We start from the raw sequence: 51,688 nt of genomic DNA, 5'->3' as shown, positions 1-51,688 counted from the left end.
TGGGGTCGTTCGCTGCGGTGACACCCCTCTAGGGCCAGCTCACCACACCGTCAAATGCTTTTTTACAGTTTCAGGTCACTTTTTGGATTTTTGGAGCTTCAGCTCTCCCCGAGCCCTCACAGAGCCGTCCCCTTGCCATACCGACACATGCACATTGCGCCCTCCTCGCTGGTCACCACGACGCGACCGCTCAACTGACGCCGTCCATGGCGATAAGTGCTTCGAAGGCTTCGATCGGCAGAGGTGTGTGGAACTGGCAGCCGGCGGTGAAATCGTCGGCCCACATCACGTCGGCAACGACCTGACCGATCTGCGGCAAGTTGAGCCAGATGCTGGTGCCGCGCCTGAGCGCCGAATAGGTCTGGAGTCGTACGCCGCGTACGGAGATATCGATCACCCTGCACAAGGCCCGACCCGTCTTGCCGATGCTGGCATCGAGGGAAATCGGAGCGCGCGGCGCACGGCGTCGGCTCGTGCGTTCTGCGGGTTCGAATTCTGCGGCGAACATAAGGCCCTCGTCCTTGCGAGGAGCAGCTTAGTCGCCAGCGTTTAAAGTCGTATTAAGGAATACCCCCGGAACGAATTAAATCGAACCCATTCCGGGGGTTATCCCAGTTACTCGCGCGGTTACTTGCGGAGCGTGAGACCGCCACCGAAACGCTTGTTGAAGCGCGCGACCTGGCCGCCGGTGTCGAGCATCGTGCCGCGGCCGCCGGTCCATGCCGGATGCGCGAGCGGATCGATTTCGAGCGTCATCACATCGCCCTCCTTACCCCAGGTGGTGCGAGTCTGGTACTTGCTGCCATCGGTCATCTGGACGGTGATCATGTGATAATCGGGGTGCGTATCGGGCTTCATGAGTCTTCTCCGGTAGGTGGCTGGTTCCGACCAGCCTGAAAAGGAAGGCGCGCCCGTACACGGACGCGCCCGAATTTACAACAATGCGCGATTGGCCAGCCGCGTCAGACTTTTACGCATCAGGCCTTTGGCGGGTCGGCGATCATCGCCGTGAAGTTCGCCTCCGCCACCAATTGCCCATCCACCAGCGCGCGGCCGGCGAACTTGCACACCGCGCTGCGCTTCTGGACGAACGTCACTTCGAGTGTCAGCAACACCCCCGGCTCGACCGGCTTGCGGAACTTCGCCCCGTCGATCGCCATGAAGTAGACGAGCTTGCCGGAGCCCGCGAGCCCCAGCGACTCCACCGCGAGGATCCCCGCAGCCTGCGCCATCGCCTCGACGATCAGCACGCCCGGCATGATCGGACGTCCAGGGAAATGCCCCTGGAAGAACTGCTCGTTCATCGACACCGCCTTGATCGCGGTGATCGACGTGTCGAGGATCAAGTCCTCGACACGATCGACCAGCAGCATCGGATAGCGATGCGGCAACGCGGCCATGACGCGCCCGATATCGAGCGGGCCCATGCTGGTCTTGGCAGTATCGGTCACGATGTCGGTCATCGGTGTGGCTTAGCGACCCTGCGGGGTGCGCGTGGCGGCAGGCGCACGAGCGGCTGCGGCGGGTGCGGCGCCCTGCTGCTGCTGGCCACCCTGGTTCGGCTGCCAGTTCGCCGGCACGGCGGTGCTGACCGACGGCACGAGGCGATCGAGCTCGGTCGTGATCGCGGCCGTGATATCGGCGGTCGGCTGTGCGAACAGCGCAGCCTCCGGACGCAGCAACAGGCTGACGTTCTTCGCGCGAACGGCAGCCGTCACGGCGTCGCTGAGCTTCGCCTGGATCTGCTCGATTGCATATTGCTGCGCACGCTGGGCGGGCTGGGTCAGGCGAGCGAGTTCCTGGTTAGCCGCGTTCTCGCGGGTCTGGATCGCCTGTGCCTGCGGGCGCAGGGTGGCTTCGGTCGCGCCGGGCGCGCGCTGGGCGGTCTGGAACGCGGTGACCAGCGGCTGAAGCTCACGCGCTACGGCCTGGCGACGCGTCTCGGCCTGGTCGAGCTGCGCCTTGTAGGTCGTCTCGATCTGGGCACGCGCTGCGTTCCAGGCCTTCGAGTTGGCGATCGCGCCCTGCGCGTCGGCGACGGCGATACCCGAAACCTGTGCGTCGGCAGCGGTTGCGGTCATGGCAGCCGGCGCGACGAGCGCTGCGGCGAGGAGAAGCGTCTTGAACGTCGTCATCAGAACTGTGTCCCTACGTTGAAAGTAATGAGCTTGGGGTCGTCACCCTTCTGGGTGAGCAAGGCTTTGGCGAGATCGATGCGCAGCGGGCCGAACGGCGAGTTCCAGTTGACGCCGACACCGATCGACAGGCGCGGCTTGGCCGAGTTGCCGAGGAAGCTTTCGACGAACGGCGTCTGCTCGGTCTGCGCCCGTGGATTTGCCGTCGTACCAACGCACGACGTGCCGGTCGAGTCAGGTGACCCTGCCGAGCACGTCGTATTCGCCGTCACCGGCGCACCGGACGTGTCGGTGGTCGTATAGGTATAGAGAGGCGCGCCCAAAGAGTTCACCGCGGGCGTAAAGTTAGACTTCACATACTCCTTGCCCGTGGTCAGATCGGTAACCGTCTCGAATGTCGCGGTCGGCAACGGCCTGGTGATGCCGAACAGGCTGCCAACCTGTGCGTAGATCGACGGCCGCAAGCCTAGCTCGCGTGCGCCCGAGCCCAGCGGAATCTCGATTTCGGCGCGCGCCAGATAATAAGCGCGCCCACCCAGCGCATCGTCCTGGATCGAATTGCGGTCGGTCGCGAGAACCTGGGTTGGGGTGCCGTTGCTGTAGGCAGCGCGAAGAATGCGCGGCCCGACGCCGCGGATGTCGAAGCCGCGGAACTGCGGCTCGCCGAGGTAGAAACGATCGGTGATCCGGACTGCGTCCGCCCCCTCCCTGGCCGCCTTCTGAAGCGGATGGATATAGCCGCCTTCCGCGATGATCGAACCGATGAATCCGCTGCCGAGATTCTGGTACTTCGATCCTTCGAAACGCGTCCGGATATACTTCACGTCACCACCGAGACCGGCAAAGTCCTGGCTGAACGAGAAGCGCGAACCGGCCGTCGGGCGCAGGCGGCTATTGAGATTGTCGCGGCTGAGCGAATAGCCGACCGAGGACGTCCAGCGATTGCCGATCGCGTCGCACAGATAGCGTCCCGCTACGAGCAGGTTGCACGAGCCGTCGGCGTTCAGGAACTGGTTGTCGAGACCGACCTCGTCATAGGACAGGCCATAGCGGCCCGACAGCGACCAGAATTCGGTGAGCGGCACGCCGGTACGAAGCTGGAAACCGGTCGAGACCTGCGAATAGTTGGTCTGTCGATCATTGCCGACAAAGTTGAACGAATTATAATCGCGCCGGAAGATATCACCACCGAGCGCGATGTTCTTGTCGAAAAGGTAGGGCTCGGTGAAGCCCAGCTCGATCGACTTCGAATAGCTCGAATAGTTCACGCCGGCGCGCAGTTCCTGGCCCTTCCCGCGGAAATTGCGCTGCGTGATGTTCGCCTGGATGATGAAGCGTTCGAGGCTCGAATAGCCGGCCGACAGCTGGAGCTCGCCCGTGGACTTCTCTTCCAGGTTGGTTTCGAGGATCACGCGGTCCGGCGCGGAGCCCGGCAACTGCTTGATCTCCATCTTGTCCTGGAAATAGCCCAGCGAGTTGATGCGATCCTGCGAGCGCTTCACCTGGAAGCTGTTGAACGCGTCGCCTTCCGCGAGACGAATCTCGCGGCGGACGACCTTGTCCTGCGTCTGCGTGTTGCCGTTGATCTCGATCCGCTCGACATAGGTGCGCTTCGATTCGGCGATGTTGAAGTTGATCCCCATCGTCAGCGTGTCGGAGTCCTTCTGGAACTCCGGATTCACCTCGGTGAACGCATAGCCGAACAGACCCGCGGTCTGGCTGAGGTTGTCGACCGAATCCTCGACGAGCTTGGCGTTGTACCAGTCGCCCTTTTTCAGCGGCAGACTTGCGGCGAGCTTGTTGTTGTCGAAGTCGCGGATCTGGCTGTCGACGGTCACGTCGCCGAACTTGTAGCGCTTTCCTTCCTCCACCACGTACGTGATGATGAAGTCCTTCTTGTCCGGCGTCAGCTCGGCGACGGCCGAGGTCACGCGGAAATCGGCATAACCCTGCGTGAGGTAGAACTGGCGGAGCTTCTGCTGATCGTAGGACAGGCGATCCTGATCGTAGCTGGTCGCCGACGACAGCAGGCGGAACAGGCGCGCCTGCTTGGTCGCCATCTGGCCGCGGATCTGGTCGTCGGAGAACACCTCGTTGCCGAGGATGTTGATCTGGCGGACCTTCGACTTCGGCCCCTCGCTCACGACGAACACGACATCGACGCGGTTCTGGTCGAGGTTGACCATCTTCGGATCAATCACCGCGCCGAAACGGCCCTGGCGACGATACAGCTCGATGATCCGGCCGATGTCCTGGCGAACCGCGGTGCGCGTGAAGATCTGGCGCGGCGCGAGCCTGATCTCTTTCGTGATCTTGTCGGTCTTGAGCGCCTTGTTCCCCTCGATGATCACGCGGTTGATGATCGGGTTCTCGCGAATACGCAGGACGATGTTGCCGTCCTCGACACCGGCGATCGAGTAATCCGCGAACAGGTCGCTCGCCTGCAGGTCCTTCAGCGCCTGGTCGAGCGTCTCCGCGGTATACGGAATGCCAATGCGCAGCTTGGTGTAGGATAGCACCGTCTCGGGCTCGATGCGCTGCGATCCCTCGACGCGCAAAGTCTTTATCGTCCGCACGGATACCGGCGCGGCGACGGGCGTTACACTCGCAGCAGGAGCAGCCGTCGTCGGTGTCTGCCCTCCGGACGCCGGAGTCGCGGAACCGGCCGGCACGGTTTGTGCCAGCGCGGGAACGCCCGACAGGATCGTGCCTGCAAGCAGCAGGGCGCCCTTGCGCGCGAAATCGTAACCGTTGATCGCTGTCACCAAACCCACCTTAAAAACGTGCACATACAAGGCGCGCCCGCCCTGCCCTATCGTGGTCAGCCGATCAAGCCGGCCAGATTCTTCCATAGCCCGAAATTGCCGAGATCGTTGAAGGTCACCAGCAGCATCAGCGCCAGGATCGCGGCGAGGCCGCCGCGAAACGCCCATTCCTGGACCTGCGGCTCGACCGGGCGCCTGCGCACCGCTTCGATCGCATAGAAGAACAGGTGACCACCATCCAGCATCGGTACTGGCAACAGGTTGATGAACCCCAGGTTGATCGACACCAGCGCGATCAGGAACACATAGGCATCGAGCCCGAGCGACATCTGCTCGCCCGACACCTTGGCGATGCTGAGCGGGCCGCCGAGTTCCTTGACCGAACGACGGCCGGTGATGACCTGGCCCAGCGTTTCGACCATCATCGAGACGATTTCGCCGGTCCGCTTGACCGCGACGACCGGCGCCTCGATCAGGCTGACGGGAACGATGACGGGCCTGGCCCCGGCGATGCCGAGACGGCCGATCCGATATTCGTTGCCGAAGCGGTCGCGCTGCAACTCGGTGCCGATCACGAGATCGCGCGATACCGTCCGACCACCGCGGACCGCGTCGATCCGCGTGCTATCGCCGGCGTGAATACGCGCGAAACGGGCAAGGTCGTCGAACGTCTCGACCGAGCGCCCGCCGATCGCGGTGATCCGGTCGCCCGCCTGCAATCCGGCTGCCGCCGCGGCGCTGCCGGGTACCGTGCCACCGACGACCGGCGGCATGCGGATATCGCCGTACGCGAAGGCGAAACCGGCGAGGATCAGGATCGCGACGACGAAGTTCACGACGGGTCCGGCTGCGACGACGATCGCGCGCTGCCAGACCGGCTTCGCCTGGAAGGTGCGCTGGCGCTCTTCGGCAGGCAGCGACAGCCACTCGGCCGAGGGCTGGCTGGCCGGATTCATGTCGCCGGCGAACTTTACATAGCCACCGAGCGGGAGCCAGCCGAACTTCCAGCGGGTCCCGCGCTTGTCGGTGAAGCCTGCGATCTCTCGACCGAAGCCGATCGCGAACGCATCCGCCTTGATCCCGAAATAGCGTCCGGCGAGATAATGTCCCATCTCGTGCACGAAGACGAGCGGTCCGATCACCAGGACGAACGACAATATGGTCAGCAGGATACCGGGTGTTTCGATCAAACCGCGCAATCCTTCACACGCTCGCCCGCCAAGATCCGCGCTTCGGCGTCGATTGCCAACACGGCATCGACGCTATCCGGCGCGGCCGGGTCGTAACACGATAACGTATGTTCGACGATTGCGGCAATTTCGAGGAAGCCGATGCGGCGCTTGAGGAAAGCCTCGACCGCGACCTCGTTGGCAGCGTTGAGAATTGCCGGGCGGGCACCACCGGCGTCCAGCGCCTCACGGGCGAGGCGCAGTGCCGGGAACCGGACCGGATCGGGCGCCTCGAAGTCGAGTCGGCCAATCCCGACGAGATCGAGCGGGGCCATCGGGGTTGCCATCCGGTCCGGCCAGGCGAGCGTGTGCGCGATCGGCGTCCGCATGTCTGGAGGGCCGAGCTGCGCGAGCACGGATCCATCGACATAATCGACGAGGCTGTGGATGACCGACTGCGGATGGATGACGATCTCGATCCGGTCATGCGCGATCGGGAACAGTCGCGCGGCCTCGATCAGTTCGAGGCCCTTGTTCATGCAGGTCGCCGAATCGACCGAGATCTTCGCGCCCATCGACCAGTTGGGATGCTTGACCGCTTGTTCGAGCGTGACACCGCGCATCTGCTCGGTCGTCCAGTCGCGGAACGGTCCGCCGCTGCACGTCAGGATGATCCGGCGGACGCGCTCGGGACGGCTCGCGTCGAAGCATTGGTAGATCGCGTTATGCTCGGAATCGGCGGGCAACAGCGTCGCGCCGGTCCGCTTGGCCGCGGCAAGGATGACGTCGCCGGCGGAGACCAAAGGCTCCTTGTTGGCGATCACGACGATACCGCCCTGCTCGATCGCGGCCATCACCGGCTTCAGTCCCGCACAGCCGACGATCGCGCCCATCGTCCAGTCAGCACCCGAAGCGGCGGCCTCGGCGATCGCGGCGGCGCCCCCGCCAGCGCGGATCCCGGTGCCGGCCAGAGCCTCGCGGAGTTCGGGCAGGCAGCCTTCGTCGGCGACCACCGCGAACTCGGCGTTGGTGCGGATCGCCGCGGCGGCGAGCCTGGCCACGTCGCAATTGGCGGTCAGCGCGACGACGCGGAAGCGATCGGGTTCGCGCTCGATCAGATCGAGCGTTGAGGTGCCGACCGAGCCGGTCGCGCCCAAGATTGTGACGGTCTTCATGCGTAGAGGTGCGGAAGCAGGACGAGGAACGCGGCGACCGGCGCGACCGGCACGAGCCCGTCGAGGCGATCCATCACGCCGCCATGCCCCGGCAGGATGTTGCCGCTGTCCTTGACCCCGGCGACGCGCTTCAGCCAGCTCTCGTAGAGATCGCCCATCTGCGCCAGTACCGCGAGCACCGGCGTCGCCAGCGTCATGCGCATCGGCAGGCCGTATTGCGTGTGCAGCACCGCCGCGACCGCGCTCGCCAGCGCGACGCCACCGATCAGTCCCGACCAGGTCTTGTTCGGGCTGATCACCGGCGCGAGCTTGGGTCCACCCAAGGTGCGCCCGGTGAAGAACGCGCCGATATCGCACGCCCACACCAGCGACAGCGCCCACAGCGTGTAAAGGACTCCATCGTCCTGCCGCCGGATGATCATCAGCGCGAACACGGGGAGCCCACAGTAGATGATGCCGAGCGCCAGCTTGGGTTTGCGCGTGGTGATGACGACGAAGAACGCAGCGCCCGCCAGGAGGCCCAGCGTGAAGAAATCGTGGATGACCAGGATCAGCGACGCCGGCGCCATCAGCGCGAGCGGCACCGACAGCGCGAACTGCGCCATCCGCTTGGTCTTGGCGTCGACGCCTTGCAGCATCGCCCATTCGGCCATCATGAACAGCGCGGCGATCACCCCGAGCAGCCAGAACGCGATCCCGCCGAGCGTGAGCGCGACGCTGGCCACGACGATCATACCGACGCTGGCAATCATCCGGAGCTTCAGGTTGGACGGCGTGCGGAGCGCCTGGTCGGGCGCCTTCTCAGGATCGGTGAGATTCACAGACCACCGTAGCGGCGCTGGCGCAGACCGAATGCGGCGACCGCATCGGCGAGCGCGGCGGCATCGAAATCGGGCCAGAGCGTGTCGACGAACAACAGTTCGGCATACGCCGCCTGCCACAGCAGGAAGTTCGATAGCCGCTGTTCGCCCGAGGTGCGGATCATCAGGTCGAGCGGCGGCAGGTCGTGCGTGTCGAGTTCCGCCTCGACCATGCCGACGTCGATGCTGGCGGGATCGAGTGCGCCATCCCGCGCGCGCTCGGCCAGACGTCTTGCGACCGTCACCAATTCGGCATGGGCGCCGTAGTTAAGCGCGATCGCGAGGATCGGGCCGGTGTTGCTCGCGGTCCGCGCGATCGCATCCTCGACCATCGCCACCAGATCGGGCGAAAAGCTGTGATAATCGCCGATCACGCGCAACCGGACGTTCTCGCGCGCGAGTTCGTCGAGGTCGCTGCGGATGAAATGCCGGAGCAGCCCCATCAGGTCGCTGACTTCCTCGGCCGGACGGCGCCAGTTCTCCGACGAGAACGCATACAACGTCAGCGCCTCGATCCCCATTGCCCGCGCTGCGCGCGTCACCTTGCGCACCGCCTCGACGCCGGCCTTGTGCCCGGCGAAGCGCGGCAGGAACCGCTTCTTTGCCCAGCGCCCGTTGCCGTCCATGATGATCGCGACATGGCGCGGCACCGCCCCGCCCGAAGGGACGGCGACGAGCGACGCAGCAGGGGAAGTCCCAGCCGAAGCGGCGCCGAACGCCCTCACTTGCCCAGGATTTCCTTTTCCTTGGCGGTCGCGGTCGCATCGAGCTCGGCGACGACGCCGTCGGTCAGCTTCTGCACTTCGGTCTCGTGGCGCTTGCGCTCGTCCTCGCTGAACACGCCCTTCTTCTCGTCGACCTTCAGCGAATCCATGCCGTCGCGACGCACGTTGCGGACCGCGATCCGCGCCTTCTCGGCATACTGGCCGGCGAGCTTGGCGAGTTCCTTGCGGCGCTCCTCGGTCAGGTCGGGGATCGGCAGGCGCAGCGTCTGGCCGTCGACGATCGGGTTGAGGCCGAGGCCCGCCGAGCGGATCGCCTTGTCGGTCGGGCCGACATTGCCCTTGTCCCAGACCTGCACGGACAGCATCCGCGGCTCGGGTGCCGAGACGGTCGCGACCTGGTTCAGCGGCATCGACGAGCCGTACACCGTCACCATCACCGGATCGAGCAGCGCGGTCGACGCACGGCCGGTACGCAGGCCTGCCAGATCGCTCTTCAGCGCTTCGACGGCACCCGCCATGCGGCGCTCGAGGTCAGTCTTGTCATATGCGGCCATCTTAAAGCTCCTGCTCGTTCTGGACGATCGTCGACACGCCATCACCCGCGAGAACCGCGGCGAGATTGCCGGGTTCGCGGATGTTGAAGACGACGATCGGGATATTGTTGTCGCGGCACAGCGCGATCGCGCTCGCGTCCATGACCTTGAGGTCGTCGGACAGGACGCGGCTGTACGACACCGTCTCGTAGCGCACCGCGTCGGGGTGCGTCTTCGGGTCGGCGTTGTACACGCCGTCGACCGAGGTACCCTTGAACAGTGCATCGCACTTCATCTCGGCGGCGCGCAGCGCAGCACCCGAATCGGTGGTGAAATAAGGGCTGCCGACGCCCGCCGCGAAGATCACGACGCGACCCTTCTCCAGGTGACGCTCGGCGCGACGGCGGATGAACGGTTCGCACACGCTCGCCATCGGGATCGCCGACTGGACGCGCGTGTCGATGCCGATCTGCTCGAGCGCGTTCTGCACCGCGAGCGCGTTCATCACGGTCGCGAGCATGCCCATGTAATCGCCGGTCGCCCGGTCCATGCCACGCGCCGCGCCGGCCATGCCGCGGAAGATGTTACCGCCGCCGACGACGATGCAGATCTCGTAGCCCTTGGCCTTGATGTCGGCGATCTCCTGCGCGACGCGCGCGGTGACGGTCGGGTCGATCGACAGGCCGGAGGGTCCCATCAGGACTTCGCCCGACAGTTTCAGCAGGATACGTTTGTAGCGCGGAGGCGTCATAAATCTCGAATTGTGATTGGCGGGGCGGCGCGGACCTTAGGCGGCGGGGGCCGCGATGTGAAGCGCCGCGCGATGCCTGCACCAAATCTCGACGGCGAAGCGACAGAAAATCATCGGTCGCGGGAGTGCGCGCAAGGCAAGTCGCGTCATTCCCGCGGAGGCGGGAAGTCATAGTGGCTGGCGTCGCGATCGCTTACCGCCCGCGGAGGATATGGATACCCACCTGCGCGAGGATGACGAGGCAGGTGGAGTGCCACCGCCTCAATCCTTCTCCCCTCGGGGAGAAGGTGGCCCGGCAGGGCCGGATGAGGGGGCGTGAGGTTCGAGACCTCGCCACTCCCCTCACCCTTCCCACGGCCAAGTGGCCGCGGGCCCCTTCCCTCTCCCCCCGAGGGGCGAGGGAGAGTGGTGTTACGCCTGCGGAACGCCCGAAGCTGCAGCGACTTCGGCTGCGAAGTCGGACTGCTCCTTCTCGATGCCTTCGCCGAGCTGGAAGCGGACATAGTCCACCAGCTTGATCTCGGCGCCCGCGTCCTTGCCGGCCTTGGCAACGACGTCGGAGATCTTGGTCTTGCCGTCCATCACGAACAGCTGGCTGACCAGCGCATGCTCCTTGCGGTACTTGGCGATGCCGCCTTCGACCATCTTGGCGATGATGTCGGCAGGCTTGCCCGATTCGGCGGCCTTCTCGGTCGCGATCGCGCGCTCGCGCTCGATCTCGCCCTCGTCCAGGTCGGCTTCGTTCAGCGCCTTCGGGAAGGCTGCTGCGATGTGCATCGCGAGCTGCTTGCCGAGCGCCTGGAGAACCTCATCCGAAGCCTCCGATTCGAGCGCGACGAGCACGCCGATCTTGCCGAGGCCGGGAGCGGCTGCGTTGTGGATGTAGGGCACGACCGCGCCCTTGCTGACTTCCAGCGTGCGCGAGCGGCGCAGCGACTGGTTCTCGCCGATCGTCGCGACGTTGTTCGTCAGGACTTCCTCGACGGTCTTGCCCGATGGCATCGCCTGCGACTTCAGCGACTCGATGTCGCCGCCCGATGCGAGCGCGATCTGCGTCACGTCACGGACGAACGACTGGAACTGGTCGTTCTTGGCGACGAAATCGGTCTCGGAGTTCACTTCGACCGCTGCACCCTTGGTGCCCGACACGGCGACGCCGACCAGGCCCTCGGCCGCGGTACGGCTGGACTTCTTGGCAGCGGCGGCAAGACCCTTGGTCCGCAGCCAATCCATCGCCTGATCCATGTCGCCGGCGTTCTCGGTGAGCGCCTTCTTGCAATCCATCATGCCTGCGCCGCTCTTTTCGCGCAGATCCTTGACCATTGCTGCCGTGATATCGGCCATGTCTCTCATCCTTGTTTAGGTCTGAATGTAGTTGCGGGCGAGGCAGAGCGAATGCCCTACCCCGCCCGCATGACGGTTCGACGACGACGCTTATGCGTCGATCTGGCGCTCACCCTCAGCTGCGAACTCGGCAGCGGTATCGGCGTTAGCCGCAGCCTGCGTCGTGTCGGCGGTTGCCTCGACGACCGGCTCAGCGACAGCCTCTTCCTTCGGCGGCTCGATCATCGCGCCGATGTCGGTGCCGGTGCGGCGCTGCTGCTCCTGGCCGCCACGAGTCGCGGCGATTGCGATCGCCTCGCAGTACAGGCGGATGGCGCGGGCAGCGTCGTCGTTCGCGGGAACCGGGAACGCGATGCCGTCCGGCGACACGTTCGAATCGAGGATCGCGACGACGGGAATACCCAGCGTGTTCGCTTCCTTGATCGCCAGCTCTTCCTTGTTCGCGTCGATCACGAACATCACGTCGGGAATGCCGCCCATGTCGCGGATGCCGCCGAGCGAAAGCTCGAGCTTGTCCTTCTCGCGGGTGAGCTGAAGGACTTCCTTCTTGGTCAGGCCGACGGTGTCACCCGACAGCATTTCCTCAAGCGTCTTGAGACGCTTGATCGAACCCGAGATGGTCTTCCAGTTGGTAAGCATGCCGCCCAGCCAGCGATGGTTGACGAAGTGCTGGCCCGAACGACGCGCGGCGTCCGCGACGGGCTCCTGCGCCTGGCGCTTGGTGCCGACGAACAGGACCTTGCCACCACCGGCAACCGCCGACGAGACGAACTCGAGCGCGCGCGCGAACAGCGGCACGGTCTGCGAGAGATCGAGGATGTGGACACCGTTACGATCACCGAAGATGTAGGGCTTCATCTTGGGGTTCCACCGGTGGGTCTGGTGGCCGAAATGCGCGCCCGTTTCGATGAGCTGCTGCATGGAGACGACTGGTGCCGCCATAGGGATATATCCTTCCGGTTGTGCCTCTGGGAAGCGGATGACGTCCTGGCCGAATGACCGTGACGCACCGGGCTATGATGCCTCCCATGCGGGGTTAGAGGCGCGGCCCTTAGCCGGATACTCCGCCAAACGCAATGGCACAGCGCGCGCTTGACTCGAAGAACGCAATGAGAACATAAAGGGCTCAGAGGGGAACAGATGTTCGACTCGCCGCTGATTCGAACCGGGATGGCCGGATTCAAAACGCGACGAACGGAACGATGTTTCTGACCAAAGGTTTGCGAACATTAAGAATTTGTTCGCAACTCATAGGAAGGCGGACGTGATGTTGGTTCTGAGCTTCATGGTTTTTGCAGGTGCATTCGCGGTCGCGGGCATGATGATCGTCTCGTCGATCGCGCCGCAGTGGGATCGTATCGTCCGGCTTGCGCTGGGCAATGTCGAACCCGCGTTCCAGCCGCTCCGGACGCTCGCTGTTGCCGAGCGCCGGATCGCGGTCAGGCGCTGGGCGTCGACGACGACCCCGGTATCCGCGCGCCGCTGGAACGCTGCCGCCTGATCTTGGCGTAGCTGGTGATGCTGAACGGCATCGAGATCAGGTACAACACGCAGATGATGCTGAGCGTATGCCACGGCGCGCTCACCATCGCGGCACCGAGGAAAACCACCAGCGCGAGCGCTTCGAAGCGCACGTTGCTGCGCAGCTTGAGCGAACTCCACGAATAGGTTGCGATGCTCGACACCATGAGCAGCGCAATGAACGCGACCCACGGGGCGACGAAATAGGGCGAGGCGAATCGCGGCTCGTCGGTCCAGAACCAGAAGAACATCGGCATCAGGGCGAGCCCGGCCCCCGCAGGCGCGGGAACGCCGGTAAGGAACCCGGCCGATTTGTGCGGCTGTTCGCTTTCGTCGATCTTGGCATTGAAGCGTGCCAGACGCAGTGCGCAGAACACCGCGAAGATCAGTGAACAGATCCAGCCTAACCGCGGCAACGCGGTCAACGACCAGAGATAGACGATCAGCGCCGGCGCGACGCCAAACGAAATTGCATCGGATAGCGAATCGAGTTGCTCACCGAATCGGCTCTCGCCGTGAAGCATCCGCGCGATCCGACCGTCGAGCCCATCGAGCACGCCTGCGACCATGATCATCGCGACCGCGCTTTCCCACTGCCCGCCGATCGCGAACCGTACGCCGCTCAGGCCAGAACAGAGCGCGAGCGCAGTTACCGCGTTCGGCGCCACCGCACGCAGCGGCAATCCGCGAGGCTTGCGACGGACGCGACCTGACCGGCCCCTGCCGAAATCCTCTCCGACGTCGACCGGATCGCGATCGATCACTGCGCGATACCGCCGACCGGCACGCCACCGACGCGGCCGAGGACGGTTTCGCCAGCGATGCTGCGTTGGCCGAGGCAGACCTGTGGGACGACATGGTCGGGCAGATACACGTCGACCCGGCTGCCGAATCGAATGAGGCCGATACGCTGGCCGACCGCGACCATGTCACCGGCCTTCACGAAGCCGAGAATGCGCCGCGCGACGAGGCCGGCGATCTGCGTAAAACCGATCCGCATGCCGTGACGGTCCTCCACGACGAAATGCTGGCGCTCGTTCTCGTCGCTCGCCTTGTCGAGATCGGCGTTGAGGAATTTGCCCGAGATATAGACGACCTGGCGGATCGTGCCGGCGATCGGCGTGCGGTTTATGTGCACGTCGAACACCGACATGAAGATCGACACGCGTACCAGCGGCGCGTCGCCCAGACCGTTCTCGCCGGCAAGTTCGCGCGGGATCGGCACCCGCTGGATCATCGTGATCAGGCCATCGGCCGGCGCGACGATCAGTCCCTCGCCTTGTGGGGTCGTGCGGATCGGATCACGAAAGAACGTCGCGACCCAGATCACGACGCCGACCATCGGCCAGAACAGCACGTGGCTGACGATCGTCAGCAGCAGCGTGATGCCGGTCGCGATCGCGACGTATTTGTGGCCCTCCGGATGGACTGCGGGAAATCGCCATTTGACCGTGGAGGTCGTGACGGGCGGCTTGTCGAGCGATGCCATAACCCGCGGGTCTATCCGTGCCGGACGCACGATACAACGATGAACGCGCTTTAAGTCGTTGATGACAAGTCGGGTGCGACCCGGCCCAACGGTTGATCGTCGCGGCTCGCTCCCCTAGACGCTCCCCAAACCCCCTCCCCCGAAGGACCCCGAACATGGCGAAGATCAAGGTAAAGAATCCGATCGTGGAGATCGACGGCGACGAGATGACCCGGATTATCTGGGAATGGATCCGTGAGCGCCTGATCAAGCCGTATCTCGATATCCAGCTCGATTATTACGATCTCGGCGTCGAGCATCGCGACGCGACCGACGATCAGGTGACGATCGACAGCGCGCTCGCCACGCAGAAGCACGGCGTCGCGGTAAAGTGCGCGACGATCACGCCCGACGAGCAGCGCGTGACCGAGTTCGGCCTGAAGAAGATGTGGAAGTCGCCGAACGGCACGATCCGCAACATCCTCGGCGGCACCATCTTCCGCGAGCCGATCGTGATCAAGAACGTCCCCCGCCTGATCCCGGGCTGGACGCACCCGATCGTCGTCGGCCGTCACGCGTTCGGCGATCAGTATCGCGCGACCGACTATCTGGTCCCCGGCCCCGGCAAGCTGCGTCTCGTGTTCGAAGGCGACGACGGCACGGTCATCGACCGCGAAGTGTTCCAGTTCCCGTCGGCGGGCGTCGCGATGGCGATGTACAACCTCGACGATTCGATCCGCGATTTTGCGCGCGCCTCGATGCACTATGGTCTCAACCTGAAGTGGCCGGTGTACCTGTCGACCAAGAACACGATCCTCAAGGCCTATGACGGCCGCTTCAAGGATCTGTTCGCCGAGGTGTTCGAGGCCGAGTTCAAGGACAAGTTCAAGGAAGCGGGCATCGTCTACGAGCATCGCCTGATCGACGACATGGTCGCATCGGCGCTCAAGTGGAACGGCGAGTTCGTCTGGGCCTGCAAGAACTATGACGGCGACGTGCAGTCGGACCAGGTCGCGCAGGGCTTCGGCTCGCTGGGTCTCATGACTTCGATCCTGCTGACCCCGGACGGCAAGACCGTCGAAGCCGAGGCGGCGCACGGCACCGTCACGCGTCACTTCCGCATGCACGAGCAGGGCAAGGCGACCTCGACCAACCCGATCGCGTCGATCTTCGCGTGGACCGGTGGCCTGAAGTATCGCGGCAAGTTCGACGACACGCCCGACGTGACGAAGTTCGCCGAGACGCTCGAGCGCGTCTGCGTCCAGACGGTCGAGAACGGCCACATGACCAAGGATCTCGCGATCCTGATCGGCCCCGACCAGCCCTGGATGACGACCGAGCAGTTCTTCGAGCAGGTCCGCTCGAATCTCGAAACCGAAATGGCCAACTGGGCCTGACCCGACTGCCCCGCTCCCCGTAACGGGAGCGGGGCCTTCTCCCTCACGTCATCGTCGATCCACCGCGCAGTATTTCTTCCTGACAAATCCGTCATGCGTCCCCTAAGGTCGCGGGCATGGCACTACGGCTCGACAATCAAGGTTTCAGCGACGCGCTCGTCATTCTCGGCGCGGCAGGTCTCGTTATTCCCGCCTTTGCGCGGTTCCGGGTGAGCCCGGTCATCGGTTTCATCCTGGTCGGCCTGCTGGTCGGCCCTGCGGGTCTCGGCTCGCTCACCGGCTCCGTGCCGTGGCTGTATTATCTCACCATCTCGAACCCGGAATCGATCGAGCCGTTCGCCGAGTTCGGCATCATCCTGCTGCTGTTCTCGATCGGGCTGGAACTCTCGTTCAAGCGGCTGTGGTCGATGAAACGGCTCGTCTTCGGCACCGGCGCGGCCGAACTGATCGGATCGGCGCTGATCATCGGTACCGCGTTGCATTTCATCGGCCAGGAATGGGCGGGCGCGATCGGTCTCGGTTTCGCGCTGGCGCTTTCGTCCACCGCGCTGGTCCTGCCGCTCGTTGGCACCACCGGCGCGGTCGGGCGCGGGGCGTTCGCGATGCTGTTGTTTGAGGATCTGGCGCTCGTGCCGATCATCTTCGTGCTGGGTGCGCTGGCACCGACCGCGGACGCGGATGGCTGGTCGAACATCGCAGGGGTCGCGCTGCGCGGCGGGCTGACCGTGGTCGCGATGTATATAGGCGGACGGCTGTTCCTGCCGCGGCTGTTCGGGCAGGCGGCGCGGACCAAGAGTCCGGAGCTGTTCCTCGCCGCCTCGCTGCTGGTCGTGATCGTCGCGAGCGTGGCGACCACCGCCGCCGGCCTGTCGCCGATCGTCGGCGCGCTGCTGGCCGGGCTGCTGATCGCCGAGACCGAGTATCACAGCGAGGTCGAGGTCATCACCGCGCCGTTCAAGGGGCTCGCGCTCGGCGTGTTCCTGATCACCGTGGGCATGAGCCTCGACCTGAGGCTGATCGCGCAGAACTGGCCATCGCTGCTGCTCGCGGTGACCGGCGTGGTCGCGACCAAGGCGGTCGTGACGTTCCTGTTGTTGCGGGTCGCCAATGCGCGGCGCGGCGTCGCGGCGGAGACCGGGCTGCTGATGGGCAGTCCGTCCGAGACGACGCTGATCGTGCTTGCCACCGCCGCGCAGGCACAGCTGATCCTGCCGTCGACCGCGTCGTTCTGGCAGACGGTCACCGCGATCGGGCTGACCATCACGCCGTTGCTGGCAAAGCTCGGCCGGACCGTGTCGCGGCACTTGGAAAGCCGATCGGGCGCAGATTCGGGCGATGTCGAGATCGACGAGGAGGGCCCCGGCACGGTCGTGATCGGCTTCGGCCGGGTCGGTCGGATGGTGGCGGACATGCTCGCCGTCCACGGCCAGCGCTATGTCGCGGTCGAGGCCGATATCGACGCGGTCGCCGCCGCCCGGGCGCAAGGTTATCCGATCCTGTTCGGCGACGTGGCGCGCGCGGAACTGGTCGATCGGCTGAAGCTGCACACCGCCAAGGCGTTGATCCTGACGATGGACGATCCGGTGCTGACGGTGCGGCTGGCGCGGCGGGTGCGGACATTGGCGCCGGACCTGCCGATCGTCGCGCGTGCGCGGGATACGGCGCATGCGGCGGAGTTGTACCGGGCTGGGGTAACGGACGCGGTGCCGGAGACGCTCGAGAGTTCGCTGCAACTGGCGGAAGCCGTGCTGGTCGATCTCGGCGTGGCGATGGGGCCGGTGATCGCGTCGATCCACGAGAAGCGGGATGAACTGCGGCAGGAGATCAAGAAGGCGGCGGACATGATCGTGGAGCCGCGGATCAGGAAGGCTAAGCGGACGCCGCGGGCGGTTTGAGCTAATCTCGCCGTGCTTTGACGACAGGCAAGGCCGATAGAAAGGCCACTTCCCCGGCGAAGGCCGGGGCCCAGTTGGAGGACGGTAGTAACGACGCGCGGTGCGCAATCACTTCCACCTCCCCAATTGGGCCCCGGCCTTCGCCGGGGAGGTGCTTGTTTAGCAAGGCTTCGGTGCGATAAACGCAGCGTCCCCTCCCGCTTCCTTGTTCTCACGCAAAGGCGGGAGCCCAGACTGGGTCCCCGCTCTCGCGGGGAAACAGGGTCTTGGCGGATCCCGGACGCGCGTTAGGCTACCACGCCTTCGCGGCTCTTCATCAGCGGCTGGATGCGGGTGCCGAATGCTTCCACGCCCTCCAGGAAATCATCGAACGTCAGCAACACGCCGCCCGTATTCGGGACCGCGGCCATCGCGTCGAGCATGCGCGCGACGCTTTCGTACGAACCGACCAATGTCCCCATGTTGATATTCACCGCGCCTTCGGGAGCAGCGAGCTGGCGGACGTTGGTGTCTGTGTTGTGGGTATCCTTGGATCCCTGATCGATCAGCCACGCGATGGCGTCGACGTCCACGCCAGCATTGTAATGCTGCCATTTCGCCATCGCCTCCTCGTCGGTTTCGGCGGCGATGATCATGATCAGGACGAAGATTTGTACGTCGCGGCCAGTCTTGGCCGTCGCCAAGGCCAGACGGTCGTTGTTGGCGGAGAAGGCGGTCGGCGTATTGACGCCCTTCCCCAGACAGAACGCATAGTCCGCCCATTTGGCGGAGAAGGCGAGGCCGTCGTCGGACGAGCCTGCGCAGATGATCTTCATGTCGCCGGTCGGTTTCGGCCAGACGCGGCAGTCGGTCATCTCGTAATAGTCGCCCTTGAAGTCGGACGTCCCCTGCTCCCACAACTCGCGGAGGATGTGGGCGTATTCGTCCAGCATCTTGTACCGGTTGCGGAAATGCTCGTCGCCGGGCCACATCCCCATCTGGGTATATTCGGGCGGTTGCCAGCCGGTTATGAGGTTCAGCCCGAACCGGCCGTGGCTGATCGAATCGATCGTGTTGCACATCCGCGCGGCATAGGCGGGGGGTACGAGCAACGTTGCGCAGGTCGCGTAGATCTTGATCTTCTCGGTGACGGCAGCAAGCCCGGCCATCAGCGTAAAGCTCTCCAGGCCGTAATCCCAGAATTCGGTCTTGCCGCCAAAACCGCGCAGCTTGATCATCGACAGCAGGAAATCGAGGCCGTGCTTCTCCGCCGACTGCGCGATCGCCTTGTTCATGTCGAAGCTGGGTTTGTACTGCGGCGCGTTCTCGCTGATCAGCCAGCCGTTATTGTTGATGGGAACGAAGACGCCGACCTGCATGCTGTGCTCCTATTCGCCGTCGAGCCAGTCGAGCAGCCACATGTTGAAATGCTCCGCGCGCGTCACGTTGCAGGCGTGCGCCCCCGCCGCCATCCGCGCAAGCTGCGCGCCTGGGATGCCCGCGGCAAGCTTTTCGGACGCGGACGGCGGCACGAGCATGTCGTCGTCGGCCGCGACCACGAGGACGGGCACGCGGATCTCGTCGAGCCGGCCGGCAATGTTGAACCGGCGGACCGCGGCCACCCGTCGCTGGATCATTTCCGCACCGGGGAAATGATCCAGCATGTCCTCCTCCTCGTCCTGAAGCCGGTCGTGATGGTCGGAGATCCACTGCGGCGGGTAGAGGAACAGCGGTTGCGCATGGAGATACGCGCGCGGACCGCTGTCGCGCAGCAACGCGAGGCGCGTGTCGAAACAGCGTGCGGTGTGCGGGTCGAGCTTGGCCCACCCATTGATGACGACGAGCCGGTCGAGCCGTTCGGGTGCTGACAGCGCGAGCGCGAGTCCGATATGGCCGCCGAGTGCGTGGCCGATGAACGTGCAGGCCTCCAACCCGATCGCATCCATCAGCGCGAGCACGTCGGCGGCCATCGCCTCCACCGTCAGGTCGCCCGGAATGTCGCGATCGGAACGGCCGGTGCCGCGGTGGTCGTAGGTGATGATCCGGTGGCCGGCGCCGAGCGCGGCGAGATTGGGCTGCCAATAGCGGCCCGAGCCGCCGAGACCGCTCGACAACAGGATCGTCGGGCCGTCGGGCTGGCCGTGGTCCTCCCAGTGGATGCCGCCCGCGCTTCCCATCAGGAGAGGTGCGCGATGCTGGCGATCTCGACGAGGCAGTCAGGCTTCACGAGGTCGGTCTTGATGCAGTAGCGGGCGGGTTTCTGGCCGGGGAAATACTCGGCGTACACCGTGTTGAACGCGGCATAGTCGGCGAGGTCCTTGAGGAAGATGTGGTTGAACGCGACGTCCGCCATCGTCGCGCCGGCGGCTTCAAGCGTGGTCTTGATGGTTTCGAGCACCGCGCGGGTCTGGGCTGAGGCGTCGCCGGGATGGAGGACGATGCCGCCGTCGCCGAGCGCCAGCACGCCAGAGACGTAGACCGTGTTGCCCGCCTTGGCGCCCGCGGAATAGGGCGCGATCGGGGTTGGGAACTGGGGCGGGTTTATGGCTTCGAACGGCATCTGGTTTCCTAATCTAGTCTGGGCGTTGACCGAACGAGCCGCAGAAATCGCCGACGGTGCTGACCCAGCCGAAGAACTTCTCGACATTGTAGACGGTGGCAGCCTGCATCTCGGGCGGGCCGAGGTGATGCGTCGCGTCCTCAAGCATCACGCCGAAATATTCGAGGTGGAAGCCGTCGCGCAGCGTGCTCTCGACGCAGACGTTGGTGGCGATGCCGACGAAGACGATGTTGCGGATGCCGCGCGAGCGCAGGATGCTGTCGAGCTGCGAGTTGAAGAACGCGCTGTAGCGAGTCTTGTGGACGCGGATGTCGCCAGGCTGGGGTTTGAGCGCGTCGACGATCTCGTAATCCCAGCCGCCTCGCGCGAGAAACTGACCCTGCAACTCGGGGCGTGCGCGCATTGTCTTCAGCGCGTTGGACTTGTGCCAGTTGGGCGAGCCGGGGCCGCCCGCCTCGACATAATCGGGGTCCCAGCCGTTCTGGAGGAACACGACCGGCATCGCCGCGGCGCGCGCGGTGTCGAGGACCTTGGCGATCTGCGCGATGGCGGCGGCCGAACCGGCGATGTCGAAGCCTGCCGTGTCGACGTAGCCGCCGGGGGAAGCGTAGGCGTTCTGCATGTCGATGACGACGACTGCGGTTTCCGCCGGATCGAGGCGTAGCGCTTCGGGGCGCGCGGGCAGCGTGACGGCGGCGGATTCGTTGGCGCCGGTGCGGAGGATCGGGGTGGCCGCTGTCATGCGCACAAGCTCGCTGCATCGTCGGGATTGTGCAAGTGCGAAACGAATTGGGCCGCTTCGGTATGATGGAGGGGGATAACGGCCCCGACATGCGCCGTCACCCCGGACTCGTTCCGGGGTCCACGGTGCCGCGCCATCTCGGGCTGGAGAGCGCGCGGAACGGTGGATGCCGGCACGAGCCCGGCATGACGGAGCGTCGTATGGTCGCTGAAGGCTACGCCGCCAGGGCGAAATCCTTGAACCTCTCGCGCAGCGCCGTTTTCAGCAGCTTGCCGGTAGCCGTATGCGGCAGGTCTTCGACGAAGACGATCGCGTCGGGGAGCCACCATTTGGCGACGTGTTTTGCCAGATGCTCCAGGATCGCCTGTTCGGTCACGTCCCCGCCGGGCTTGCGGACGACGATCAGCAGCGGGCGCTCGTCCCATTTGGGATGATACACGCCGATCGCCGCCGCTTCCGCCACCCCCGGGCAACCGACCGCGGCGTTCTCCAGGTCGACCGAGCTGATCCACTCGCCGCCGGACTTGATGACGTCCTTCGACCGATCGGTGATCTGCATCGTGCCGTCGGCATGAAGCATCGCGACGTCACCGGTGTCGAACCAGCCATCCGCATCGACCGCGTCCTCGTCCGCGCCGAAATAGCGTTGCACGACCCACGGCCCGCGGACCTGCAATCGCCCCGCGATCGAGCCGTCGCGGGGGAGGACCGTGCCTTCGTCGTCGATGATGCGGAGTTCGATCCCGAAAGGCACGCTGCCCTGCTTGCCGACGAGGTCGAGCTTTTCGCCGTGCGTCATGTCGTCCCAGTGCGGCGGCGCGAAGCCGGCGGTGCCGATCGGCGAGGTCTCGGTCATACCCCAGAGGTGCTTGACGGTCGCGCCCATGCCCATGATCCGCTCGATCATCGCGCGCGGCGCGGCCGAGCCGCCGATCGTCACCTGCTTCAGGTGCCGCGGTGCATCGCCCGACGCGTCCATATGGCCGAACATCGCCAGCCATACGGTCGGCACGCCCGCCGAATGCGTCACCGTCTCATCGTTCATGAGGCGGCACAGCACGGCGGGATCGTTGACCGCCGAATACACGACCTTCGCCCCCGACAGCGCGCAGGCGAAGGGCAGGCCCCAGGCGGCGGCGTGGAACATCGGCACGACCGGCAGCACGACCGCGTTGGGCGAGAGATCGAACACCCACGGCGCGACCTCGGCCATCGCGTGGATCATCGTCGAGCGGTGCGTGTAGAGCACGCCCTTGGGATTGCCCGTGGTGCCGCTGGTGTAGCAGAGCATGCACGGCTCACGCTCGGGGCCTTCGACCCACTCGTAATCGCCGTCCTCGGCGTCGAGCAGCGCCTGGAAACCCTCGGGGCCGAGGTCGTCGAAGCAGATATAATGGCGCACGCTGGTCCACTGCTCGCGCAGGCGATCGACGAGCGGCTGAAACGCCTTGTCGTACAGCATCACGCGGTCTTCGGCGTGATTGGCGATGTAGACGAGCTGCTCGTCGAACAGCCGCGGGTTGATCGTGTGGATCACGCCGCCCATCCCGATCGTCCCGTACCAGGCGACGAGGTGATGCGCGTGGTTCATCGCGAGCGTCGCGACCCGGTCGCCGGGCGCGACGCCGAGCTTTTCTAGCGCTTGCGCCAGCTTGCGGGCGTCTCTCGCGATCCCGGCCCAGGTCGTGCGGGTCTCGCGGCCGTCGGCCCAGTAGCTGACGAGTTCTCTGGCCCCGTGTTCGCGCGCGGCATGGTCGATCAGGCGCGGCACACGAAGCTCGAAATCCTGCATTCCACCAAGCATGTCCGCTCTCCCAAGCTGTTATCCGACCAGAGCGAGCCTCGTTTCCGAGGTCTTCAGCTCCACCTTGGTGACACCGTGCAACGACTCGATGTGCTCGGCAAGCTCGCCGTCGAGCAGAAAGTCGCGGCCGAGCAGGATGCACAGCTCGCCATCGGGCAATTGCGCACGCACCCGCACCTCGCCGCGCGCACCGCGATGGTCCGCGAGCAGAGAGGCGAGCCCGGCGAACGCGCTCATGTCGGAGATCGTCACGACGACCTGGAAGCGCGCAAGGTTGGCAAGGCCCTCGAACGGCTGGATGCGCTTGATGCTGACGCGCGGCGTGTCCTCGCCGGGCTTGCGATCGAGCTCGACGGTGATGAGGCCGCAGCCGCCCGCCTTTGCCGCCTCTTCGAGGTCCTTCGACACCTGCTCGTCGAAGCAGGTCGCCATGAACTGGCCGCTGGCGTCGGAGCATTGCGCCATCATGAAGCGCTTGCCGCGCGCCGACGTGCGGTAACGCGCGTCCTCGACCAGCACCGCCATCGTCGCGCCCGCGCGGCTGCCGTCGTCGGGGATGTTGAGTTCGGACAGCGCGGTATAGGCGCGCGCGCCGTGGCTGTTGGCGATGTGGCGGTGGCGATCGACCGGGTGCGCGGAGAAATAGAAGCCGAACGCCTCCTTCTCCTGATCCATCCGCTGGCTGAGCGTCCAGCGCACCGCGGGCGGCAGCTTGATCGCGTCGCCCGCGGGTTCGGCATCGCCGAACAGCCCCCCCTGCCCGCTGGTCTTCTGTTCGTGCGTGCGCGCGGCGATCGCAAGGATCGTCTCCGCGGTGGCATGGATGCCCGCGCGGTTGGGCTCGAACGAATCGAATGCGCCCGCCGCAGCGAGCGTCTCGAGCTGGCGCTTGTTGAGCAGACGCGGATCGACCCGCTTGGCGAGATCGTCGAGGCCGGCGAACGGACCATTCTGGACGCGCTCGACGATCAGCTTCTCCATCGCGCCTTCGCCAACGCTTTTGAGAGCACCGAGCGCGTAACGGACCGCTAGATTGTCCCCCTGCGAAGGCGGGGGCCCAGACTGGGCACCCGCCTTCGCGGGTGAACATTCTGCTGGTGGAGCGTCAGCTTCTGCCAACACCTCGACATCGAACTCGGCCTGGCTCGCGTTGATGCAGGGCGGCAGCGCGGCGATTCCCAGGCGGCGCATGTCGTCGGTGAAGATCGCCAGCTTGTCGGTCTGGTGCAGGTCGTAGCACATCGAGGCCGCGAAGAATTCGTGCGGGTGATGCGCCTTCAGCCACGCGGTCTGGTACGCGAGCAGCGCATAGGCGGCGGCGTGGCTCTTGTTGAAGCCGTAGCCGGCGAACTTGTCGATCAAGTCGAACAGCGCGTTCGCCTCGGCCTTCTTGATCCCGTTGACGGTCAGGCAGCCCTCGACGAAGCCCGCGCGCTGGGCGTCCATCTCGGCCTTCACCTTCTTGCCCATCGCGCGGCGCAACAGATCCGCGCCACCGAGCGAGAAGCCGGCCAGCACCTGCGCGGCCTGCATCACCTGTTCCTGGTACACGAAGATCCCGTAGGTCTCGGACAGGATCGGTTCGAGCAGCGGGTGCGGGTAGTCGATCGCCTCGGTGCCGTTCTTGCGGCGGCCGAACGACGGGATATTGTCCATCGGGCCCGGTCGATACAGCGACACGAGCGCGATGATGTCGCCGAAATTGGATGGGCGGACCGCGGACAGCGTGCGGCGCATGCCCTCCGACTCGAGCTGGAACACGCCGACGGTGTCGCCGCGCTGGAGCAACGCGTAGACGCCGGCATCATCCCATTCGAGCGCATCGAGATCGACGATGACGCCGCGCTTGGCGAGCATCTGCAACGCCTTTTGCAGCACCGACAGCGTCTTCAGCCCGAGAAAATCGAACTTCACCAGCCCTGCGCCCTCGACATATTTCATGTCGAACTGCGTGACGGGCATGTCGGAGCGCGGATCGCGGTAGAGCGGGACGAGCTGTGCGAGCGGCCGGTCGCCGATCACCACGCCGGCGGCGTGCGTCGACGAGTGGCGCGGCAGGCCCTCAAGCTTCATCGCCAGATCGAGCAGCTTCCGGACCGCGTTGTCGTTGGCATATTCCTTCGCCAGCTCGCCGACGCCGTTCAGCGCACGCTCCAAGGTCCAGGGATCGGTCGGGTGGTTGGGTACCAGCTTGGCGAGGCGGTCGATGTGGCCGTAGCTCATCTGCAGCACGCGGCCCGTATCCTTGAGCACGGCGCGCGCCTTCAGCTTCCCGAAGGTGATGATCTGCGCGACTTGATCGCGGCCGTATTTCTCCTGGACGTAGCGGATCACCTCGACGCGGCGGGTTTCACAGAAATCGATGTCGAAATCGGGCATCGACACGCGTTCCGGGTTCAGGAAGCGCTCGAACAGCAGGCCCAATTTGATCGGATCGAGATCGGTGATCGTCAGCGACCAGGCGACGACCGAGCCAGCGCCCGAACCACGGCCCGGGCCGACCGGAATGTCGTGATCCTTCGCCCATTTGATGAAGTCCGCGACGATCAGGAAATAGCCGGGAAAGCCCATCTGGACGATCACGTCGACCTCGAACGCGAGGCGCTTGCGGTACATCTCGCGCCAGCCGTCCTCGCCTTCCCCGTGGAGTTCGGTGATGCGCGCGAGGCGCTTCTCGAGGCCCGCCTCGGCGTCGTCGCGGAGCAGCTTGGCCTCGCCCTCGATATCGCCGGCAAGGCTCGGGAGGATCGGCTTGCGGTAGGGTGCCATCACCGCGCAGCGCTGCGCGACGACGAGCGTGTTGGCGATCGCCTCGGGCAGGTCGGCGAACATCTCGTGCATCACCGGCGCGGGCTTCATCCAGGCTTCGGGGCAGCTGCGGATGCGGTCCTCGGTCTCGACATAGGTCGAATGCGCGATGCAGAGCATGGCGTCGTGCGCGTCGCCGAACGCGCTCTCGGTGAAGCAGCACGGGTTGGTCGCCACCAGCGGCAGGTTGCGCGCATAGGCGATGTCGATCAGCGCCTCCTCGGCGGCGATCTCGGTCGCGTCGCCGCGGCGCGACAGCTCGATATAGAGCCGGTCGCCGAACAGGCCCTGGAGGCGGTCGAGATACGCTTTCGCACGGTCGGGCTGCCCTTCCGCGAACAGCCGGGCGAGACCGCCCTCGCCGCCTGCGGTCAACGCGATCAGGCCGTCGGTGTGGCGTTCTAGCGCGGCAAAGTCGACATGCGCGGGCATCTCGATCGGGCGGTCGAGATGCGCCATCGAGACGAGCGCGCACAGATTGTCGTAGCCCGTCATATTCTGAGCGTAGAGCGCGATCCAGTCGAACGGCGTGGCTATGCCGTCGGGCATGTCGGGGCGGCTGACGCCCAGCATCACACCGATGATCGGCTGGACGCCATCCTTCTTGGCGGCGTCCGAATAGGCCATCGCGGCATACAGCCCGTTGCGATCGGTGAGCGCGGCGGCGGGGAAGCCGAGCGCTCGCGCCTGCTTGGCGATCGCCTTCGGATCGATCGCGCCGTCGAGCATGGTGTAACAGGAGAAGACGCGGAGCGGGACGTAACCGGAGTGCATCGACGAGAGGTAGGCGCTGCGGCGTGATTCGACCAGCGCCGTTGGGGCATGAGCAGAGCCGGGACGCGATGAGTTGAGGCGGAAGGTGTGGAGAGCGGGAATTGCCGACCCGCCCCCTTCCGTCATCCCGGGCTCGACCCGGGACCCAGGATCACGGTCGGCGGACTGCGTGGCTCTGGATCCTGACCTTCGTCAGGATGACAGGGGTGTACGGGCAGCGCGTTCGGCCGGCACGTAAGAAGGGCGCGCCCGCGGTTTCGGTTTAGAAGTGTTCTCCCGGGAAGGCGGGAGTCCAGTCTGGGCCCCCGCCTTCGCGGGGGACCATTCTTGGTTTTGAGGGTGGCCTCACCCAACCCGCCACCCCGGCGAAGACCGGGGCCCAATTGGGAAACGCTGCTAACTCGGGGACGCGCTACGTTACTTCGACCTTTCCAATTGGGCCCCGGCCTTCGCCGGGATGGTAGTAAATGGCGTTTACAGCAGCTTCTCGATATCCTTGCGGATGTCCTCGGGCTTGGTGGTCGGGGCGTAGCGGTCGACGACATTCCCCTCCCGGTCGACGAGGAACTTGGTGAAGTTCCACTTGATCGCCTTTGACCCGAGCACACCCGGCGCATCGGACTTCAACCGCTCGAACAGCGGGTCCGCGCCTGCCCCATTGACGTCGACCTTCGCGAACACCGGGAACGTCACGTCGTAAGTCAGCGAACAGAAATTCGCGATCTCCGCCGCATCGCCCGGCTCCTGCCCGCCGAACTGGTTGCACGGAAACCCCAGCACTTCGAACCCGCGCGCGGCATAGTCGCGGTGGAGCGCCTCCAGCCCCTCATATTGCGGCGTGAACCCGCATTTCGACGCGGTGTTGACGATCAGCAGCACCTTGCCACGATAGGGTTCGAGCGAGGCCGCGGAACCGTCGGCGCTTTTCACGGTAAAGTCGGTGATGCTCATGCGCGATCCTCGTGCCGGGCCAGCAGATACGTCAGGTTCTGACGCACGCCCGGCCATTCGTGGCGGAGAATGCTGTAGACCACCGTGTCGCGCAAGCGGCCGTCCGCCATCACCTGATGCCCGCGCAACACGCCGTCGCGCTTTGCGCCGAGCCGCTCGATCGCGGCTTGCGACGTCTTGTTGAGCGCGTCGGTGCGGATCTGCACGCATTCGCAGCCCAGCGCCTCGAATGCGTGCCTCAGCAGCATCAGCTTGGCCTCGGTATTCACGCCCGTGCGCTGCACCGCCTTGGCATAGAAGGTGCCACCGATCTCGAGCCGCCGATGTGCCGCGTTGATCCGCATGAAGCGGGTCGTGCCGACCACGATCCCCCCGGCCTCCACCGCGAACAGCCGCGCACGGCCTTGGCGCTCCTGCTCGAACGCCGCGGCGAACCAGCGATCCGGGGCCTTCATCATCGCGACGTTGGCGTAGAACAGATTCCACAGGTCGCCCGCCGACGCCGCCGCGACCAGCGCGTCCTTGTCGCCGGCCACCAGCGGCCGGAGCGTGACGTGACGCCCGACCAGCGTCGGCGTCGCGTCCCAGCTCACGCCAGCCGCCCCTCGTGCAGCCGCATCACGCGGTCCATCCGCGCGGCGAGGCGCTCGTTGTGAGTCGCGACCACCGCCGCGGTGCCCTGTTCGCGGACCAGCCGGATGAATTCGGCGAAGACGATGTCGGCGGTATGCTCGTCGAGGTTGCCGGTCGGCTCATCCGCCAGCACCAGCGCCGGCTTGTTGGCGAGCGCGCGCGCCACCGCGACGCGCTGCTGCTCGCCACCGGAGAGCTGGCTCGGGCGATGCGTCAGGCGGTGGCCGAGCCCGAGCTGCGTCAGCAACTCCGCCGCGCGCCGGTCCGCATCGACCCGCGTCGCGCCGTGGACGAGTTGCGGAAGGACGACGTTCTCGGTCGCGTTGAAATCGGGGAGAAGGTGGTGGAACTGGTACACGAAGCCGAGGCTGTCGCGGCGCACCTCCGTCCGCTCATGCGCGTTCAGCTTCGACGCTTCGGTGCCGGCGATCCGGATCGAGCCCTGGAAACCGCCTTCAAGCAGCCCGACCGCCTGCAAGAGCGTCGACTTGCCCGAGCCCGATGGCCCGAGCAGCGCGACGATCTCGCCCGGCGCGATGGCCAGGTCGACCCCGCGCAGCACGTCGATGGTCGCACCACCTTGCGTGAAGCTCTTGGTCAGTCCGGTCGTCTGGAGGACGTAATCGTCGAACTTCTCGATCTGGCGGTCGATACGGAGGCCATTATTCATAACGCAGCACCTGCACGGGGTCGGTACTCGCCGCTTTCCAGGCCGGATAGAGCGTCGCGAGGAAGCTGAAGACGAGCGCCATCAGCGCGATCACGATGATCTCGACGGGATCGGTCTTCGACGGCAATTCGGTCAGATAGCGGATCGACGGATCCCAGAGATTCTGGCCGGTGACGAGCTGGACGAAGTTCACCACGCCCTGTCGGTAGAACAGGAAGATGAACCCGAGCACGAGGCCCGCGACCGTCCCTAGCGCACCGATCGTCGTGCCGACGACGATGAAGATGCGCATCATCGAGCCCCGCGTCGCGCCCATCGTCCGAAGGATCGCGATGTCGCGGGTCTTGGCGCGGACCAGCATGATCAGCGACGACAGGATGTTGAACACCGCGACCAAGATGATGATCGACAGCACGGTGAACATCGCCACCCGCTCGACCGCCAGCGCCTCGAACAGCTGCGCGTTCATCATCCGCCAGTCCTGGATCACGGCGCGGCCGCCGATCTTGTCCGCCAGCGGCTTGAGAATTTCACCGACCCGGTCCGGATCGACCGTGTTGACCTCGACGATTCCCGCCGCGTCGCCCATCAGGAGGAGCGTCTGCGCATCCTCGATCGGCATGATGATGTAGGCTTTGTCATAGTCGTAGACGCCGATCTCGAAGATCGCGCCGACGGTATAACTGACAATCCGCGGGACCGTGCCGAACGGGGTCGTTTGCCCCTGCGGACTGAATAGCGAGATATCGGAACCGACCTGCGCGCCGAGCGACTCTGCCAACCGTGATCCGATCGCAATCCGTCCGCTGCCCGGCGTGATCGACTGGAGCGACCCCATCAGCACCTTTTCGCGAATCGTCGAGTTGCGGCGGATGTCATCGACGCGCATGCCACGCACCATCACAGCCTCGGCGCGGCCATTATAGGTGGCGGCTAGCGGTTGCTCGATCAGCGGCACGGCGCTGGTCACGCCGGGGGTCGCGCGCGCCTGGGCGACGATCTCGCGCCAGTCGGGCAGCTTGCCACCGACGCCCTGCACCACCGCATGACCGTTGAGCCCGACGATCTTGTCGAACAGTTCGGCGCGAAAGCCGTTCATCACGCTCATCACGATCACCAGCGCGGCGACGCCGAGCATGACCGCGACCAGGCTGATCGAGGCGACGAGGAAGATGAAGGCCTCGCCCTTTCCCGGCAGCAGATAGCGGCGGGCTATCATCCGTTCGTAGCGGGACAGGATCATGGGCGGCCGGGTTCGTTCGTTAGGGAAACAGTCCTTCGGCTCTAGGACGCGCACCCGCGCGAGGCAACACGTGCGCGACAGCCGCGTACGGCAGCGCCCGCATGTGGAGGAGATGGGGATGATCTCACCCGATGGCTAGATTGGTATGTTGCGCAATCGCCACAGGGCTTATCCAATCGTGCCGCCGCACGCGCAAATACCGTGACAAAGCCCGCTCATATAACTAGCAAAAACCTCGCTGAGACACAGGCAACGGCCGTGGTTCGGGGACTGCTTTTACGCCGCACCAAAGGTGTTGAGCGAAAGCACAAAAATGGGGGCTGACGAGCGATCGTCACGCAGGCGCCCGGGTCGGCAACGGCCCGGGCGTTTGCTTGTCCGGCCTAGTTCTTTGGGCATTCTATGCTTTGGCTACACTGCGCTGCGCGGCCGCTTACAATTACCACGCCACTCTGTTGATTTACCGACAGTAGCCGAAGCCGAATAGAAACCCCGCCTTGCAAGTCTGGATTCTGACATTCGTACCCGTGACGGGATCGGCGGGTGCGCGCAGAAACGGTTGTCCACCGACATACCGACAAACGCGCAATTGCGGTCGCGCATGGCAGCACCCCAGGGAAACTTATCCAGCGATGTCAGGAATAAATGGTGGAGAGAGGGTCCTAAAACCGCGGCACTATGCACAGCCTTATACCCGAACCGACGATGATTGCCGCGCTCCAGCCTCGGCTTACCAAAGCCTCCGGGTGGGAGACTTTTCCCTGTAAACCGGGCGCTATTCCGCCATCACGGTTTAGAGAATCGCGGTTGGCCGCGGCGAGAGAGTCGCCCGCCGATCGCAAGGACAGAGCGGAAGCTTGCGCGGCCATTCGCAAGCTGTCCGCTGCCCGAGCGCGGTCAGAACGCGATCATGACCTTGCCGAGGTGTCCGGCGGCGGCGAAGTAGCGGACGGCGTCCGGCGCATCGTCAAAGGCGAATGTCCGGTCCACGACGGTCGTCATCCCGTTCGCGACCATTGCGTCGAGCAGGTCGACGAACATCGCGCGACTGCCGTTGGCGATGCCGCGGATCGTCACGTTCTTCAGGATGAGCGACAGGTAATCGGGGATCGCCGGCCCCTCGCCTGTCGACACGCCGATGACGATGATCCGCGCGTTGGCCGCGGCCGCTGCGATAGACTGTCCCAGCGTATCGACGCCGCCGGTTTCGATCACGATGTCGGCCCCCTTGCCGTTAGTCTGCGCGATGACCTCAGCCGCCCAATCGGGGGAAGTCCGGTAGTTGATCGTGATGTCCGCACCGAGCGTACGCGCCGTCTCGAGTTTGGCATCATGGGACGAGGTAATCGCCACCCGCGCGCCACGCGCCTTGGCGATCTTGAGCGCCGCCAGCGAGACGCTGCCGGTGCCGAGGCACAGCACGGTGTCGCCGGGCTTGACGCCGCATATCTCGACCAGCGCGTTCCAGGCCGTCAACGCTGCGGAGGCGAGCCCTGCGACATCCGCGTCGGCCAGTGAGTCGGGCACGCGGATCAAGGCGGCGGCGGGCAGGACGATGCGCTCGGCCAGCCAGCCGTCATGCGTGATGCCGATATCGTGCGCAAATACGTCCGCGCGGAACGCACCGTCCAGCCAGCTCGCGAAATGGCCGCAGACGACACGGTCGCCGACCGCGATCCCGGTCACGCCCTCTCCGATCGCGACGACTTCGCCGACGCCTTCGGACATCGGAATGCGGGTCTCCGACTGGCGAGGACCGTAGGTGCCGCGCAGCAGTTGAACGTCGCGGCTGATAAGGCCGACGAGGCGCGGGGCGACCAGCGCTTCGCCGGGGCCCGCAACGGGTTCGGGGCGGGTCGCCGCGACGAGCGCGTCGATGCCGTCCTGGGCGCCGATATGATAGGCTTTCATCGAAATCTCCTGCGTTGATTGATTGCGTGACGGGTGCGTCAGTCGAACGCCCGTGGGCCGGGCTTGAAGGCGTGACGGCTTGCGCGGGACGCGAGCACCAGGGCGATCAGCGTCGGCACAAGGACCGCCCAAGCGAGCGACCCTGCACCCAGATGATCGAGCAGCACGCCGCCGACGATCCCGCCCGCGGCGATCGCGCCGTTCCATACCGTCGTCAGCATCGCGTTCGCCAGATCGACGCCCTCTCCGGCCGCATCGGCAAGCGCCGTCTGAAGCTGAGTCGCGGCACCGCCGAACGACAGCCCCCACAGAATCGTCGCAACGATCGTCACCTCCCGGATCGCCGCAAACAGCCCGAAGGCCAACGAAACGGCCGCGAACACCGCCAGGCTGACGAGCACGAGTGGCCGCAACGCCCGATCGATCAGCACGCCCGTGACCCAGATGCCAACCAGCGCGGCAAGTCCGAACCCGAGCAGCACGAGATCGAGCCTGCCCTGCACGCCCGACAGCGCAGCGATCGGCGCGATATAGGTATAGAGGATGTTGTGGCCGGTGATCCACGCGAACAGCGTGACGAGCACGGTCCGCACGCCCGGCGTGCGGAACACGCGCGCGATCGACAATCGCTGCTCGGCGGGCTGTCCGGGGAAATCCGGCACCTGCCACATCACCCAGCCGATCAGGCCGAGCGTGGTGAGCGACATGAGCCAGAACGCCATCCGCCAGCCAAGCGTCGTGCCCAGCATCGCCCCGAGGGGCACGCCGATCGACAGCGCGAGCGGCGTACCGACCATCGCGATCGCGAGCGCCTTGCCGCGCAACGGCGCGACGACCATCCGCCGCGCATACCCGGCGATGATCCCCCAACCGAGGCCCGCGGCGACCCCGCCCATGAACCGCGCGACCAGCGTCAGCGCGTAGGACGTCGATACGGCCGTTACGCAGTTGAAGATCAGGAAGCCGAAAATCGCGACCAGCAACGTCGGCTTGCGGCGCCACCCTTGCGTGTACAGCGTCAGCGGGATCGCCGCGAGCAAGGAGCCGACGGCATAGACGGTGATCGTCTGCCCGGCGAGCGACTCCGATACGTCCAGCCCCGCTGCGATATGCGGCAACAGCCCGGCAGGCAGCGTCTCGGTCAGGATCGCGGTGAAGCCGGTCATCGCCAGCGCCAGCAGCGCGGAGATCGGCAGCGTCTCGCTCGCGCCGGCTTCGGTCGGAATCGATTTTGGACGCACGCAACACTCACTTCTGGATCGACTGATCCAGTGCATTCGATGACCGAAGCCCGCTTGTCAACGAATAATGGATCGATTAATCCATAACGTCAGGAGCGGAGACTTATGGCACGGAGCGGACGACCGCGTGGGTTCGACCGGGATGCGGCGCTGGACAGCGCGATGCACCTGTTCTGGGAGCACGGCTATGAAGGCGCGTCGCTGCTGACGCTGCGTCACGCGATGGGCGACATCTCGTCGGCGAGTTTCTACGCGGCGTTCGGCTCGAAGGAAGCGCTGTATCGGGAAACGCTGGCGCGGTACCTGGACCGGCATGGCAGCATCGTCGAAGCGCTCGACGACGAACGATTGCCGCCGCGCGCACGGCTGGAACAGGCGTTGTTGGCGTCGGTCGCGGTACAGACCGACCTTGCCCATCCCACCGGTTGCATGGTCACCTTGTCCGCAATGATCTCGTCCGAGGCAAGCGAGCCGATCCGGGCGCTGACCCGGTCCGAACGCGACGTCACGCGCAAGGCGATGCACCGGTGTATCACTGCAGGCGTTAGCGCGGGCGATCTCGATCTCACCACAGATGTCGCAGGGTTGGTCGCGCTGTACGACGGACTCATGCTGGGTATTTCGATACAAGCGCGAGACGCGGTACCCGCAAACGCCATACGATCAGGGATCAAGCACGCAATGGCAGCCTGGGACGAGAACCGCCGCAGTTCACGCACCTGACTTCGAATGGTGCGTACTGAAAGACAGGAGTGCCCCGTTAGCTCGATGTCTGTTGAACAAGACACCTCTCGACCCTCGCTGACCGAAACATCTGTTATCGGTACAAAAAGCCCAATGCTCTGGGCGGATTTCGTCACCTCGCAACTCGATAGGCGCGATCGAGCTGCCCCAACAGCTTCCCCGGATCACGAATTTTTTGCCAGGCAATCGTGTCAGACCCGCGAGTCTTGGGCCTTCTGCAATTCCGCAAACCGAATAGCGCCTTTCGCAAACCGCAATGCTTGGGATGAAGCAAGCTCAGTTGTTGAAATCAACAGACCTGCTGAAGCCGCTCGATCGTCGTACACCAAAGCAACAGGTCGGCATCAGTCTGATGATACCGGTCGCGTTCTTCATCCGCTGGGCAAAGTCGCGCTCAAAGTCCCAGCTCCTGCAGTCCCGGATGGCCGTCCGGGCGTGGACCGAGCGGCCAGTGCAGCAGCCGCTCACTTTCGGCGATCGCCACATCGTTGATGCTGGCGATCCGGCGCGTCATCAGCCCATCGGTGGCGAATTCCCAGTTCTCATTCCCATAGGATCTGAACCAGTTTCCCTCCTCGTCACGCCATTCGTAGGCGAAGCGCACGGCGATCCGATTGCCGTCATGTGCCCAGAGCCCCTTGACCAGGCGATAGTCGAGTTCGCGCTGCCACTTGCCGGTAAGGAATGCGACGATTGCGTCCCGCCCCTGCAGGAAGTCCGAGCGGTTTCGCCAAACGCTATCCGGCGAGTAGGCAAGCGCGACCCGCGAGGGATCGCGGCCGTTCCAGCCGTCTTCAGCGGCACGCACTTTTTGAAGGGCCGTCTCTCGGGTGAAGGGGGGCAGCGGCGGGCGAGACATGGGCGTTGTCCTTTCAGGGTCACGCAAAAGGTGTGGCCAATTCCAGGCGGATGCCACCGGGAATGAATACAAGGAAGTGGCGCGTCGCCGATCCCGCGCGGATTTGGCTTGGTGCGGCGTCGACGATAACTTCGGGATGGGAGCTGATTTTCTTCCATGCTTCGTCCAGCGCATGGTCGTCTGCGACAGCGAGCGACAGATGGTGCAGGCCGATATTGGCACGGCGATCGAAGGCGCGCGCGGTCATGGGATTGGCCGCTCGCCAAAGCGTCAGCAACACCTTGCCATCTGATATGAAGATCGAGGGATAGTCCGGCACACCGCCGACGATCTCGAAGCCCAGCACGTCGCAAAAGAATGCACGCGCCTGTTCCAGATCGGGGACGGTCAGGCCCACATGATGGACGCCGCAGGTCAGCGTATCGGTCATGATTGCAGTCCCTCCAATTCTATAACCCGAGCGCGCAACTGTGCAAGCTCGTCCCTCAGCGGCCGGGTGGCCCCTGCAATCTGCGCTTCAGAAAAGAGCGGAAGAATATGTTGGGGGCAGTTCCAGTCGAACCCGACGATGTCGATCACGAAGGCCCGCTCCGGCTCGGCATCGTAGCCCGGCGTCATCAAAGCCGCGATGTCGACCGGGTCTCTGCTGGTGCGCGCGTGACCGATCATCTTGAGACGGCGCCGGGCGGAATAGTCCATCAGGAACAACGACACCCGGTCATCGGCGGCAACGTTCGCCGTCGAAAGATACTGGCGGTTGCCCCGATAGTCGGCAAATCCGATACGGTTGCCGGATAGCTGCCGGAGGAATCCAGCCGGGCCACCGCGATGCTGGATGTAGGGCCAGCCGTCCTCGCTGGTGCTGGCCATGTAGAAGCTGTGGCGCGCTCCGATGAATTCCAGTTCCCGTTCAGTAAGGACATCGATCTCGCCGGCCTGGCCCTCCATCCGGGCGTAGGACGCGCGCGATCCAGCGGCCTCCTGCAAGGCGCGAGAGCCGGGGCCGAACATCGTGCGGAGGAAAGTCTGTGCCATGTCCGGCACCTAGTATATTGCGGAGGCAATGATAATTCGTGCCAATCGGCGTTCACTGTTTCGGTTTGGAGAATAATGGATCGGTTCGAGACCTTGACCGCTTTCGTTGCGGTTGCCGACCAGCGCGGCTTTGCCGCAGCGGCGCGAGCGTTGGCCGTCTCTCCGCCCGTCATCACACGTGCCGTGGCGGCACTTGAACGGCACCTTGGCGTGACGTTGTTCCACCGTTCCACCCGGGCCGTGTCGCTGACCCACGAGGGCGCGGCGTTTCTCGACCGCGCGCGCAGGATCCTCGCCGATCTGCGCGAGGCCGAGCAGGTGGTCATGGGTGGCCGATCGGCGCCACGCGGGCAGTTGTACGTCACGGCGCCTGTGATGTTCGGTCGAAGGCACGTGCTGCCAGTAGTCGGCGCGCTTCTGGCGAAACATGATTGCCTGACCGCGCGCATGCTGCTGCTGGATCGGAACGTGCGCATCGTCGAGGAGGGGATCGACGTGGCCGTGCGAATTGGCACGCTCGCGGACAGCGCGCTGCGCGTCGTGTCGATCGGGTCGGTGCAACAGACGATCGTAGCCAGTCCGGCCTATCTGGCGGACCGAGGCATCCCGGTGTCGCCGGACGATCTGAAGCGCCACATGTGTATCGTCGGCAATGGCGTTCGGACGGGCAGCACCTGGCAGTTCGGCACGATGGGCGATGCTTCGATCGAAGTCGTGCCGCGTCTGACCGTGAATACCGTTGATGCCGCCATCGATGCGGCCGAGGGCGGACTGGGGCTGGCCCATGTACTGAGCTACCAGTCTTCGGAAGCCATTGCCGCCGGCCGGTTGGTAAGGGTGCTGGCGGACCATGCACCGGCACCGATACCGGTGAACCTGCTGTACGATGCCGGCCGCGCGGCGATGCCATCGGTCAGCGCCTTTATCAACGCCATGCGCGAGCGAGCGAGGCACGAGGTCTGGAACTGATGAAACAGGCTGCGAGATTTCAGATCAGGATTGGTTCCCAACGCCCGCCTTCAGAGACAGCAGACGCCGGAGAATGGACGACGGGATGGCGCCATTTGGTCGCGAGGCGCCGCTGGCTCACAGCGGCGCGGACCCATAAGCCGCCGTTCAGTGCTAGTTATCCCCGCCGCCGAGTGGCTGACGGTTCCGTGTTCTCGAGTGGCGTTATCCGGAACCACAGCGCGTAGAGCGCGGGCAGGAATACCAGGGTGAGGATCGTGCCGCCCAGCGTGCCGCCGATCAGCGTCACCGCCATCGATCCCCAGAACACCGAACTGATCAGCGGCACGAACGCCAGCACCGCCGCCATAGCGGTCAGGATGACCGGGCGGGAGCGTTGCACGGTGGCCTCGACGATCGCGTGATACGGATCCATGCCCTCCTTCTCGTGACCGTGTATCTCGCCGATCAGGATCAGCGTGTTGCGCATCAGGATGCCGGCGAGCGCGATCAGCCCGAGGATCGGGTTGAAGCCGAACGGCTGGCCGGTGACCAGCAGTGTCGGCACCACCCCGATCGGCCCGAGCGGCGCGGTCAGCAGCACGATCGCCATCGCCGACAGGCTGCGGACCTGCAGGATGATCACGATCATCATCAGCACGATCATGATCGGGAAGATGGGCGCGAGCGCGGCATTGGCCTTGCCCGCTTCCTCGATCGATCCGGCCATCGCGATCCTGTAGCTTGGTGGCAGCGCCTTCACGATCGGCTGGAACTTTTCGAATATCGCGGTCGAGATGTCGGGTGGCTGCAATCCGTCGGCAATGTCACCGCGGACCGTGATCGTCGTCCGGCGGTCACGGCGTTGCAGGATCGGATCCTCCCTGCGGACTTCGAGCTTGCCGAGCTGGCTGACGGGCACGCGCTGGCCCTCGCTGCCGGTCAGCACGTAATCGCCGATCCGCGCGGGATCGAGCCGGTCACTACCGCCCGAGCGCGCGACCACGTCGACCGTGCGGATAGCCGCGCTCTCGTTCGACGACCCCCGTCTCGCCAAGTCGACGGTCGGCATCCAGATGGTCGGCGACGACGCGATGAACACCCCGCCCGCGCACGCGATGGCCCGCCGCGGCATGACGCAGAACGTCCGCGGCTTCATGCTCTACGGCGACTATGCCAAGCCCAACCCGCCGGCGGCCATCATCGATGCGGTCGCGTCGGGCACGATCGACGTCGGCGTCGTCTGGGGTCCGCTCGCGGGCTATTTCGCGGCGCGTGCCAAGACGCCGCTGCGGATCGAACAGGTCACGCCGGTCAACGACGACGGGCAATGGCCGATGGTCTTCGACATCTCGATGGGCGTGCGCCGCAAGGACAAGGCGCTGCTGGGCAAGGTCGATGCGGTGCTCGCCCGCGAAGGTCCCGAGATCGCGCGCATCCTCAAGAGCTACGGCGTCCCGATCGCCGCACCCGTCCAGCAGGCTGCGGCGCGGACGCAGGCCAAAACCCCGTCCTGATTCAACGACATCACCTTAGGAGTGACGACATACGTACCTATCTCATTGCTGGCCTTGCCATGACCGCAGCCTTTGCCGCGACGCCTGCCTTCGCCAAGGACGTGATCGTCCAGATGAAGAATCAGGGTGCGGCCAGCGCGATGGTGTTCGAGCCGTCCTTCGTCCAGGCGATGCCCGGCGATACCGTGAAGTTCGTCCCCACCGACAAGAGCCACAGCGCGCAGACCATTCCCTCCATGCTGCCGGCGGGTGTCGCGCCCGTGATCGGCAAGATGAACCAGGAAATGTCGATCAAGGTCGACAAGCCGGGGCTCTACGGCGTCGCGTGCAAGCCGCACACGTCGATGGGCATGGTCGCGCTGATCCAGGTCGGCAAGGGCCCCTCCGCCAACCTCGCCACCGCCCGCGCGGTTAAGCTCCCGCCCCTCGCCGCCAAGCGCATGAATCCGATGCTCGCGAAAGCCCGATGAAAATTACCAGCTGAGCGTTCTTAGACCGCCACTGACGCGGCTCGAACTGAGTTCACATGCGGGAGACAATATAGCCGCGAGACGATGGCTGGGGCGATCGCCGGCTCGTGGATAGGCTGCGCGAGCGTATCATGGCGAGTTATGCTGCGACCAGTTGATATGGAAAATTGGCGGAGAGGGTGGGATTCGAACCCACGGTACCCTCGCGGGTACGCCGCATTTCGAGTGCGGTACATTCGACCACTCTGCCACCTCTCCGCAGGTCATCCGAACCACTGCGAACAGCGGCTCCGATCGGTCGAAGGGGCGCCTCTAATGAAGTGGCCCTGGGGACGCAAGCGGATTTCGAACTTCCCGGCCCGGTCCGGCGCGTTTTCCTTGTGCGGCGCAAAACAGCCCCTAAATTGACCGATATGCCCCGACACGACAGTATCGCTCACGACATCACGAGCCCGCTTATCCCCGCCGAGGTGGTCGCGCCGCCAATCTCGCACGCGAACTTCTCGATCGGCGACGTCGTGCGGCACCGGCTGTTCGATTTCCGGGGCGTTATCTTCGACGTCGATCCGGTGTTCGCGAACAGCGACGAATGGTATGCGGCGATCCCCGAGGACATTCGCCCACGCAAGGACCAGCCGTTCTATCACCTGCTCGCCGAGAACATGGAGTCGAGCTACGTCGCCTATGTCAGCCAGCAGAACCTGGTGCCGGACGACAGCGACGAGCCGGTCGACCATCCGGCGATCTCGGGGTTGTTCAGCGATTATGCGAATGGCCGGTATGCGCTGCGCCAGGTTCATCGGCACTGAGGCGAATCACTTCGTCCCAAAGAAACTTGTTTCACCGCTAAGGCGGAAGCCCAGACTGCCCCCCCCTTTGCGGGGAAACAATTCTGACGACGGGGTAGCGCCGCCTTGGCGCCGGCGACGTAAAACCGCCCTTCCCTGCACCCTTCGCGGTTGACAACTCCGCCCCCCTCCCTTAGCTGCCCGGCTTCTCCCGACGGACCCTGCGTCCGTGGGGTACATGTATTTGGAAAGTGACAAGGGCCATGTTCGCAGTCGTGCGCACGGGCGGCAAGCAGTATCGCGTCGCCGCCGGAGATAAGATCGTCGTCGAGAAGATCGAGGGCGATGCAGGTGCGTCGGTGACGCTGGGTGATGTGCTGCTGGCGGGCGAAGGCTCGGAGCTGCGCTCGGTCGAGGGTTTCACCGTCGCCGCAGAGATCATCGCGCAGGCGAAGGCGGACAAGGTCATCGTCTTCAAGAAGCGTCGTCGTCACAACTATCGTCGCAAGAACGGCCATCGCCAGCAGCACACGATCCTGAAGATCGTGTCCGTCGGCGGCCAGACAGCCAAGCAGCAGACCGAGGCTGATGCCCCGGCCGCTCAGGCATAAGGAGTAGCTTCAGATGGCACATAAGAAAGCAGGCGGCTCTTCGCGCAACGGTCGCGATTCGGCCGGTCGTCGCCTCGGCGTCAAGAAGTTCGGTGGCCAGGCGTGCGTCGCCGGCAACATTCTCGTGCGTCAGCGCGGGACGAAGTTCTATCCGGGCACGAACGTCGGTATCGGTACCGACCACACGCTGTTCGCGCTGATCGACGGTCGCGTCGTGTTCAGCAAGGGCAAGCTTGGGCGTAAGTTCTGCTCGGTCGAGCTGGCAGCGAACGATGCCGCCGATATGGCAGTCGCAGCCGAATAACATCGGGTAACCATCCGGGTTGCCCACCAGGGTGACCCGGGTCGCGAAAGCGAACCTGAACAAGGGAGACGGGTCACCCCGGCTCCCTTTTTTATTGCTCCCTCCACGCGGCTGTCGCGGTCCCGTCATCCCGACGTGGCATGCGCGCAGCCAATGACGCGATAGGAGAGAGCCGTGTTCGCGCGCACCAAGAGACTGACGTTACGGCCGGGTTGGCCGGAGGATGCGCCTGCGCTGACGCAGGCGATCGGCCATGAGAGCGTGGTCGCCAAGCTGGCGCGCGTGCCCTGGCCCTATGCGCTGGGCGATGCCGAGGCGTTTCTGGCGCTGCCGCGGGGTGGGAACGACCCGCAATTCCTGATCGAGACCATGGAGTCCGGCGTGCCGCGACTCGTCGGCGCGATCGGGATTCGCGTGGCCGACGACGCGCATGAGCTTGGCTATTGGTTGACGCCGGAGGCCTGGGGTCGCGGATATGCGACCGAAGCTGGCGAAGCGGTGATCGCGATGGCGCGGCATGCGCTCGGTTTGCGACGGCTGGATGCGTTTCATTTCGTGGATAATCCGGCGTCGGGCCGCGTGCTGGCGAAGCTCGGGTTTCGGCCGACGGGGCGGATCGAGCCTCGGGCCTCGCGCGGACGTGGGGGTGAAGCGCCGGCGGTGATGTTCGCGCTGGATCTGGACGAGGACCGATGTGCGCCGATGCCGCTGGCGGCTTGATGTCCGCCTATTCCTGAAAGCTAAGTACCACCCCGGCCAAGGCCGGGGCCCAACTGGGAGCCGTTGCTAACGGGGGACCGCGTTCCGTGACTGCGACCTTTCCAATTGGGCCCCGGCCTGCGCCGGGGTGGTGCTGTTGCGACAGGTGCGACCACCGCTAGCCGCTCCCCCGCGAACGCGGGGATCCAGGAGTCTCGGGCGGTATCGTCTGTTACCCTGGGCTCCCGGCTTCGCGTGAGAACAAAGACGTGGAGAGCGGGCGGCCAATTAAGCCGTAGCCGCCACCACCACCCCCGCCCGCTTAGTCACCGGCAGCACCGCCGCCTCATACTCGCTCTCCGCCAAGCCGATCAGCGCGCGGTCGTCATGCTTCCACGGATGGAAGCCCGGCAGGAAATACGCCGCCCATACCCCCGCGATCTTGCGCGCCATTCCCGGATTGCCGAACGCGTACCACGCCATCCGCGCCCAGACGCGCGGCCCCGTCAGCCCGTCCTGCCGCAACAACTCCGCCATCCCGCGCGCACGGCCCATGAAAAAGCGCCACGTCGTGATCAGCATCACCAGCGACTTCACCCGCCACCGCGTGAACCGCGGCCAGTCGCGAGTCGCGTGCAGCCAGGTGTCGTAGGCGACGCCCTTGTGCTCGATCTCCTCGGCGGCATGCCATTGCCACAAAGCAGCCGCCTGCTGGTCGCCACCGCTGAGATGCTTCGGGTTCGCGATCAGTTCGTGCGCCAGCATCGCGGTGAAATGCTCGAGCGCGCTGGTCGCCGCCAGACTCGCGATCGGCGGGCGCCCCACCGTCAGCGCCAGCGCCGCATCGACATCGGCCATCAACGGCGCGACGTCATAGCCCTGGTCGGTGACGTGGCGGTTGAAGGCGACGTGCTCGCGCGTGTGGATCACCTCCTGCTTGATGAAGGCGTTGATCTCGGCCGTCAGCTTGGGCGGCGTGCCCTCGCGGAACTTCCGGACGCTGTCGACGAAATAGCCCTCGCCCTTGGGAAACGTCACCGACAACGCGTTGTAGAACGCGGTCGCGACGGGATCGTCGTTCAGCCACCAGCGACGGATCGCGGCGCCGCGACCGAAGCGGCGGTCGCGCGGGGTGATCGTCAGATCGGCGGGTGTGGTTGCTTTCGCCACGGAAACCTCCAAACAGGGTTTGAACTTTCGTTACTTACATTGATGTAAATAGGTTGCCCGTTTCGTGACGTCAACGCCCCGCAAGCGCCTCTCCCCCACCGAATCGCGCGACGCCGCCGTCGAGGCTGCGCGCGCGCTGCTCGTCGAGAGCGGGCCCAGCGCGGTCACGTTGAAGGCGGTCGCGGGGCGAGTCGGTCGCACCCACGCCAATCTGCTTCACCATTTCGGCTCGGCGGAGGGGCTGCACACCGCGCTCATCACTCGGATGGCGGCGGACATCGTCGGCACGATCGGCGCCGCGGTGTTGCGGGTGCGCGCAGGCGACCAGGACCCGCGCGAGGTCGTCGAGATGACCTTCGACGCGTTCGGCAAGGGTGGCGCGGGCGCGCTGGCGAGCTGGATGATCCTGTCGGGCAACACCGACGCGCTCGACCCGATCATGGCGGCGATCCACGACCTGGTCGACGAACTCGCCGGCGGCGAACTGCCGGGGACCCGGCCGATCCAGGAACAGACATTGACGCTGGTGCTGATGGCGCTCGGCGATGCGTTGATGGGGGCCCCGATGGCGCGCGCGCTCGGGCTGCCGGTCGGCAAGGCGCGCGAACTCGCGCTCGATGCGCTGCTCGCCAGCAAGGATGCGGCGGCCTTGCCGTCCTGCTGAGGGCCCCGAATCGGAGACACTGGCGATTTTCGCCAATTTCGCTATGGGGCGGCGATGCATTTTCTAGACCAAGCCAAGATCTACGTACGTTCGGGTGAGGGCGGCCCCGGTGCCGTCAGCTTCCGCCGCGAGAAATATATCGAATATGGCGGCCCCGATGGCGGCAATGGCGGCAAGGGCGGCGACATCGTGTTCGAATGCATCGCCGGCCTGAACACGCTGATCGACTTCCGCTACACGCAGCATTTCCGCGCGCCGCGCGGCTCGGGCGGGTCGGGCTCGAACCGCACCGGTGCTGGCGGCGAGGACCTCGTGATCCGCGTTCCGCTCGGCACGCAGGTGCTGTCGGAGGACAAGGAAGAGGTGCTGATCGACTTCACCGAGGTCGGCCAGCGCGAGGTGCTGTTCCGCGGCGGTGACGGCGGACGCGGCAATGCGAGCTACAAGACGTCGACGAACCGCACCCCCCGCCAACACGGCACCGGCTGGCCGTTCGGCGAGGCGTGGGTCTGGCTGCGGCTGAAGCTGCTCGCGGATGCGGGCCTCGTCGGGCTGCCTAATGCAGGCAAGTCGACCTTCATCAACCAGGTGACGAACGCGCAGGCCAAGGTCGGCGCATATGCCTTCACGACTACCCGGCCGCAGCTGGGCGTGGTGCGTCACAAGCAGCGCGAGTTCGTGGTCGCGGATATTCCGGGCCTGATCCAGGGCGCTGCCGAGGGCGCAGGCATCGGCGACCGGTTCCTCGGGCATATCGAACGGTGCCGCGTGCTGCTGCATCTGGTCGATGCGAACGATGCCGATGTCGCCGAATCGTATCGGATCGTCCGCGACGAACTCGAGAATTACGGCGAGGGGCTGACCGACAAGAACGTCATCGTCGCGCTGAACAAGATCGACATGCTCGACGCCGAACTGATCGCGGCGCTCTCGGCGGAACTGGCGGAAGCCAGCGGCGCCGAGGTGATGGCGATCTCGGGCGCGAGCGGTGCGGGGATCGAAGCGGTGCTCGACAAGCTGATCGGCGCGATCGGCCCGGCACCGGGTGCGCCCAGGGAACTGGCAGAGGGCGAAGAGCCGGTCGCATGGTCGCCGCTGTAGGCACGGCGACCATGCCGTCGCCCACCTTCGTCATCCCCGCGCAGGCGGGGATCCATATCCTCAGCGCTCTGCGATTCTAATGTGAGGCTAGCCAGTATGGGTTCCCGCCTCCGCGGGAATGACGATAGAGGGTCGAAGGTATGAAGACCGACGGGGTTCGACGCAGTATGATGCGGTGATGTTTCCGCCGTCCTCCTGCCCCCGCCTGATCGTGAAGATCGGCTCGGCCCTGCTCGTCGATCCGGATGGAAGCGTTCGGCGCGAGTGGCTGACCGGCCTTGTCGCTGACATCGCCGCGCGCACCACGGCGGGCCAGCAGGTTGCCATCGTATCCTCGGGCGCGATCGCCTTGGGCGCGCGCAGGCTCGGTCTCGCCAAGGGTGGCCGGGCCAGCCTCGAAGACGCCCAGGCCGCCGCGGCGACCGGCCAGATCGCGCTCAGTCAGGTCTGGGCGGAACTGCTCGCCGCGCAAGACCTCAACGCCGCTCAGATGCTCGTCACGCTCGACGATCTCGAAGACCGCCGCCGCTATCTCAACGCCGCCGCCACGCTCAACCGGCTGCTGTCGCTCAAGGTCGTCCCCGTCATCAACGAGAACGACAGCGTCGCGACCGAGGAAATCCGGTTCGGCGACAATGATCGCCTCGCCGCGCGCGTCGCGCAGGCGGCGGGCGCGCAGGGGGTGATCCTGCTCTCCGACGTCGACGGGCTCTACACCGCCAACCCGCATACCGACTCGTCCGCGACGCATATCGCCAGCGTCCCGCGAATCGATGCGGTGGCGGGGATGGCGGACGACGGCTCGGGCTCGGGGATGGGATCGGGCGGGATGGCGTCGAAGATCGCCGCCGCGCGGATCGCGACCGGCGCGGGCATTCCGCTGGCGATCGCGTCGGGACGGATCGAACACCCGCTATCGACCCCTGCCCGCCACACGATCTTCACCGCCGAGCGAACTGCGTCTGCGCGGAAGGCTTGGTTGGCGGGCGGGCTGACCGCGAAGGGCGCGATCCATGTCGATGCCGGCGCTGCGGCGGCGCTCGGCCAGGGGCGGAGTTTGCTCGCCACGGGCGCGACCCGGATCGATGGCGGGTTCACGCGTGGCGATCTGGTGACGATCGAAGGGCCCGCCGGCACGGTCGCGCGCGGCCTCGCGGAATATGACGCGGGCGATACGGCACGGTTGCTCGGCCGGCATAGCGACGATCATGCGGCGATCCTCGGTTACGCTCCAAGATCCGCGCTGGTCCATCGCAACCATCTGGCGCTCTTATGACCAGCGGCCCCTTGTTCACCCGCGAAGGCGGGTGTCCAGACTGGGCACCCGCCTTCGCGGGTGAACAAGCTTTTACCTTGAGGAAGCCGTCATGATCCTGGCCATCACCGGCGGCACCGGGTTCGTCGGCAGCCACCTGATCGACCATGCGCTGGAGATGGGCCACACCGTCCGCGCGCTCGCCCGCAAACCGCAGGCCAAGCGAATCGGCGTGACCTGGGTCGAAGGTGCGCTCGATCGGCCCAAGAGCCTCGCGTCTCTGGTCGAAGGCGTCGATGCGGTCATCCACGTCGCCGGCGTCGTCAACGCCGCCGACCGTGCGGGCTTTGCCGAGGGCAATGTCGCGGGCACCGAAGGCATCCTCCAGGCAACGAAGCACGCGGGCATCCGCCGCTTCGTCCACGTTTCCTCGCTCGCCGCGCGCGAGCCGACGCTGTCGAATTACGGCTGGTCGAAGGCCGAGGCGGAAACGCGCGTGCAGATATCGGCGCTGGACTGGACGATCGTCCGTCCGCCCGCGATCTTCGGCCCGCGCGACCACGACCTGCTCGACGTCTTCAAGGCCGCGCGGTCGGGCTACGTGCCGATGCCCCCCAAGGGCACGCGCGTCTCGCTGCTGTATGTCGAGGATCTGACCGCGCTGCTGCTCGCGCTCGCCGAGCTTCCGGTCGCGCCGTCGATCATGGAGCCCGACGACGGCACGCCCAAGGGCTGGGACAACCGAGATTTCGCTCGCGCGATCGGCGTGGCGGTCGGCAAGTCGGTCAAGGTGGTCTCGACACCCCGTGCGATCCTGAAGCTCGCCTCCGCCGCCGACCGGCTCGTCCGCCGCCGCAAGGCCAAGCTGACGCGCGACCGGGTCAGCTATTTCTGCCATCCCGACTGGGTCTCGCACAAGCCGCCGCCGCCCGCGCTTTGGACGCCCTCCGTCCCGACCCCACAGGCGCTCGCGCAAACCGCCGCATGGTATCGCGCCGCCGGGCTGCTATAGCGCCGAAAAGCCGCCGCAATTTCCTGTCAGGGATGCGTGCGACACCGAAGGGATTATCATGAGCGACCGCCAGCAGATCTACGACACCGTCACCGCGCAGATCGAGCCGTTCAACAAGAAAGGCGTCGCGCTCAGCGATGCCACCACGTTCCAGGGCGATCTCGAATGGGACAGCCTCACGGTGATGGATTTCGTCGCAGCGATCGAGGACGAATTCGACATCATCATCACGATGAACATGCAGGCCGAGATCGAGACCGTCGGCCAGTTGGTCGACGCGGTTGCCAAGCTTAAGGCCGCCTGAGCGTTGATTTTATAGTCCGTTCGTCCTGAGTAGCGGCTGAGCGAAGCCGAAGACGCGTATCGAAGGATGTGGTTCGATACGGCGCTTCGCCAGGCTCAGCCCCTACTCACCACGAACGGGATGTTTGGGAACCATGTAGAATGACCGAAGCCGCGACCACCGCCCACGCCCTCCCCGTCGATCCGCCCGAGGTCGCGCCCGAACGCGACCTGATGTCGAAATTCGACGGCCTCATCGCCGAACGCGAGGCGCTGGTGCAGTCCGGCGTGCGCAACCCGTTCACGATCGTGATGGACGAGGTCAAGTCGCCGACCCAGGCGGTGATCCGCGGCAAGGACACCATCCTGCTCGGCACCTACAACTATATGGGCATGACGTTCGACCCCGACGTGATCGAGGCCGGCAAGCACGCTCTCGACACATTCGGTTCGGGCACGAACGGCAGCCGGATGCTCAACGGCACGTTCCACGATCATATCGACGTCGAACAGGCGTTGCGCGACTTCTACGACATGACCGGCGCGATCGTGTTCTCGACCGGCTACATGGCCAATCTCGGGATCATCTCGACGCTCGCCGGCAAGGGCGAATACGTCATCCTCGACGCCGACAGCCACGCCTCGATCTACGACGGATGCAAACAGGGCAACGCCGAGATCGTCCGCTTCCGCCACAACGACGTGACCGATCTCGACAAGCGCCTCGGCCGGTTGCCCAAGGAGGCCGGCAAGCTGGTGGTCCTCGAAGGCGTCTATTCGATGCTCGGCGACATCGCCCCGCTGAAGGAAATGGTCGCGGTCGCCAAGAAGCATGGCTGCATGGTGCTGGTCGACGAGGCGCATTCGATGGGCTTTTTCGGTCCCAACGGGCGCGGCGTGTACGAGGAGATGGGGCTGACCGACGAGGTCGATTTCGTCGTCGGCACCTTCTCGAAGTCGGTCGGCACGGTCGGCGGGTTCGTCGTGTCGAACCACCCGAAGTTCGAGATGGTCCGCTTCGCCTGCCGCCCGTACATCTTCACCGCCTCGCTGCCCCCCTCGGTCGTCGCGACTGCCGCCGCCTCGATCCGCAAGCTGATGCACGCACACGACAAGCGCGCGCAGCTGTGGAAGAACGCGCGCCGGCTGCACGGCGGGCTGAAGGCGATGGGCTTCAAGCTCGGGACGGAAACGTCGGACTCTGCGATCATCGCGGTCATTCTCACCGACCAGGAACAGGCGATCGCGATCTGGCAGTCGCTGCTCGAGGGCGGTCTGTACGTGAACATGGCGCGCCCGCCCGCGACGCCCGCCGGTACCTTCCTGCTGCGCTGCTCGCTGTGCGCGGAACACACCGACGAGCAGGTCACGACGATCCTCGTGATGTTCGAGGCGGCCGGCCGCGCGGTCGGCGTGATCGACTGACCCTCGGTCCTCCCCCACAAGGGGAGGTGACGGAGGGGGAGGTGACGGAGGGGGAGGTGACGGAGAGGGAGGACACGGAACAGCGGTTGCCCTTTCCTCCCCCTCCGTCTGGCAAGTGCCAGCCACCTCCCCCTGGCGGGGGAGGATCTAGAATGGCGGACTCGCCAAAATCGAACGCATTGCGCGGGGGGAACGACGCGCTAGGATGCCGGTGTGATGCGAAGCGAGGCCCAGACCGCGGCCCTGGGGGGCGGAGCGACCTGGCGGGTCATCATGCTGGTCGTGATGGGGCTGCTCGGCGTGGCGGTGCTCGTCGCCCTCATCGTGACGCTCGGCAACGCCAATCGCCAGCGAGATCGCGCGCTGGAGCTCCAAGCGCACAGCTATGACGTGATGATCCTTGCCCGGACGCTGTCGGGCACGATCGCGCGGTCTGAGGCATCGCTGGGACGCTACGTGATCAGCGGCGACAAGCAGCTCGGTCAGCTCTATTTCGACGAATGGCTGCTGGCGGGGACGCAGATCGACCGGCTCGACCGCATCACCAACGACAATGCCGAGCAGCAGCCGCGGATCGACCGCCTGCGCGCGGCCTATGATGCGCGCGGGCAAGAGCTGTCGCTGACCGCGCTCAACACGAGCTACGGCAAGAACGGGCAAGCGCTCGCGCGCTATTACCAGGCGCGAAAAGCACCGACGCTCATCGAGATCAACAAGACGCTCGACACGCTGATCGCCGGTGAGCGTGCGCTGCTCGACCAGCGGACGGCGGCGGCGATGGGGTCGGTCGAGCGCTCAAGCTGGATCGCGGGCGTGCTTGCGGTGTTCGGCGTGCTGATCGTGCTGGGCGCGATCCTGCTCGGCTGGTTCACGATCCGCGCGGTCGGCGACCGTGCAACCGCACTGGCCGACGCCGAACTGGAACGCGAGCGCGCCGACGAACTGACCGCCGCCGTTGCCAGCGCCACCGCCGAACTACGCGTGCAGGAAGCCAAGCTGCGCCAGATCCAGAAGATGGAGGCGGTCGGCCAGCTCACCGGTGGGATCGCACACGACTTCAACAACATGCTGGCGGTGGTATTGGGCGGGCTGGAGCTTGCCCGGCGCAGCGTCGTCGCCGATCCGATGACGGCGCGTCGGCACATCGACAGCGCCACCGAAGGCGCCAACCGCGCCGCCGCGCTCACCCGCCGCCTGCTCGCCTTCAGCCGCGAGGATTCGCTGAAGCCCGAGCCGATCGACGCCGCGGCCCTGGTCGCCGGCATGTCCGACCTGCTCGACCGCACGCTGGGCGATGCGATCACGCTGGTGGCGCGCGACGAGGCCGCCGGCTGCTGCGTGCGCGCCGACCGTGTCCAATTGGAGAACGCCGTCCTCAACCTCGCGGTCAACGCGCGCGATGCGATGAACGGCCGCGGCACGCTGACGATCGTCACGGGTGCCACGACGCTGGTCGCGGAACAGGTCGGGCGATGCGCGGCGGGCGATTACGTGACGATCATGGTTGCGGACGATGGCTGCGGCATGACGCCCGACGTCGCCGAGCGCGTGTTCGAGCCGTTCTTCACCACCAAGGAGGTCGGCAAGGGCACCGGGCTCGGGCTCAGCCAGATCTTCGCGCTCGTCCAGCAGTTGCAGGGCGAGGTCGGGATCGTCTCGGCACCAAATGAGGGGACCGCCGTCACGCTCTATCTGCCCCGCGCCGCCGACGTCGTGGCCACGCCCCTGACCGCGCTGCCGACCGAGATCGTACCCGCTGCCCCCACGCACCCCGCGGTGCTCGACATCCTCGTCGTCGAGGACGATCCCCGCGTGCTGACCGCGACGATCGGCGCGCTGGAGGAGATCGGCCACCGCGCGATTCCCTGCGACGATCCGCTCGCCGCCCCCGCGTTGCTCGCGGCGAACCCGGCGATCGGCCTGATCATCTCCGACGTGCTGATGCCGCGCCAGACCGGCCCCGAGATGATCGCCGCGCTGAGCCCGCTCTATCCGCATATCGCCGTCTTGTTCGTCACCGGCTTTGCGGGGGAGGTGAACGTCGCGCAGTTCGGCGGGCACGACGTGCTGCGCAAACCCTTCACCTTGAACGGGCTGGAACGCGCGGTCGCGACGGCAATGGCCGCGGATCGACGCACGTCCGTGGCCACCGCCCGACGGGATCCAGTCGCCGCGGAATGATCGTTCACTGATGCCGCGCGATAGGGGATGACGCTTCGGCCCGGCGCCTCTATACCCCGGCGACCCAGCATACCGAGCCCCACCCGCGCATGAAATCCATCGACCGCTACATGGCCCGGCTGATCGCGGTGCCGCTGTTCTCGACGCTGTTGATCGCCGTCATGCTGTTCGTGCTCGATCGCATGCTCGGGCTGTTCAATTTCGTCGCGACGCAAGGCGGTCCGATCAGCGTCGTGTGGCGGATGCTCGCCAACCTATTGCCCGAATATCTGGGTCTCGGCATTCCGATCGGGCTGATGCTCGGCATCCTGCTCGCGTTCCGCCGGCTCTCGACCTCGTCCGAACTGGACGTGCTGCGCGGCGTCGGGATGAGCTACAACCGGCTGCTGCGCGTGCCGTACATGTACACGATCGCGCTGGCGCTGCTGAACCTGGCGATCGTCGGGTATGTCCAGCCGATCGCCCGCTATTATTACGAGGGCTTGCGGTTCGAGCTGCGCACCGGGGCGCTCGGCGCATCGATCAAGGTCGGCGAGTTCACCAACCTGGGCAGTCGGATGACGCTGCGGATCGAGCAGAGCAAGGACAAGGGCCGCGAGCTGTCGGGGATCTTCGTCCACGCATCGAGCCAGAATGGCGACTGGCTGGGCGTCACCGCGGAGAAGGGCAAGTTCCTGGCGACCGACGATCCCAACGTCATCATCTTCCGACTCGCGAACGGCACGCTCGTCCACAACCGCCCCGAGTTCAAGACGCCGCGCGTGCTGACCTTCACCAGCCACGATCTGCCGATCAACCTGCCCAAGTTCGAGAGCTTCCGCGTCCGCGGTGGGCGCAATCTCGAATATACGCTGCCCGAACTCGCCAAGCAGGGCCAGCGCGGCGCGACGCTGGAGCAGCGCGACGGCAGCCGATCCGAATTCCACTTCCGCCTCGCCGAAGTCGCGACGATGTTCCTGTTGCCGCTGCTCGCGCTCGCGCTGGGGGTGCCGCCCAAACGATCCTCGTCCGCGCTCGGCGTATTCCTGTCGATCGTGATGATCGTCACCTATCACAAGGTGAACCAGTATGCGGCGGACGTCGGCGAGCTCGGCCGGATCGACCCGGTCATCGCGCTGTGGGTGCCGTTCACGATCTTCGCCGGGCTGATCCTGTGGATGTACTACACGATCGCCTATGTCCCCGGCGGGCAACCGATCGGAGCGCTGGAACGTGTCTTCTCGAAGACGTTCAAGGCGATCACCAAGCGCATCCCGGGCTTCCGACCTAAGTCGCAGGGTGGCAAAGCCGCATGAAACTCGTCAGCTTCTTCCCGTCGCGCACGGTCGCGATCTACATGGGCCGGATGTTCCTGGTGCGGACGTTCGCCGTGCTGGCGGCGCTCGTGCTGGTGCTGCAGGCGCTGGACCTGTTGAGCGAGTCGGGCGACATCCTCGCCTATCCCGGCAATGGCGATGCGCAGATCTGGCAATATGTCGCGTTGCGCGTGCCGCAGATCGTGTCGCGGTTCCTGCCCTTCTCGGTGCTGCTGGGGACGATCCTGACGCTGATAACGATGAACCAGAACAG

General features: G+C 65.4%; 52 protein-coding genes and 1 tRNA gene (1 of these 53 cut by a window edge). 20 read left to right on the top strand and 33 right to left on the bottom strand.

Annotated elements, in window-relative coordinates; all coding sequences use genetic code 11:
- Positions 1-190 precede the first annotated feature (190 nt).
- The 13 genes from EQZ23_RS17010 to rpsB all read right to left on the bottom strand — a co-directional run bounded on the left by EQZ23_RS17010 (position 191) and on the right by rpsB (position 12,399).
- Positions 191-508, bottom strand: a complete 318-nt coding sequence (locus EQZ23_RS17010; RefSeq protein WP_128455554.1) for a PilZ domain-containing protein — start codon at positions 506-508, stop codon at positions 191-193.
- A gap of 119 nt (positions 509-627) precedes the next feature.
- Positions 628-858: a 50S ribosomal protein L31 gene (gene rpmE / locus EQZ23_RS17005; protein ID WP_128455553.1), complete on the bottom strand. Its 231-nt coding sequence runs from the start codon at positions 856-858 to the stop codon at positions 628-630.
- Positions 859-977: 119 nt separating this feature from the next.
- Entirely contained in the window at positions 978-1,463 is a 486-nt protein-coding gene (gene fabZ, locus EQZ23_RS17000; protein WP_240663634.1) for a 3-hydroxyacyl-ACP dehydratase FabZ, read from the bottom strand.
- Positions 1,464-1,472: 9 nt separating this feature from the next.
- Positions 1,473-2,135 carry an OmpH family outer membrane protein gene (locus tag EQZ23_RS16995; RefSeq protein ID WP_128455552.1) on the bottom strand — a complete coding sequence of 221 codons (663 nt, stop codon included), beginning with the start codon at positions 2,133-2,135 and terminating at the stop codon, positions 1,473-1,475.
- Positions 2,135-4,903 (bottom strand): outer membrane protein assembly factor BamA, encoded by a 2,769-nt coding sequence (gene bamA, locus EQZ23_RS16990; RefSeq protein ID WP_240663651.1) that lies wholly within the window; start codon positions 4,901-4,903, stop codon positions 2,135-2,137. Before bamA ends, EQZ23_RS16995 begins: the two co-directional genes overlap by 1 nt.
- Before the next feature lie 53 nt (positions 4,904-4,956).
- Positions 4,957-6,090 (bottom strand): RIP metalloprotease RseP, encoded by a 1,134-nt coding sequence (rseP, locus tag EQZ23_RS16985; RefSeq protein ID WP_128455550.1) that lies wholly within the window; start codon positions 6,088-6,090, stop codon positions 4,957-4,959.
- Positions 6,087-7,244: a 1-deoxy-D-xylulose-5-phosphate reductoisomerase gene (locus EQZ23_RS16980; protein WP_128455549.1), complete on the bottom strand. Its 1,158-nt coding sequence runs from the start codon at positions 7,242-7,244 to the stop codon at positions 6,087-6,089. The genes rseP and EQZ23_RS16980 overlap by 4 nt, the downstream gene beginning before the upstream one ends.
- Complete coding sequence (locus EQZ23_RS16975; RefSeq protein WP_128455662.1) at positions 7,241-7,996, bottom strand: phosphatidate cytidylyltransferase; 756 nt, start codon at positions 7,994-7,996, stop codon at positions 7,241-7,243. The genes EQZ23_RS16980 and EQZ23_RS16975 overlap by 4 nt, the downstream gene beginning before the upstream one ends.
- A 65-nt stretch (positions 7,997-8,061) precedes the next feature.
- The gene (locus EQZ23_RS16970) at positions 8,062-8,754 is read right to left on the bottom strand and encodes an isoprenyl transferase (protein ID WP_276318487.1); all 693 of its coding nucleotides are present in this window, start codon (positions 8,752-8,754) and stop codon (positions 8,062-8,064) included.
- A gap of 71 nt (positions 8,755-8,825) precedes the next feature.
- Positions 8,826-9,383 (bottom strand): ribosome recycling factor, encoded by a 558-nt coding sequence (gene frr, locus EQZ23_RS16965; RefSeq protein ID WP_128455547.1) that lies wholly within the window; start codon positions 9,381-9,383, stop codon positions 8,826-8,828.
- 1 nt (position 9,384) lies between these two features.
- The gene (gene pyrH / locus EQZ23_RS16960; RefSeq protein ID WP_128455546.1) at positions 9,385-10,113 is read right to left on the bottom strand and encodes a UMP kinase; all 729 of its coding nucleotides are present in this window, start codon (positions 10,111-10,113) and stop codon (positions 9,385-9,387) included.
- Between the two features lie 411 nt (positions 10,114-10,524).
- Positions 10,525-11,457 (bottom strand): translation elongation factor Ts, encoded by a 933-nt coding sequence (tsf, locus tag EQZ23_RS16955; RefSeq protein ID WP_128455545.1) that lies wholly within the window; start codon positions 11,455-11,457, stop codon positions 10,525-10,527.
- Positions 11,458-11,547: 90 nt separating this feature from the next.
- On the bottom strand, positions 11,548-12,399 hold the full coding sequence (gene rpsB, locus EQZ23_RS16950; protein ID WP_128455544.1) for a 30S ribosomal protein S2: 852 nt from the start codon (positions 12,397-12,399) through the stop codon (positions 11,548-11,550).
- Between the two features lie 325 nt (positions 12,400-12,724).
- Between rpsB and EQZ23_RS16945 the strand changes: the two genes are divergently transcribed.
- A complete protein-coding gene (locus EQZ23_RS16945) occupies positions 12,725-12,958 on the top strand; it encodes a hypothetical protein (protein ID WP_240663650.1) in 234 nt (77 codons plus the stop codon).
- On the opposite strand, the gene EQZ23_RS16940 is transcribed toward EQZ23_RS16945, so the two are convergent.
- Together EQZ23_RS16940 and EQZ23_RS16935 are read right to left on the bottom strand one after the other, a co-directional pair.
- On the bottom strand, positions 12,897-13,655 hold the full coding sequence (locus tag EQZ23_RS16940) for a phosphatidylcholine/phosphatidylserine synthase (RefSeq protein WP_206364303.1): 759 nt from the start codon (positions 13,653-13,655) through the stop codon (positions 12,897-12,899). The two genes, EQZ23_RS16945 and EQZ23_RS16940, sit on opposite strands and share 62 nt — an antisense overlap.
- 83 nt (positions 13,656-13,738) lie before the next feature.
- Positions 13,739-14,467 carry a phosphatidylserine decarboxylase gene (locus tag EQZ23_RS16935; protein WP_128455541.1) on the bottom strand — a complete coding sequence of 243 codons (729 nt, stop codon included), beginning with the start codon at positions 14,465-14,467 and terminating at the stop codon, positions 13,739-13,741.
- Between the two features lie 155 nt (positions 14,468-14,622).
- Here EQZ23_RS16935 and EQZ23_RS16930 point away from each other — a divergent pair, with 155 nt between their 5' ends.
- Complete coding sequence (locus EQZ23_RS16930; RefSeq protein ID WP_056055940.1) at positions 14,623-15,843, top strand: NADP-dependent isocitrate dehydrogenase; 1,221 nt, start codon at positions 14,623-14,625, stop codon at positions 15,841-15,843.
- Between the two features lie 116 nt (positions 15,844-15,959).
- Positions 15,960-17,738, top strand: a complete 1,779-nt coding sequence (locus EQZ23_RS16925; protein WP_128455540.1) for a cation:proton antiporter — start codon at positions 15,960-15,962, stop codon at positions 17,736-17,738.
- Between the two features lie 287 nt (positions 17,739-18,025).
- Here the strand turns inward: EQZ23_RS16925 and rutA are convergent, their stop codons facing one another.
- The 12 genes from rutA to EQZ23_RS16865 form a co-directional block, all read right to left on the bottom strand.
- Entirely contained in the window at positions 18,026-19,096 is a 1,071-nt protein-coding gene (rutA, locus tag EQZ23_RS16920) for a pyrimidine utilization protein A (protein ID WP_128455539.1), read from the bottom strand.
- 9 nt (positions 19,097-19,105) lie between these two features.
- Positions 19,106-19,894, bottom strand: a complete 789-nt coding sequence (gene rutD / locus EQZ23_RS16915; RefSeq protein ID WP_128455538.1) for a pyrimidine utilization protein D — start codon at positions 19,892-19,894, stop codon at positions 19,106-19,108.
- Positions 19,894-20,277: a pyrimidine utilization protein C gene (rutC, locus tag EQZ23_RS16910; RefSeq protein ID WP_128455537.1), complete on the bottom strand. Its 384-nt coding sequence runs from the start codon at positions 20,275-20,277 to the stop codon at positions 19,894-19,896. Before rutC ends, rutD begins: the two co-directional genes overlap by 1 nt.
- Positions 20,278-20,290: 13 nt before the next feature.
- Positions 20,291-21,019: a pyrimidine utilization protein B gene (rutB, locus tag EQZ23_RS16905; RefSeq protein WP_128455536.1), complete on the bottom strand. Its 729-nt coding sequence runs from the start codon at positions 21,017-21,019 to the stop codon at positions 20,291-20,293.
- A 214-nt stretch (positions 21,020-21,233) separates the two neighbouring features.
- Complete coding sequence (locus EQZ23_RS16900) at positions 21,234-22,823, bottom strand: long-chain fatty acid--CoA ligase (protein ID WP_128455535.1); 1,590 nt, start codon at positions 22,821-22,823, stop codon at positions 21,234-21,236.
- A gap of 18 nt (positions 22,824-22,841) precedes the next feature.
- Positions 22,842-26,405 (bottom strand): DNA polymerase III subunit alpha, encoded by a 3,564-nt coding sequence (gene dnaE, locus EQZ23_RS16895; RefSeq protein WP_128455534.1) that lies wholly within the window; start codon positions 26,403-26,405, stop codon positions 22,842-22,844.
- A gap of 474 nt (positions 26,406-26,879) precedes the next feature.
- Complete coding sequence (locus EQZ23_RS16890; protein ID WP_128455533.1) at positions 26,880-27,356, bottom strand: glutathione peroxidase; 477 nt, start codon at positions 27,354-27,356, stop codon at positions 26,880-26,882.
- Entirely contained in the window at positions 27,353-27,949 is a 597-nt protein-coding gene (locus EQZ23_RS16885) for a GNAT family protein (protein WP_240663633.1), read from the bottom strand. The genes EQZ23_RS16890 and EQZ23_RS16885 overlap by 4 nt, the downstream gene beginning before the upstream one ends.
- A complete protein-coding gene (locus EQZ23_RS16880) occupies positions 27,946-28,659 on the bottom strand; it encodes an ABC transporter ATP-binding protein (RefSeq protein WP_128455532.1) in 714 nt (237 codons plus the stop codon). The genes EQZ23_RS16885 and EQZ23_RS16880 overlap by 4 nt, the downstream gene beginning before the upstream one ends.
- On the bottom strand, positions 28,652-29,902 hold the full coding sequence (locus EQZ23_RS16875) for a lipoprotein-releasing ABC transporter permease subunit (protein WP_128455531.1): 1,251 nt from the start codon (positions 29,900-29,902) through the stop codon (positions 28,652-28,654). Before EQZ23_RS16875 ends, EQZ23_RS16880 begins: the two co-directional genes overlap by 8 nt.
- 897 nt (positions 29,903-30,799) lie before the next feature.
- Positions 30,800-31,813, bottom strand: a complete 1,014-nt coding sequence (locus EQZ23_RS16870; protein ID WP_128455530.1) for an NAD(P)-dependent alcohol dehydrogenase — start codon at positions 31,811-31,813, stop codon at positions 30,800-30,802.
- A gap of 38 nt (positions 31,814-31,851) precedes the next feature.
- A complete protein-coding gene (locus EQZ23_RS16865; RefSeq protein ID WP_240663632.1) occupies positions 31,852-33,054 on the bottom strand; it encodes an MFS transporter in 1,203 nt (400 codons plus the stop codon).
- A gap of 105 nt (positions 33,055-33,159) precedes the next feature.
- On the opposite strand from EQZ23_RS16865, the gene EQZ23_RS16860 reads away from it, so the two are divergent.
- Positions 33,160-33,777 carry a TetR/AcrR family transcriptional regulator gene (locus EQZ23_RS16860; RefSeq protein WP_128455528.1) on the top strand — a complete coding sequence of 206 codons (618 nt, stop codon included), beginning with the start codon at positions 33,160-33,162 and terminating at the stop codon, positions 33,775-33,777.
- 415 nt (positions 33,778-34,192) lie between these two features.
- Here the strand turns inward: EQZ23_RS16860 and EQZ23_RS16855 are convergent, their stop codons facing one another.
- Genes EQZ23_RS16855 through EQZ23_RS16845 form a run of 3 tightly spaced genes read right to left on the bottom strand, consistent with a single transcriptional unit; the run spans position 34,193 to position 35,692 of the window.
- On the bottom strand, positions 34,193-34,657 hold the full coding sequence (locus EQZ23_RS16855) for a nuclear transport factor 2 family protein (RefSeq protein ID WP_128455527.1): 465 nt from the start codon (positions 34,655-34,657) through the stop codon (positions 34,193-34,195).
- A 19-nt stretch (positions 34,658-34,676) separates the two neighbouring features.
- Positions 34,677-35,087, bottom strand: coding sequence for a VOC family protein (locus EQZ23_RS16850; protein ID WP_128455526.1), 411 nt, complete (start codon positions 35,085-35,087; stop codon positions 34,677-34,679).
- A complete protein-coding gene (locus EQZ23_RS16845) occupies positions 35,084-35,692 on the bottom strand; it encodes a pyridoxamine 5'-phosphate oxidase family protein (RefSeq protein WP_128455525.1) in 609 nt (202 codons plus the stop codon). The genes EQZ23_RS16850 and EQZ23_RS16845 overlap by 4 nt, the downstream gene beginning before the upstream one ends.
- Before the next feature lie 75 nt (positions 35,693-35,767).
- Here EQZ23_RS16845 and EQZ23_RS16840 point away from each other — a divergent pair, with 75 nt between their 5' ends.
- Positions 35,768-36,661, top strand: coding sequence for a LysR family transcriptional regulator (locus EQZ23_RS16840; RefSeq protein ID WP_128455524.1), 894 nt, complete (start codon positions 35,768-35,770; stop codon positions 36,659-36,661).
- Positions 36,662-36,818: 157 nt separating this feature from the next.
- Here EQZ23_RS16840 and EQZ23_RS16835 read toward each other — a convergent pair whose 3' ends face one another.
- Positions 36,819-37,646: an efflux RND transporter permease subunit gene (locus EQZ23_RS16835; protein WP_240663631.1), complete on the bottom strand. Its 828-nt coding sequence runs from the start codon at positions 37,644-37,646 to the stop codon at positions 36,819-36,821.
- Between the two features lie 7 nt (positions 37,647-37,653).
- Between EQZ23_RS16835 and EQZ23_RS16830 the strand changes: the two genes are divergently transcribed.
- Entirely contained in the window at positions 37,654-38,157 is a 504-nt protein-coding gene (locus tag EQZ23_RS16830; protein WP_128455523.1) for a hypothetical protein, read from the top strand.
- 59 nt (positions 38,158-38,216) lie between these two features.
- Complete coding sequence (locus EQZ23_RS16825) at positions 38,217-38,627, top strand: pseudoazurin (protein ID WP_128455522.1); 411 nt, start codon at positions 38,217-38,219, stop codon at positions 38,625-38,627.
- Between the two features lie 168 nt (positions 38,628-38,795).
- On the opposite strand, the gene EQZ23_RS16820 is transcribed toward EQZ23_RS16825, so the two are convergent.
- Positions 38,796-38,885, bottom strand: a tRNA-Ser gene (locus EQZ23_RS16820).
- A gap of 155 nt (positions 38,886-39,040) precedes the next feature.
- On the opposite strand from EQZ23_RS16820, the gene hspQ reads away from it, so the two are divergent.
- From hspQ to EQZ23_RS16800, 4 genes are all read left to right on the top strand, one after another.
- Entirely contained in the window at positions 39,041-39,436 is a 396-nt protein-coding gene (hspQ, locus tag EQZ23_RS16815; RefSeq protein WP_128455521.1) for a heat shock protein HspQ, read from the top strand.
- Positions 39,437-39,678: 242 nt separating this feature from the next.
- On the top strand, positions 39,679-40,026 hold the full coding sequence (rplU, locus tag EQZ23_RS16810; protein ID WP_128455520.1) for a 50S ribosomal protein L21: 348 nt from the start codon (positions 39,679-39,681) through the stop codon (positions 40,024-40,026).
- A gap of 13 nt (positions 40,027-40,039) precedes the next feature.
- Positions 40,040-40,330, top strand: coding sequence for a 50S ribosomal protein L27 (gene rpmA / locus EQZ23_RS16805; protein ID WP_128455519.1), 291 nt, complete (start codon positions 40,040-40,042; stop codon positions 40,328-40,330).
- A gap of 174 nt (positions 40,331-40,504) precedes the next feature.
- Positions 40,505-41,050 (top strand): GNAT family N-acetyltransferase, encoded by a 546-nt coding sequence (locus EQZ23_RS16800; protein WP_240663630.1) that lies wholly within the window; start codon positions 40,505-40,507, stop codon positions 41,048-41,050.
- Positions 41,051-41,317: 267 nt separating this feature from the next.
- Here the strand turns inward: EQZ23_RS16800 and EQZ23_RS16795 are convergent, their stop codons facing one another.
- Entirely contained in the window at positions 41,318-42,199 is an 882-nt protein-coding gene (locus EQZ23_RS16795; protein ID WP_128455518.1) for a metal-dependent hydrolase, read from the bottom strand.
- 64 nt (positions 42,200-42,263) lie between these two features.
- Here EQZ23_RS16795 and EQZ23_RS16790 point away from each other — a divergent pair, with 64 nt between their 5' ends.
- The 9 genes from EQZ23_RS16790 to lptG form a co-directional block, all read left to right on the top strand.
- The gene (locus EQZ23_RS16790; protein WP_128455517.1) at positions 42,264-42,863 is read left to right on the top strand and encodes a helix-turn-helix domain-containing protein; all 600 of its coding nucleotides are present in this window, start codon (positions 42,264-42,266) and stop codon (positions 42,861-42,863) included.
- A gap of 54 nt (positions 42,864-42,917) precedes the next feature.
- Positions 42,918-43,964 (top strand): GTPase ObgE, encoded by a 1,047-nt coding sequence (gene obgE / locus EQZ23_RS16785; RefSeq protein WP_128455516.1) that lies wholly within the window; start codon positions 42,918-42,920, stop codon positions 43,962-43,964.
- A 178-nt stretch (positions 43,965-44,142) separates the two neighbouring features.
- Complete coding sequence (gene proB, locus EQZ23_RS16780) at positions 44,143-45,240, top strand: glutamate 5-kinase (RefSeq protein ID WP_128455515.1); 1,098 nt, start codon at positions 44,143-44,145, stop codon at positions 45,238-45,240.
- 91 nt (positions 45,241-45,331) lie between these two features.
- Positions 45,332-46,231, top strand: coding sequence for an NAD(P)-dependent oxidoreductase (locus tag EQZ23_RS16775; protein WP_128455514.1), 900 nt, complete (start codon positions 45,332-45,334; stop codon positions 46,229-46,231).
- A gap of 58 nt (positions 46,232-46,289) precedes the next feature.
- Entirely contained in the window at positions 46,290-46,535 is a 246-nt protein-coding gene (locus tag EQZ23_RS16770) for an acyl carrier protein (protein WP_031394130.1), read from the top strand.
- Positions 46,536-46,675: 140 nt separating this feature from the next.
- The gene (locus EQZ23_RS16765) at positions 46,676-47,938 is read left to right on the top strand and encodes an aminotransferase class I/II-fold pyridoxal phosphate-dependent enzyme (protein ID WP_128455513.1); all 1,263 of its coding nucleotides are present in this window, start codon (positions 46,676-46,678) and stop codon (positions 47,936-47,938) included.
- Between the two features lie 216 nt (positions 47,939-48,154).
- The gene (locus tag EQZ23_RS16760) at positions 48,155-50,119 is read left to right on the top strand and encodes an ATP-binding protein (protein WP_128455512.1); all 1,965 of its coding nucleotides are present in this window, start codon (positions 48,155-48,157) and stop codon (positions 50,117-50,119) included.
- Between the two features lie 89 nt (positions 50,120-50,208).
- Positions 50,209-51,414, top strand: coding sequence for an LPS export ABC transporter permease LptF (lptF, locus tag EQZ23_RS16755; protein WP_206364284.1), 1,206 nt, complete (start codon positions 50,209-50,211; stop codon positions 51,412-51,414).
- On the top strand, positions 51,411-51,688 hold the start of the coding sequence (gene lptG / locus EQZ23_RS16750; RefSeq protein ID WP_128455511.1) for an LPS export ABC transporter permease LptG. The gene runs 823 nt beyond the window's last position; the window shows 278 of its 1,101 coding nt (coding positions 1-278); its start codon is at positions 51,411-51,413; the stop codon falls past the right edge of the window. The genes lptF and lptG overlap by 4 nt, the downstream gene beginning before the upstream one ends.

Source organism: Sphingomonas sp. UV9, from assembly GCF_004101245.1.
GTDB lineage: Bacteria > Pseudomonadota > Alphaproteobacteria > Sphingomonadales > Sphingomonadaceae > Sphingomonas.
Note: the sequence above shows the minus strand (reverse complement) of the source record. Positions and strands in the feature narration are given on the sequence as shown.

Bases quoted from the DNA above. Each gene is read 5' to 3' on its own strand.
- EQZ23_RS17010 (WP_128455554.1), bottom strand. From the start codon at position 508: ATGTTCGCCGCAGAATTCGAACCCGCAGAACGCACGAGCCGACGCCGT.
- lptF (WP_206364284.1), top strand. From the start codon at position 50,209: ATGAAATCCATCGACCGCTACATGGCCCGGCTGATCGCGGTGCCGCTG.
- frr (WP_128455547.1), bottom strand. From the start codon at position 9,383: ATGGCCGCATATGACAAGACTGACCTCGAGCGCCGCATGGCGGGTGCC.
- rutD (WP_128455538.1), bottom strand. From the start codon at position 19,894: ATGGGAAGCGCGGGCGGCATCCACTGGGAGGACCACGGCCAGCCCGAC.
- EQZ23_RS16975 (WP_128455662.1), bottom strand. From the start codon at position 7,996: ATGATTGCCAGCGTCGGTATGATCGTCGTGGCCAGCGTCGCGCTCACG.
- EQZ23_RS16855 (WP_128455527.1), bottom strand. From the start codon at position 34,657: ATGTCTCGCCCGCCGCTGCCCCCCTTCACCCGAGAGACGGCCCTTCAA.
- rpsB (WP_128455544.1), bottom strand. From the start codon at position 12,399: ATGGCGGCACCAGTCGTCTCCATGCAGCAGCTCATCGAAACGGGCGCG.
- EQZ23_RS16925 (WP_128455540.1), top strand. From the start codon at position 15,960: ATGGCACTACGGCTCGACAATCAAGGTTTCAGCGACGCGCTCGTCATT.
- fabZ (WP_240663634.1), bottom strand. From the start codon at position 1,463: ATGACCGACATCGTGACCGATACTGCCAAGACCAGCATGGGCCCGCTC.
- EQZ23_RS16765 (WP_128455513.1), top strand. From the start codon at position 46,676: ATGACCGAAGCCGCGACCACCGCCCACGCCCTCCCCGTCGATCCGCCC.
- EQZ23_RS16850 (WP_128455526.1), bottom strand. From the start codon at position 35,087: ATGACCGATACGCTGACCTGCGGCGTCCATCATGTGGGCCTGACCGTC.
- rutA (WP_128455539.1), bottom strand. From the start codon at position 19,096: ATGCAGGTCGGCGTCTTCGTTCCCATCAACAATAACGGCTGGCTGATC.
- EQZ23_RS16890 (WP_128455533.1), bottom strand. From the start codon at position 27,356: ATGAGCATCACCGACTTTACCGTGAAAAGCGCCGACGGTTCCGCGGCC.
- EQZ23_RS16760 (WP_128455512.1), top strand. From the start codon at position 48,155: ATGCGAAGCGAGGCCCAGACCGCGGCCCTGGGGGGCGGAGCGACCTGG.
- EQZ23_RS16770 (WP_031394130.1), top strand. From the start codon at position 46,290: ATGAGCGACCGCCAGCAGATCTACGACACCGTCACCGCGCAGATCGAG.
- EQZ23_RS16930 (WP_056055940.1), top strand. From the start codon at position 14,623: ATGGCGAAGATCAAGGTAAAGAATCCGATCGTGGAGATCGACGGCGAC.
- rpmA (WP_128455519.1), top strand. From the start codon at position 40,040: ATGGCACATAAGAAAGCAGGCGGCTCTTCGCGCAACGGTCGCGATTCG.
- EQZ23_RS16825 (WP_128455522.1), top strand. From the start codon at position 38,217: ATGACCGCAGCCTTTGCCGCGACGCCTGCCTTCGCCAAGGACGTGATC.
- EQZ23_RS16880 (WP_128455532.1), bottom strand. From the start codon at position 28,659: ATGAATAATGGCCTCCGTATCGACCGCCAGATCGAGAAGTTCGACGAT.
- rutC (WP_128455537.1), bottom strand. From the start codon at position 20,277: ATGCCGTTCGAAGCCATAAACCCGCCCCAGTTCCCAACCCCGATCGCG.
- EQZ23_RS16995 (WP_128455552.1), bottom strand. From the start codon at position 2,135: ATGACGACGTTCAAGACGCTTCTCCTCGCCGCAGCGCTCGTCGCGCCG.
- EQZ23_RS16875 (WP_128455531.1), bottom strand. From the start codon at position 29,902: ATGATCCTGTCCCGCTACGAACGGATGATAGCCCGCCGCTATCTGCTG.
- EQZ23_RS16845 (WP_128455525.1), bottom strand. From the start codon at position 35,692: ATGGCACAGACTTTCCTCCGCACGATGTTCGGCCCCGGCTCTCGCGCC.
- proB (WP_128455515.1), top strand. From the start codon at position 44,143: ATGTTTCCGCCGTCCTCCTGCCCCCGCCTGATCGTGAAGATCGGCTCG.
- tsf (WP_128455545.1), bottom strand. From the start codon at position 11,457: ATGGCCGATATCACGGCAGCAATGGTCAAGGATCTGCGCGAAAAGAGC.
- pyrH (WP_128455546.1), bottom strand. From the start codon at position 10,113: ATGACGCCTCCGCGCTACAAACGTATCCTGCTGAAACTGTCGGGCGAA.
- EQZ23_RS16860 (WP_128455528.1), top strand. From the start codon at position 33,160: ATGGCACGGAGCGGACGACCGCGTGGGTTCGACCGGGATGCGGCGCTG.
- EQZ23_RS16935 (WP_128455541.1), bottom strand. From the start codon at position 14,467: ATGGCATCGCTCGACAAGCCGCCCGTCACGACCTCCACGGTCAAATGG.
- obgE (WP_128455516.1), top strand. From the start codon at position 42,918: ATGCATTTTCTAGACCAAGCCAAGATCTACGTACGTTCGGGTGAGGGC.
- EQZ23_RS16945 (WP_240663650.1), top strand. From the start codon at position 12,725: ATGTTGGTTCTGAGCTTCATGGTTTTTGCAGGTGCATTCGCGGTCGCG.
- EQZ23_RS16980 (WP_128455549.1), bottom strand. From the start codon at position 7,244: ATGAAGACCGTCACAATCTTGGGCGCGACCGGCTCGGTCGGCACCTCA.
- rplU (WP_128455520.1), top strand. From the start codon at position 39,679: ATGTTCGCAGTCGTGCGCACGGGCGGCAAGCAGTATCGCGTCGCCGCC.
- hspQ (WP_128455521.1), top strand. From the start codon at position 39,041: ATGCCCCGACACGACAGTATCGCTCACGACATCACGAGCCCGCTTATC.
- rpmE (WP_128455553.1), bottom strand. From the start codon at position 858: ATGAAGCCCGATACGCACCCCGATTATCACATGATCACCGTCCAGATG.
- EQZ23_RS16870 (WP_128455530.1), bottom strand. From the start codon at position 31,813: ATGAAAGCCTATCATATCGGCGCCCAGGACGGCATCGACGCGCTCGTC.
- dnaE (WP_128455534.1), bottom strand. From the start codon at position 26,405: ATGCACTCCGGTTACGTCCCGCTCCGCGTCTTCTCCTGTTACACCATG.
- EQZ23_RS16775 (WP_128455514.1), top strand. From the start codon at position 45,332: ATGATCCTGGCCATCACCGGCGGCACCGGGTTCGTCGGCAGCCACCTG.
- EQZ23_RS16840 (WP_128455524.1), top strand. From the start codon at position 35,768: ATGGATCGGTTCGAGACCTTGACCGCTTTCGTTGCGGTTGCCGACCAG.
- EQZ23_RS16900 (WP_128455535.1), bottom strand. From the start codon at position 22,823: ATGCTTGGTGGAATGCAGGATTTCGAGCTTCGTGTGCCGCGCCTGATC.
- rutB (WP_128455536.1), bottom strand. From the start codon at position 21,019: ATGACAGCGGCCACCCCGATCCTCCGCACCGGCGCCAACGAATCCGCC.